Here is a 57,671-nt window from a genome sequence, read left to right on the forward strand (position 1 = left end):
CTCTTCCATTGTATGTGCCGCAGTTTTTACAAACACGGTGTGCTAATTTATACTCACCACATTGTGGGCACTTAACCATACCTGGTACAGATAATTTATAGTGAGTTCGACGCATATCACGACGAGTTTTTGAAGTTCTTCTAAATGGTACTGCCATGGATCCCACCTCCTTGATGTAATCTATAAATATTAATTTAGACAAAAACTAGTTTACTTCGAATCTTTATTTTGGTCAAACCATTTTGCAAGATCAGCTAAACGAGGATCGATTCTTGTTTTATCACAATTACATTGAAGTTCATTCAAATTCGTTCCACAAACTGGGCAAAGTCCTTTGCATTCTTCTTGGCAAACAGGTGCGTAAGGAATTTCTAATAATACGATTTCTTCCACAAGTGAAGTAAGATCAATTTCATCCGAAGTTAAACGATGGACATTCTCATTTTCTTGATCGAGATTGGTTTCAATCCTTTCTGGAATAAAGATTTCAGTAAAATCTACTTCAATATGATAATCAAAAGGTGCAAGACACCTTGAACATTGCAATACAGCTTTCGATTGAAGATGGCCTTTAACGGTGTAAAAACCGCCTGTCTCGTAAGCAACACCTGCCACTTTAACTGGTGAAATCTTTCTAAGTTCATCTACTTCTTTGACAAGATGACTAAGGTCCTCTTCATACTGAAAGCGCAGTTCTTCTTTTCTTCGATCAAGTTCCCATGTTTTGATTTCCAATGTTTTCACCTCATAAACAACAAGTGAATTATATCTTAAGAATGAAAAGTTTGTCAATCTCTGAATCTTTGTTATAATACCATCAAGATAGGAGGACAAATTATGACGATACTTGGATTAATCGTAGAATATAATCCTTTTCATAATGGACACTTATTCCATATTCAACAAGCAAAAAAAATCACAGAATCTAATGTTACTATTGCTGTCATGTCAGGTCCATTTGTACAACGTGGTGAACCGGCCATCATGGATAAATGGACAAGAACAAAAATGGCGCTTGAAAATGGCATTGATCTCATCATTGAGTTACCAGTGGTCTATGCAACCCAGTCAGCTGATTGGTTTGCTTTTGGGGCTATCTCCTTGTTAAATCATTTAAATGTGACTCATCTCGTTTTTGGCAGTGAATCCAATTTACTTGAGCGTTTGGATCACCTTGCAAATCTACTTTTACATGAACCCGTCCAATTTCAAACATTATTGAAAAAAAACCTATCATTAGGAAATTCTTACCCAAAAGCATTGGCTTTAACCTTACAACAATACCAAAGAGGTTTTGATGATTTTATCTTGCAACCTAATGATATCCTTGGACTCCAGTATCTCCTCCAAATAAAAAAACTGAATTCAAAGATCAAAGCTTTAACTATTAGGCGTAAGAATAGCCAGTACCATGATCAAACAATATCTGACAATACATTTGCTAGTGCTACGGCGATTCGTACAGCGATTCGAACTAACGATCATATTGAAAAAATTTTTTCATATGTTCCACCTACTACTTGGAACCTTTATAAAAACACCCTTAGACAAAATCGGTTTCAATCTTGGGAAAATTATTACCAAACACTGAAAATCTTGATTCTTAATCAAACAGTCGAGCAATTAAAACAAATTCATGGGATGGTTGAGGGCCTAGAGTCACGTTTAAGAGAAGGAATTTACCATGCTTCTTCTTTTCATGATTTCGTCTCCATCGTAAAAACAAAAAGGTATACCCAAGCGAAATTACAACGAATCTTCTTACACCTACTTCTTAATCTGACAAAAGATCGAGTTCAAAAAATGAATGTAGAAAAAGGTCCTCAATATGTACGACTTCTTGGGTTTAACCAAAAAGGAAGGGAATATTTAAATCAAATCAAACACCAATTGTCTATTCCGATGATTAGCAATCTCTCGAAAATACGAAGCCCAATGTTGGACTTTGACATTCAAGCTAGTCAAATTTATGAAACAGGCTTTGATGAACCAAACTTCAGATACAATGATTATAAGCAAAGACCAATTTTTTACTCATAGAACATTTTTGGTGCTTTTTTGGGAATCAGTTTTTGAAGTATCGTTTTTGTAAGGCAATTGTTTTAAAAATTGAAGCGCCTCATCTAAATTGGCGACGGGAACAATCATCATTGGCTTTGCTAATTTACGATTTTCGTTTTCTACCTCTTTTTGATTAGAATCGTTTGGCTCAATATCTTTAGGAACAAAAAAGATCTCAGCCCCTGCTTCTTTTGCAGCATGGACTTTTAGTTTCGCACCACCAATTTGCCCGACCTTTCCATCTGCGCGAATGGTTCCAGTCCCAGCAATTTGATAACCACGTGTTAAATCATCAGGAACAAGTTGATTGATGATTTCTAAAGTAAACATAAAGCCTGCTGAAGGCCCACCAATCTCATTGGTATGAAAGGATACCTTTCTTAATGGAATCACTTCTCGTTCCTCACTCGGATAAAATCCTAACCCTGCTCTTTGCTTCGTTCCCCCTTCTTTTGTTGAGAGTGAAACAAGGCTCACTTTCTTGGTTAAGGTTGATTGATTCCGTAAAAAGGTGATCGACATTTTATCCCCTGGCTTTTTGTTTCTTAATATTGCTAAAAAATCATCCAGTTTGTATGTTGGTTTTTGATCGACTTTTATAATCACATCGCCTACTTGGAAAATTTTCTCTGCTGGCATTCCCTTTATCATTCCTGCAACTAATATTCCTTTTTGTTTGATCTGAAAGGGAACATTGGCTTTTTGAAAAGCTGCGATCAACGCTTCCTCTTGCGATTGTTTCATAACAAGTAATTGTCGTTTCTCATATTCTTCCGGATCTTCATCTGGATTTAATATATAGTGTTTTGGAATATATTCAATATTTGGAAGGAACAGAGAATAAAGATAGTATCCTAGATTGCCTGGGTTCATACGGATCGTCGTCAACATAAAATCTCCTTTTTCTGAATAACCATTTTCTACTGAAATCACTCTTTTTAATTTTACAGCAATCCCTGGAGCGGCAATATAATAAGGAACTGGAATATAAAAAGATAAATAGGCAAAAACCATAAGAAGGAGGAATAGTAACTTAAGTCGTTTCATCTTAAAGACGAGTAGCTTTTTCTTCATCAGATTATTCATGTGAATCCTCCCATTTTTGGATTAAATTTTTAATTTTATCAATCGATTCATTAGCAACTCGGTAACCTTCTTCAATAATCTCTTGCACATTCGTAAATGAAATGGAACTAATGTGACCTACTTCAGGTCGAATGACATAATCGGCAGCGACAATTTGATGATAGAGATTTTGTCTTTCCATAATATCAATCGTTTGTGCAATGACATCAAAAATCGAGTTTACTTTCATCCTTGTATCATAGAGTCCAACATCAACGGCGATGACAAAGTCAGCCCCCATCTCTCGAACCACATGAACGGGAACGCGATCAATAACCCCCCCATCCACTAAAAGACGTCCATTTACCGTTTCTGGAACAAAGATTCCTGGTATAGAAATACTTGCACGAACCGCTTGATAAACTGGTCCTTTACGAAAAATCACTCGTTCACCTGTTTCGATATCAGTAGCAACTATAGCAATGGGAATCGCTAAATCTTCAATATTCTTTCCATGGGTAAGAATCCGGATAAGTTCTTTGATTTTTTCCCCTGTTACTAACCCCAATTTCGATACAGAAAAATCAACCCAATATTTTCGTTTCAAATGAATCGCTAATTTTTCTAACATATTCAAATCGTTTCCATTCGCATACAATGCGCCAACCAAACTTCCCATGCTACTTCCAGATATGTAATCAATAGGGATTTTTTGTTCTTCAAAAACACGTAAAACGCCAAGATGTGCTAATCCCCTTGCCCCTCCTGATCCAAGTGCTAAACCAATTTTTGGCCTCAATGCCACCACCTCGAATCCTTTTTAATTCAATGAATACCAAAACCAACCAACCTAAATTTCTATTCTTAAATATAGCTTATTGTTCTGATTTAGCAAACTTGTTCTAAACAGGACAATCATTACGTAAATATGTTTTTAGGAATAGGAATGGAGGCCGTATATGAAGAGAATAAAAAGCTCACATATCATTACTCTATTTGCTGGGGTGATAACCACTTTACTTGCAATTGCCATTATTAGCTTTCCTGATGCTGCTTTTAAAGCTTCTTTACAAGGGTTAAAAATTTGGTGGGAAATTATTTTTCCTGCCCTTTTACCATTTTTTATTACATCAGAGATTTTATTAGGCTTTGGTGTTGTTCATTTTATGGGTGAATTGCTGGAACCTTTGATGAAACCCTTATTTAATGTACCTGGAGTCGGCGCTTTTGTTTTAGCCATGGGATTTTCCTCAGGTTATCCAATGGGTGCTAAATTAACCACCCGTTTACGAGAACAAAAGATGGTTTCTCAGGTAGAAGGGGAAAGACTCGTCGCTTTTACGAGTACTTCTGATCCTCTCTTTATCTTTGGCGCGATTGCGGTTGGTTTTTTTCACCAAGCCGAGTTAGGAATCTTTCTTGCGATCGTACATTATGCTTCTAGTCTCATTGTTGGTTTTATCATGAGGTTCCACGAAATAAATAATCAACAATTCTCTTCGCGAAAATTTGAAATGTATAAGAAAGAAGACAATATTTTTATAAGAGCTTTTAAAGCCATGCATCAAGCAAGAATGGCAGATGGTAGGCAATTTGGCAAATTAATGGGAGATGCCGTCATGTCTTCTATTCAAACACTACTTATGATCGGTGGATTTATTATCGCTTTTTCCGTAGTATTATCTATTTTAACTCAAATTGAAGTAACAAGTTTTTTAATCAGTCTTTTACACCTAATTTTAACACCATTGGGAATTTCCCAAGATTTAGCTCAATCTATGATCTATGGTTTTTTTGAAGTTACATTAGGAGCAAAAAGTGTCAGCGAAGCAAGTATGAATATTCCGCTTATAGAAAAATTAGCCATCGTAAGCGCAATATCTGCTTGGAGCGGAATTTCTGTTCATGGACAAATCGCTGCTATTCTTCAAAAAACCGATATTCGTTTTAAACCTTTTTTTATTGCGCGAGTTTTCCATTCAATTCTTGCTTTTATCCTTAGTCTACTTCTTTATCAACCCTTTCAACTATCGGAAACAAAAAACGCGATACCAACATTTTTATATCACTTTTCCCAAGAAGTATCTTCATTTCATCTCATCTCTATTATTCATAGTATAGGGTATTACTTTTTGTGGATCATTACGACCTTACTTTTGCTTTCTTTAACCATTCACCTATTGAAGAAAAAGGACTACTGAAAAAAAGGAGCACCTACGACAATGTAGGTGCCTTTTCTTCTTTTAGAATGTAACCTTATAACCTGCGTATTTTTTGATTAACGCCTCTTCAACACAAGGAGGAACAAGATCACTTACACAGCCATGATGTCTAGCCACTTCTTTTACGATGCTCGAGCTTAAGAAAGAGTATTTATTATTCGTCATCATAAAGAAAGTTTCGATATTGGGATCAAGTTTTCGATTAATTGATGCCATTTGTAACTCATATTCAAAATCAGAAACGGCACGTAATCCTTTAATAATTGTATTTGCATTTTTCTTTTTCATATAATCGACAAGTAAACCGCTAAAACTATCAATTTCAACTTGAGGAATATGTTTGGTAGCCTGGCGAATGAGTTCTATCCTTTCTTCTACCGTAAACAAAGGATTCTTATTGGGGTTGATTAAGACTGCCACCGTAACCTTATCAAATATTTTTACCCCTCTTTGGATGATATCCAAATGTCCATATGTAATCGGATCAAAACTTCCTGGATAGACTGCATGTATCATTATTAACCTCCATCCATTTATTTATTCAAATTATAACGAAAAATCGTAATTCCAATATCTCCATAAGTAACATCTTTTACCTGTTCTAATTCCTCTATTTGATCTATATTTTGAAACTTGTATTTTGTATCATGTTCAGTAACAATAATCGCTTGATCATTTAAAAGCCGATGCTCTGTTAAAAAAAGGAGAATCTCCTCTAATATTTTCATTCGATATGGTGGATCTAAAAAAACCAAATCAAATGTGACTTCTCGCTTTTGTAATTTTTTCAAAGCACGCATTGCATCATTGTGATAAATTTCTACCCGATCTATAAGATTGGTAGTAGCAACGTTTTTACGAATGGTTTCAATACTTTGTTTGCTGTGATCAATGAATATACCATATTCCATTCCGCGACTTAAAGCTTCAATTGCTAATCCTCCCGTACCAGCAAATAGATCTAAAACAATACCGCCATCAAAATATGGTCCAATTATATTAAAGATCGATTCTTTAACTTTGTCTGTCGTTGGTCTTGTACTTTTCCCAGGAACTGCTTTTAAAGTTCTACCTTTAGCACTACCAGCAATCACTCTCACGATTGGTTCACCCTTAGTTAAAAATGCATACTTTATAGTAGCACAAATCCATTCAATGGTAAATTATCGCAAAAATCTCAATTTTCTTATTTTATCTTATCAAAAGTTTGCGAAAATGAAAAGGAAGCAAATGCTCCCTTAAAAATTTTTTATCAACATGTATATTTTTAAAAATATTAGGAAAGGATATATAACAGCAATACCCAAGGTATTGCTGATAACCGCGGAGAAGACTTACGTTTCCCCATAAGCTCTTCCTCCGGTTTCTCCTCTCCCATTTTTCTGTTAATGCACAGTAATGTGCATTGACCCCACAGGGAAATGCCCTGTGGGAATTTTTTTATTATCCTTCAATCACTTGTTGTAAAAAAACTCCCGTTCGTTCTAATTCGAATTTTAAATGTCTCCATTTAGGATCAGACCAGAATTCTTCCCCATGAATTAAGATTTCAGCATCTTTTTTTGCCGCTTCTAACGTTCGATAATCCTGAATAAGATCGGCTAGTTTGAAATCAGGTAACCCACTTTGCTTCACACCAAAAAAATCACCAGGTCCACGTAATTCTAAATCTCTTCTCGAGATCTCAAATCCATCATTGGTCTGTTCCATAATTCGCATTCTTTCTTTCCCTGTCTCTGACTTAGGATCTGCCACAAGAATACAGTAAGATTGGTGTTCACCACGCCCAACTCGCCCTCTTAATTGATGAAGTTGAGCTAAACCAAATCGATCCGCATCATAGATCACGATGATCGTAGCATTGGGAACGTTGACTCCGACTTCGACCACAGTCGTTGAAACTAAGATTTGAACCTCATTCTTTAAAAATCGATTCATAACCTCATCTTTTTCTTTTGGTTTCAATCGCCCATGCATAAGTCCTATTTTAAAGTTTGGGAAAAATTCACAGAGTTGCTGATAAATATCAATAGCATTTTGGACATCTAACTTATCTGATTCTTCAATTAAAGGAGCAATGACATAAGCTTGTCTACCTTTTCGAACTTGTTGTTCGACAAAGGCTAATACTTTTGCAAATTGTTTTGGCCTAACCCAATGGGTTTCTACTTTTTTTCGACCTGCAGGATATTCATCGATGATCGAAACATCCATATCTCCAAAAGCTGTGATCGCTAACGTCCTTGGGATCGGAGTAGCGGTCATATAAAGAACATCTGGACTGAAATTATCGCTTTTCCGCCGAAGAAGAGCTCTTTGTTCTACACCAAAACGATGCTGTTCATCGGTAATCACTAACCCTAAACGCTTAAAGTAAACATCTTCTTGTATTAATGCGTGGGTACCTACGACAACATCTGTAAGTCCCATTTGTAACCGACCAATTACTGCTTTACGATTTTTTTCCGTAAGACTCCCTGTTAATACTTCAACTTGAATGGGGGTATTCGCAAATAATTTTTTTAAAGATTCCATATGCTGTTCTGCCAAAATTTCCGTAGGAACCATTAAGGCACCCTGATATCCGCTTAAATAATTAGCATATAATGCTGCAGCAGCAACAACTGTTTTGCCTGAACCTACATCTCCTTGTAAAAGTCGATTCATTGCATAACTTTGTTCCATGTCTCCTAAAATTTCTTTAATGACCCGTTTTTGGGCATTTGTTAAGGAAAAAGGCAACGAATGAATAAAGGATTTCACCTTGTCAACATCGATTTTTCTTTTTATTCCCGGCCAATTTTGTCGGTTCAGTTTTTTTAATAACTGAATTTTCATTTGATAAAAAAGCAACTCATCATAAACGAGTCTCCGCCTTGCCAATTTTCCATCCCGATGATCATGGGGAAAATGAATTGCGCGAATCGACTCTTTTAACGTATATAATTTATATTTGTCAATCACTTCTTTTGGCAAATAATCCTCGATCGCATAATAGTACTGGCGAATTGCTTGCTCCATGATTTTACGAAAATTTGCTTGGGTTAGTCCTAAATCGGCTGGAAGAGAATACACAGGAATAAGATGTCCCTTTTTTGTGGTTTTAACAGTATCAAGGAATTCGTATTCAGAAACGGTGATCTGCAATCGATATTTGTCCCATTTTCCCGTAAGGAGTATTGGTCGCCCTTTTTGTAATTGATTTTTTAAAAAAGCTCGATTGAACCAAGTGGCTGTAACTATAAAATGATCAATCACTACTTTTACCGAGATCAGATCTCGATTTTTTGATAGACGTTTGGTCGCAGGGTGACCATATATCGTACCTTCCACCGTCACTTTCTCTCCATGAAGGGCAGTGGCCAAATCTTTGATCTGATAATCTTCATAACGATACGGAAAATAAAAGAGGAGATCGCGAATCGATTGAATCCCCATTTCCTGAAATTGACGTACTCTTTTCTCGCCAATCCCTTTTACACCAACCAGGCTTTGGTCTAAGACACTAAATCCCATAAGCCTTTTTCATTCGTGTAATGGTTGACCAAAAATTTTTACTTCTATTTTTTTCGCTGTTGGTGTAGCTGCTAAACCGCCTAAGGCCGTTTCTTTTAAGGGCATTGGCATTGCACATCCAATACGGTACATCGTTTCAATCACCTCATCAGGTGGAATGATGCTTTTGATTCCTGCTAAAGCCATATCTGCTGCAATCATTGCATTTGCAGCTCCCATTCCATTTCTCTTTACACATGGAACTTCCACAAGTCCTGCCACAGGATCACATGTTAATCCTAACATATTTTTTAATGCAATGCCTAATGCATTTGCTGCTTGAGTTGGTGTACCACCAGCCATTTCAACAATTGCTGCAGCAGCCATAGCTGTCGCTGATCCAATCTCAGCTTGACATCCTCCTGCGGCTCCCGAAATGAAGGCATTATTGGCAATGACTAAACCAATGGCACCTGCAGTAAATAACGCATGCACCATATCATCCTCAGTAGAATTTAATTTTTTTGCCGTCGCAAAGATTGTTCCCGGTAAAATACCAACGGATCCAGCTGTTGGGGTTGCAACAATTGTTCCCATGGAAGCGTTTACTTCAGATGTAGCAACAGCCATACTTACTCCTTCTAAAATAGTTCTCCCAGATAAAAAAGAGCCATTTTCCAAATACTTTGCTAGTTTTTTCCCATCTCCGCCACTTAAACCACTTCTTGATCTGATCTCTTCTTGTAAGCCTTTTTCAATTGCCACTTTCATTACATGTAGATTATTTCTCATTTGTTCAAATATTTCTTCTCTAGTTCTTCCATACTGTTCCATTTCTGACTCGATCATGATCTCAGAAATTTTCTTTCCTTGTATTTCCGCTAGCTCTACAAGGTGTTCAATGGATGTGAATTTCATCTTGCCTTTTCCTCCACTATTATGATGTTTTTAAGAGCGCAACTTGTCTTACGGCATTTAATAACTCCAATTCTTTCAGAACGTCTTGTGTAATTGGTTGATCGGTTTCAATCACCATTAAAGCAAGGGATCCCTTTTCTTTTCTCGCAACTTCCATATAACCAATATTAATCTTAAATTTACTTAAGGTTGTAGAAACAGATGCAATTACGCCATACCGATCTTCATGGAAAACGATTAATAAAGGTTGATTTCCTGATACCTTGATCTTAAACCCTTGAATTTCAACGATTTCTATTTTCCCTCCACCAATTGATACGCCAACAATCTCTAATGTTCCTTTCTCGTCTTCTAAATAGATTCGAGCCGTATTGGGGTGTTCACTTTGTTCATTTGAGGGAATAAATTGAATTTCAATTCCTAGATCCTTTGCAATAACAAGGGAATCGACAATCCGATTATCATAAGTATCAAAACCTAGAATTCCACCAACAATAGCTACATCTGTACCATGGCCTTTATAAGTTTTTGTAAATGAACCATAAAGAGTAATCACTGCTTTTTTTGGCTGTCTCCCAAAGAGAGACAAAGCTGCTTTTCCAATCCTTGCCGCTCCTGCCGTGTGGGAGCTTGATGGCCCAATCATCACTGGACCAATAATATCAAACACCGATTGATATTTCATATTTCTCCTCCAACCATGTTGCTTTAATTGAATCCTATCCAAATTCTCTCAAATTCACTTTTTTTTTGCAATATGAAAGTTGATGTGTTTGTCGAGAAAAGGATATGGTAATAATGCCATTGATAAAATTCACGTCAAGATTGAATAAAAATAAAACCCCCCACTAAAAGTGGAGGTTTAACTTTGAATCTACACCGTATACATCATGATTGCCAGTGTTCCTGGCCCAACATGCGTTCCAATGACAGGTCCAATATCGGTCATAACAAATTCAACAATATCCATTTTTTCTCGAAGCAATTGTTCGAAATTCTTCGCCTCTTCTAGATTCGCAGCATGAGAAATTCCTGCGATTACCTTTTTATCTTTTGTATAATCCGTAAGATAACCAAGAATCTTGGAAAACGCTTTTTTCTGACCTCGTACCTTGTCAACCGCAAATACTTCGCCTTGTTCATTTAACGATAGAATGGGCTTAATATTTAATAATGTACCAAATAAAGACGCAGCTTTACCTATTCTTCCGCCTTTATGAAGATAGGTTAACGTATCAACTAAGAAATAGACTTGAGTTCGTTCAATTAAATCATTTGTTAAGTAAAGAGCTTCTTCAAAACTCTTTCCTTCTCTAAGCGCTTTTGCAACTCCAACCACGATGATTCCAATGGAATAGGAAGCTTTCTTGGAATCGAAAACATGTACGTCAATCCCTAGATCTTTTACCATCTCTTTTGCTAAAAGCGCAGATTGAACGGTACCACTTAAAGCAGCAGATAAATGAATTGAAATTATTTTTGCCGGTTTACCGTCAGCTAATTTTTTATAAGTTTCAACAAAATCCATTGGTGATGGTTGGGATGTAGTAGGAAGCTCATCAGAACTTTGCAACTTCTGATAAAATTGTTCCGCCGTTATTGTTTCTCCATCTAAATAAGTCTCATTAGAAAAATGCACTTTTAACGGCACAACAGTGATCCCTAATTGTTTGGCAAGTTCCTTAGGAATATCTGCTGTACTATCTGTTACAACAAAAATCGGTTCCATTCAGTCACCTCATCTTTTTATTCAATTGAAAAAATAAAATAATAAAGCGGTTGACCGCCATTATGAACTTCAATTTCAAGTTCAGGATATTGTTCAAGAATTTTTTCTTTTAAAACTTTCACTTGATCTTCTTTCACATCCTCACCAAAAATGATTGTTAATACTTCTTCTTCATCAATCATTTTGGTAAGCAGAGTAAATGCTGCATCAATCATGTCATCTGATGTCGCCACAATCTTACCTTCGAAAATACCAAGGTAATTTCCTTTCTTGATTTCAAGACCATCATATTTTGAATCACGTACTGCATAGGTAACTTGACCTGATTTAACACTTTTTAATGCTTCTGTCATGATTTCTTTATTTTCTTCTATCGTTAAATCTGGATTAAAAGCTAATAAAGAAGCCATTCCTTGTGGAAGCGTTTTTGAAGGGATGACAGCTACAGGTTGATCGATAAATTCTTGAGCTTGTTCAGCAGCTAAAATGATATTGCTATTATTGGGTAAAACAATGTAATTTTCAGCATTGATTTCTTTTATTGCATTCACAATATCTTGAGTACTTGGATTCATCGTTTGGCCACCAGAAATAACCACATCAACACCTAAACTTTTAAAAATAGCAGCTATTCCCTCTCCCATAGCGACAGCAATAATACTATATGGTTGTTTCTCTTTTTGTTCATTAGGGCTTGGATTAACATCCCCGTTTGTATCGTTCATATTTGTAACCTGGCTTAAATCGGTATGATAATTTCCTTCGCCTAAGAGGATATGACTGTGTTGTTCACGCATATTATCAATCTTAATCTTATGCAGACTACCATATTTCATTGCATAATTAAGAACATCTCCAGGGTATTCTGTATGGATATGAACCTTAACCATTTCATCATCAGATACCACTAATAATGAATCTCCAAATTGGGATATTTCCTTACGAAACTCTTGTTCGTTAAAAGAACCCTTTTGAAGAATCTCATCTTTTAGTCTAATCATAAATTCTGTACAGTATCCAAACTTGATATCCTCTGTCGATAATTGAGCTTGTACAGGCATATGCTCATGTGCCAAGTCACTTAATGAACGCTGTATTTCAATTGTTGGCTTTGTTTCTTGAATAACGATTTTTTCTCCTTTAAGAGCAGCCAAAAATCCTTCATAGATATAAAGAAGGCCTTGTCCACCTGCATCAACGACACCTACTTGTTTTAATATTGGTAATAGATCAGGTGTTTTTGCCAAAGCTTGTTTCCCTTTATTTAAAATGGCTTCCATCACTTTTATTAGATCTTTTTCTCTACGAGAAACTTTAACCGCTTCATTTGCTACTTCACGGGAAACCGTTAAAATGGTCCCCTCTACTGGTTTCATTACTGCCTTGTAAGCAGTGTCAACACCTTGTTTTAAGGCTTCAGCAAATTGTTTGCTATCAATAGATTCATAGGAGCTAACATACTTAGAAAAACCACGGAACAATTGGGAAAGAATTACCCCTGAGTTTCCTCTTGCTCCCATTAATAGTCCCTTTGCTAACGCATCTGCAGCTTGCCCTATATGATCAGTCGTTCTTTTTTTCAGTTCATTTACCCCTGATGTTAATGACAAATCCATATTGGTTCCTGTATCTCCATCTGGTACAGGGAAAACATTTAGAGCATTAACATCTTTCACATGCTGATTTAAGCTTTGGGCCCCTGCAAGAACCATTTGCGTAAATAATTTTCCATCAATCTTTTGATTGTTCACTAAAAATCCTCCTTATTACGCTTGGGTTACGCGGACGCCTTGTACGATAACATTGACTCTTGATACTTTTACACCCATCATCGTATCTAAAGTATAAATGACCTTTTGTTGTACATTATGTGCCACTTCCGAAATCTTCGTACCGTAACTAACAATAATATACATATCAATAATCACTTCATCATCTTCACTTCGTACTTCTATTCCTCGACCTAAATTTTCTCTTCCTAATAACTCTGCAATCCCATCTTTTAATTGCTTTCTAGAAGCCATTCCAACCAAACCAAAGACTTCCATTGCACTTATTCCCGCAATAGTAGCGATTGCATCATCCGAAATCGTGACTTTACCTAATTCGGTCGTTACTTCGATTGCCATTGTTTTACCCCCTCAGAAATAATTTGGCTTTGGGCTAATCTATATTTTACTATAAAGAATATGAGATTAAAAGTTTTAGATTCTCACAGGGAAGCGAAAATTCCTAACTTGAAATATTATAAACCTCATGCTAAAATACACAAGTATGTGACATAATGAATTCCTAAATCTAGGATGTACTTTTAAGATGTTGTTTATTAAGGGGGTGTACACATGTCACGTAAATGCTATGTAACTGGTAAAAAAGGACATACAGGAAATGCTGTAAGTCACTCCAACCGTAAAACCAAACGCAAGTGGGGCGTAAATGTACAAAAAGTTCGTATTCTCGTTGATGGAAAACCAAAACGCGTATATGTAAGCACTCGAGCACTAAAATCTGGAAAAGTAAAACGCGTTTAATTTAAGAGCACCATGATTTTGGTGCTTTTTATCATTCTTACATATATACGTAAAAAGGCTTCATTTCTCACCAATTTTTTGGAGTGAGTGAAGCCTTTTAAATTTCTTTATTTTTTTTGAAACATAGCCAAAACAGCTTTTACAATTCCTCCTAAAAATTTTGGAAGTTTAATGGTATAAAATCTCACCCCTACCCCTCCTTCGATCCTAGGTTAGTCGCCATGACTAAAAGAATAAAACCCCATAAGTTCTTTATTACAGTATATTCATTAGTCCTATAAAAATGTTCATAAAAAAATTGCGAATAGGAATATCGTTTCCAAGTTAATCTTTACTTTCGATGACAAGTAAAATTCCTTTCTCTATCAAAATCGTACCTTTTTCATCGACTAACTCATTGCTTATACCATAGGGTTGTCCAACTTCCATCGAAGCCTGAGAGAGAGGGTATTTAAAACCTTGAATTGAAATTCCTTCCACTTTCTCTGTAAAAGGAAGTAACGAGATGTATTTGTACTCCCCTTTTTGCACATAAAGGGTTTTGTCTGGTAAGACTAGCCGAATCCGATTATTGGTGCCATAAATCTGACTTGGTATGTGCTGTCTTTCTCCTAGCAAAAGAACGTGAATATTCGCTAAGACATGGTCTAAACGAGTCCCAATCGCCCCAATGATTGTAATCGATTTTGGCTGCAACGAAATAGCAAAACGAACTGCAAGTTCGGTATCTGTTTCATCTTTCTCTGAAGGAAATCGATAGATTTTATCTCCGTATTTCTCCTTGATTGCCTCTAAAAAAGAGGAATTTGCCGAGTCAAAATCCCCAACGATATAATGAGGCGAAAGACCATGTTCAATTAACCACTCTGCTCCCCTGTCGACACCAATGATCAAATCATCCTCTTTAATCATGGACACCAATCGTTCCGTTAAGATTCCACCAGAAACGATAAAAATGTCTTTTTTTTCCATTCTCTTCTTCCCCTTATCAACATATTTTATACCCTATTATAGCAATTCAGAGAAACAAAAAAAGAGTAAGAGTAAATTACTCCTCTTACTCGACTTTTCTTTTTTTGCTTACTTTCCAATCATTTTGTTTACCTTATCCTTATTTTCTTCGATCCATTTCATCGCGACCTCTGAAGCATCTTTTCCATTTTCGATCTCTAGAATCATTTTTTCAATGTCTTCTACAGATATGTTCCAATTCTTTAAGAATTGATAAACATCGGGTGCTTGTTTATCTAATCCTTTGTTCGTTAATACATGAACTTCAGATGTTTTAAAGTATTCTTTCGGATCCTTAAGTACTTTTAAGTCCCATTTTGCAAACATTGAATGAGGTCTCCAACCTAGAAAAAGAATCGGTTTTTTCTGAGAAATATATTTTTTCACTTGCGCAAGCATTCCAGATTCACTCGACGCAACATATTCTAAATCTAAACCATAACCTTTAATCATTTCGCGTGACGTCATGGTCATTCCTGCACCTTCTTCAATTCCAAATAGTTTGTTTTCGAATAACTTCTCTTTCCCCATAAGATCTTCAATAGAATTAATATCCTTAACATAAGATGGAACAACCCAACCTAATTCTCCCTCTTTGTAACTAATCGCTACATCATCAATTTTATCCCCGTATTTCTCCATATAATTTCTGTGCATATCAGGCAACCAAGCATCCATAAATACATTGATATCGCCTTTGGCTAAACCAGCATAAACAACACCTGCGTCGGCATTTTGTAATTTTACTTTATATCCCATGTCTTCAATAATCGCTTTTGCTACATAAGTAGGTGGAATAGTACTTGTCCATGGTGTGACACCAAACGTAATCGTTTTACTATCTTTTCCATTGTCATCCCTGTTAACATTTTTACTTGTCTGACATCCCCCTATTAAGACGGTAAATAATAAGAATAGAATCAAGATTTGTTTCATATACTTTTTCATTCTTTCACTCCCTTTTTTCTTTTTTTATTGATGATATATGATAAAAATGGTAAACCCATTTTCATCCCATTTATTTTTGCTTACGGCCTAATCCTTCGGTGATTCGATCTAAAATGATGGCTAAGACGACAATTCCTAATCCACCAACTAATCCCATTCCTACATTTACCCTTGTAATAGCTTGGAGAACAACAGATCCCAAGCCTGGTGCCCCAATCATCGCCGAGATAACTGCCATTGCTAATGACATCATAATGGTTTGATTAATCCCTGCCATAATCGTTGGTTTGGCAATGGGCAATTGTACCTTGACCAACATCTGCCAGGAAGTAGATCCAAATGCTTTTGCTGCCTCAATCACTTCTATTGGAACTTGTTTAATCCCAAGACTCGTTAAACGTACAGCAGGTGGAGTTGCAAAAACAAAGGTAGCAATCACCGCTGGTACTGGACCCACCCCAAACAAAAGGACGGTAGGGATTAAATAAACAAAACTAGGCAATGTCTGCATAAAATCTAAGATGGGGCGGATGATTTGATCTGCTTTTCTTGATTTTGCACTCCATATTCCAAATGGGATTCCGATCAAAATCGATAAGAATGTCGCTGATAAAACAACGGCCAACGTTTGCATTGCTTCTTTCCAAAGATCGACTGAACCAATGTATAGTAATCCAATGAAACTAAATAAAGCCACTTTCAATCCTTTTGTCCACCAAGCAAGTAAAACAATAATGGCCGTCATGATTTCTTGAGGGACCCAAGTTAAAAAGTTTTCAAACTGATCTAAAATAAGCCCTATATAATGACTGATCGATTCAAAAATCGGTCCTAATACTGGCAATAAAAAGAATTCGACAAAATCATTTGTCCATTGTTCAAGTGGTATATGAAACCAATTCATCTTTTATTCCTCCTCTTCCCTTCCTCGAACCAGTCCTGATAAGATGGTAACACGAACTATTATTCCTTTTAATTTCCCCTCTTCTACAACTGCAATCGGGTACTTTGTTTTTACAGCAATTGGAATTAATTCCTGAAGAGGAGTACTTGGCGAAGTGATAGGAAAATCTTGAACTAACATGTCCTCGACCCACTTTTTTTGATTCAAAGCTTCCAGTGTTGCATCAATGGTAAGTAGCCCTTTTAGCCTTCTTTCCCGATCCACAACAAAGATACTGGACAAGCCCGCATCTTTCATTTTCTTAATCGCGATTCTCGGTCCATCTTTCCAAGTGGTAATAACATCAGGCTTTTTCATGATATGTTCCGCAGTTAGAACTTTCGAGCGGTCCACATCTTTGACAAAAGCAGAAACATAGTCATCAGCAGGATCCGTTAAGATTTCTTCTGGTGTTCCGATTTGAACGATATTCCCATCTTTCATGATGGCAATTCGATCACCTAATTTGAGTGCCTCATCTAAGTCATGAGTAATAAATAAAATGGTCTTTTTTAATTTACTTTGTAATTGTAATAATTCATCTTGCATTTCCGAACGAATGAGTGGATCAAGTGCACTAAATGCTTCGTCCATCAGTAAAATATCAGAACCATTTGCCAATGCTCTTGCCAAACCAACTCTTTGTTTCATTCCACCACTTAATTGATTGGGGTAACTCTCTTCATATCCTGCTAGTCCTACTGTTTCAAGTGCCTCTCTCGCTTTTTTCTCCCTAATCTCTTTTGGAACCCCTTGTATTTCTAAACCATATTCCACATTTGCAAGTACGGTTCGATGAGGGAGTAAAGCAAAATTTTGAAAAACCATTCCTAGTTTTTTTCTTCTGATCATCATCAGTTCTTTTTTATCCATCTTAACGATATTTTCGCCATCAATGAAGATTTCTCCAGTCGTCGGTTCTATCAGACGATTAATCAAACGGATCAGCGTAGATTTTCCACTCCCTGATAGACCCATAATCACAAAGAATTCCCCTTCTTCCACTTCAAAAGAAACTTGGTTTACCCCTACGGTTGCACCTGTTTCTGCTAGAATTTTGGCTTTGCTTTCCCCTTTTTTTAAGCGATTTAAAACTTCTTCAGGATGCGAACCAAAGATTTTGGTTAAATTCTTGATAACGATTTTACTCATTGGTCTCCCCTCAATGTATTAAAAATTGGATTAAAATTCATTTTCATTGGTCGAAATTCCCTTTTATTCTACTATAAAACTATAAAACGAACAAACTGTATATTAAATAATATATGTTAATTTTGTATATACAGATAAAACTGTACAATATAAAACTTAAGATTCCTGATTTATTCTCCTTGATCCTCTAGTATCCTTCACTGTTTCTTTCTTTACGTGAAAAAAAATTTCATATAAAATTTTTTAACGAATATAGAAGATTCCCATACTATTTTGTATAATATTGCTTGCTTATAAAATCTAACAATAAGTGGTAATTTAAAGATGATAACCTTTGAAAGAGGAGAATTTATGTTGGTTAATCAAGGAGATATTCATTTAAATGAAGATATAAAACGTTTAGAAAAAGCGCGCGAACGTGTCATTCATTCTATCGCTGAAAATATGGATCTTTATGGAATTACAGATTCTGTTGGTCGTTTATATGGCATATTGTATTTCTCCGATCGCCCCTTAACGTTAGACGAAATGCGTGAAGCATTAGGCATGAGTAAAACAAGTATGAGTACAGGTGTTCGAACTTTATTAGAAACGAATATGGTAAATAAGGTATGGAAAAAAGGAGTACGTAAGGACCTTTATCAAGCAGAGGAAGATTGGTATCAGGTTTTCTTTGATTTCTTTTCGATCAAATGGAAAAGAGCAATAGAATTAAATTTGCATGCGATTCAGCAATCTAAAAAAGATTATGATGAATTGTTGAATAATCCTAGTACTTCTTCCGAAATAAAAGAACAAGTGCAAACGGATCTGAACAAGCTTACACAAGCTGAAGAATATTACACTTGGCTTACATCCTTAATTAAGTCTTTTGAATCAAAAAAAATATTTGAATTCATCCCTAAACCAAGTAACAAATTGAATCAAAATCTTGAATAAAAATATGTTTGTTTCGCTGGCTTATATGTTCTATATTCATATTGGGTTTGTATATTCCAACGCATTCCGTTATCCGTGTATAAATACACTCCCAAAAGTCGTTGCTTTTGGAATATACAACCCTAGCGTTAGAACATACAAGCCATTTTATATGAAAAAAAGAGTAGAGTCCTTAGAGGATTCTACTCTTTATTGTTCCAACCATCCAAACCCTTTGATCGTTTGCTTTTCTCTTTTTCTTTTTAATACCAAAATGAATCCCATCATCGAAAAAGCGAAAACAGCAAACATAAAATATATGCTACTTTTAGAGATAGGATAGGAGTTTTTGATATCTTTTGTCGCTACTAAGTCTACCGTACGAATTAATTTTTCTCCATTATAGATTGCTAATTGTCCAATCACTTCTCCCTTTTTCACAATGGTCTGGTCAAAGAAACCGATTTTTTTCTTTGTTTTAAAATGTTCTTTCATTTTTAGTTCTGGCAATTTTCCATCAACCACAACAATATACGGATTTTCTTTGGGAATATATGAGATTTCATATCCATTTAATGTCGTGAATCTTTCATTCATTTTTAAGATCGGGACTAACCTTGTCTTTTGGTATCCATAATCAAGCAATTGTTCCGCATCTTTATAAAAAGCCCTAGGATCCGATTTTAAAACGACTGCAATAAGTTCCCGACCATCTTTATTTGCTGATGCAACGATTGTACTTCGGGCAGCAACCGTATATCCTGTTTTCATTCCTGTCGCGTAAGGGTAATCCCAAAGCAATCGATTATGATTTTGAATGAAAGCATGAACATTATTCCCAATCCATTTGGCATCATAAGTTTTGGAAGATGCGATTTCCCGGAAAACAGGATTTTTTAATGCATACATTGCAAGGAGACTCATATCATAGGCAGAAGTTACATGGTTTGGATTAGGAAGACCGCTGGGATTAGCAAAATGTGTATTTTTCATTCCTAATTCCTTCGCTTTTTCATTCATCATGTCAACAAAGCCTTCTACACTACCGCCAATATGTTCGGCAATAGCGACAGCAGCATCATTACCCGAATTCAATAAGGCACCATAAACCAATTCTTTTAACCGAACTTTTTCACCTTCTACAAGATAAATTCTCGTACCATCTTGGGTCGCTGCATTTTTACTTACCGTAACGATATCATCCAGATTGCCTTTTTCAAGGGCAAGGATGACGGTCATTATTTTGGTAACACTTGCCGGATACATCGGTTTGTCCATATTTTTTTCAAAAAGGATTTCTCCAGTTGTTACATCAACTAATATAGCAGACTCTCCAACTAGATTCATTGCGAAAGCTGATTTGGGGATCATGGTATTCAGCACTAATATGAAAATGAGGATAAATATCATTCTTTTCATTTGAATCATGTACACCTTTAAATTCCTCTTAAGTGATTGATCGCTTGTTTTCGATCCCTTTGCCTAAAAATATAAGAGCCTGCAACAATAACGTTTGCCCCGGCATCAATAACTTGTTTCACCGTCTTATCGTTAATCCCTCCATCTACTTCAATGTCAGTAGATAACCCCCTTTTATCGATTAACTCTTTAAGGGCTTTAATTTTCGGTAAAACTTGGGGAATAAAGGATTGTCCGCCAAATCCAGGGTTTACTGTCATCAATAAAACCATATCCAAATCCTCTAAGACATAATCAATGACCTGTAAAGGCGTTGCTGGGTTGATGGCAACAGATGCTTTTGCGCCAAGGTTCTTAATCAAATGAATGGTTCGATGTAAATGATACGTTGCCTCGGCATGAACAGAAATGATATCAGCACCACTTTTGATAAATGGTTCAATATATTGATCTGGATTAAGAATCATTAAATGAACATCCAAGGGTAATTTGGTTCTTGGTTTAATCGCTTCTACCACTAATGGACCAATCGTGATATTTGGAACAAAATGGCCATCCATTACATCGATATGAAGGAGATCTGCTCCTCCTTTTTCAACCGTTTTGACTTCCTCTCCTAATTGAAAAAAATCAGCAGAAAGAATTGATGGTGCTATTTTAATCACTCGATTACCTCCATTTTCTCTCTTCTTTTTCTTTCACTTCTTCTAAAAACTCTAAATAATGGGAATAGCGTTCAGCTGAAATTTCTCCGTGTTCTACTGCTTCTTTTACTGCACAACCAGGTTCTTTTACATGTAAACAACCTCGAAAACGGCATCGATCGGAAAACTGATCAATATCTATAAAATACTTACCCAAGGTAGTAGAGTCAATCCCTTGAAAATCTAGTTGACTAAAACCAGGAGTATCCGCAACTAAACCATTTGAAGGAAGCTCAATCATTTGTACAACCCTAGTTGTATGCCTTCCCCTTCCAAGTTTTTGGCTAATTCCAGCAGTTTCAAGTTGAAGACTTGGAACAAGAGCGTTAAGGAGAGAAGATTTTCCCACTCCTGACTGTCCAGCAAAAACAGAAATTTTACCTTCTAATTCCTTTCCTAAATCTTCGACATCCTTGTTTTTCGAACTCGTTTTAACAACTTTATATCCCATCTTTTGATAAACATCCATCTTTTCATCGATGCTGGTTGAATCTTCTATTAGGTCCATCTTTGTTAAACAGATAAGGGAAGGAATTCCCGCTTTTTCAACATGGACAAGAAAACGATCTAATAATGCGCTATTGAAAGCTGGCTCTACAACGGAAAAAACAAGAACGACTTGATCCACATTACTAATAGGCGGACGAATCAATTCATTTTTTCTTGGCAAAATCTCGATAATATATCCTTGTTGATCGTTTATGATCTCAAAGACGACTCTGTCACCCACAAGTGGAGTTTTCTGATGTTTTTTAAAGAGTCCTCTTGCTTTGCATTCCCATATCTTCTCTCCTGATTTCACATAATAAAAACTACTGAGTGCACGGACAATCAGCCCTTCTGGCATGTCAAACCTCCACTTACTGATAATTGATTTTCTTCATTTGGAATAATTTCCCATCTCTATATACATTGATCGTACCTTGCATACCTGGCATAAGGACCAACTCGATATTCTCATAATATTTAGGTCCAGTGATTTGTTCTTCTTTCCATAGAATATTTTTCCCACGGGCATCATCGAGTGTGATTTTTATTTGAGCCGTTTCCCCTTCACTAATATCTACTAAAACATCTCCCATCACTTTTTTTGCCTCTTTAGGATAACCAAGACTAATAGAAAGATCCACTTTATCTCCAGCTGTTACCTCATCTCCTGGGGAAAACGGGAATTGACGGAAGATTTTTCCTTTTTCTTGCTCAGATGTATATTCTTTTTCGATTGTATTGATTTCTAGGCCATATTTTAGAAGGATGTTCCTCGCTTCATCTTCTGTTAATCCAATCAGATTGGGCATTGGGAATATTTTTTTCCCTTGGCTTATATATAAGGTAACTTTAGTTTCTTCAGGTCGTACCATATCGTTAGCAGAGGGATCCTGTTTGACAACATTTCCGCTAGGAACTGTATTACTGTATTCTTCTTTGATCATAATGTCTTTAAAACCCATTTGTTGAAGTAATAGGGAAGCTTGTCTTTGATCTTTATTTACTAAATCAGGCATTGGAATTTTTTCCTTCCCTAAACTTACATAGAGTGTAATTTTTTGATTGGCTTTCATTTTGCCGCCATAATAGGGCGTTTGTTTTATAACATAGCCTTCTTTTACCACCGGATCTGTTTGTTCAATAATCTCATATTGTAAATTCAGTGCCTCTAGTTGTTTAATCGCCTCATCTTTTGGCAATCCCTCAAGTCTTGGCGTATCGATTTCTGGAACTTTGAATTTACTATTAATATATTGAAAGCCGAAAATCCCAGAAAGTGCGATAATGGAAAAAATTATAATTAATGGAAATGCTTTATTTTGGAGCTTTTTCTTTTTCATTTTTCTTGATTGGGGCGTAAAAGTTGTTTGTAAATGGTCTTGCCCTATATTCTCACTAAATCTTGGAATGATAATCGTTGGATCGTCATCATCGCCTATTGATTGAAGTTGTATTCGTGGTTCGTCGATTCTTTCTGGATCAAGCGCTGTTTCTAAGTCATAAAGCATTTCTTTAGCTGACTGATAACGTTTGGTTGGATCTTTTTCTAAAGCTTTTAGAATAATATTTTCCACACTTTGTGGAATTTCAGGATTTAAATCCCGCGGGTAGACGAAATCTTCCTGTAAATGTTTTAAAGCAACGCTAATAGGGCTGTCTCCTGAAAAAGGAAGTTTCCCAGTTACCATTTCATATAAAACAATTCCTAATGAGTAAAGATCGGTTTTCTCATCAGTATATCCCCCTTTTGCTTGTTCAGGGGACAAATAATGAACAGACCCCAATACCGAACCAGTATGAGTGATCGTCGCCGAACTTAAGGTTCTTGCAATACCAAAGTCAGAGACCTTTACTTCTCCATTTTCTCCAATTAAGATATTTTGCGGTTTAATATCCCGATGAATAATATGATGTTGATGAGCATGGTATAATGCCGAAGCAATTTTCTTCGCTATGTCTAATGCACGCTCTACGGAAATCCTTCCTTCCTTTTGAATGAATTGTTTCAAAGTATGTCCTTCTACATATTCCATTACAATATAGTAAAGATCGTCTTCCTCGCCCACATCGTAAATGGTAACCACATTCTCATGAGATAAGGTCGCTATCGATTCCGCTTCTCTTTGAAATCGTTTAATAAAATCGTCTTTATGAACAAATTCTTGCCTAAGAATTTTTATTGCAACATCTCTCTTGGCCAATTGGTCAAAAGCATGGTAAACTTCTGCCATACCGCCACCGCCAATTTTTTCCAATAGTTGATAACGGCGGCCCAGTGTTTTACCAATCATCGGAATCACCTCTTTTCTTCCCCAACTATCCATGATGAATAAGAATCACAGAAATATTATCTTTCCCCTCTGCTTGATTTGCTTGATCGATGAGTTGCTTGACGATCTCGTTGGGATTTTCAGGATTCAGATTCACAAGCTCAAAGATTTTTTCATCTGAAACTTCGTTGGTGAGCCCATCTGAGCAAAGGAGTAAGGTTTGCCCTTTTTTCCAAGGAATCAAATTCATATCTAACTTGACTGATTCATCTGTACCAAGTGCTCTTGTTAAAATATTTTTCCGTGGGTGATTGATCGCATCTTCTTCCGAAATTTGACCTGATTTGACCAATTCATTGACTAAAGAATGATCACTGGTTAATTGTTGAATTTTTTCCTGATCAATTAAATAAGCACGGCTATCACCAATATGGCCAAGGAGAATTCCTTCTTCGTTAACGATTGCTGCAACAACTGTCGTTCCCATGCCACGATAGCGTTCATCATTGATTGACGTTTGATATACGACCGTATTCGCTTTTTCAATGGCCTCTTCTAAAACGCCCTTTAATTCGCTAATGCTCCTTGCTTTTGTTACATAGGGATGGAGTTCTTGATAAATGGTCTCAACTGCTGTTTTACTCGCAATTTCTCCTGCCAAATGCCCGCCCATTCCATCTGCAACAATCGCAATATAAGATCCGTTTGGATATTGTTCACTTAGGTAAACATGATCCTCATTGGATTCTCTTACCTTCCCCACATCAGATCCTACTGCTGTTAACAAGATTCTCACCCCATCACTTTAACCGAAATTCAAGATCCAGATGTTTGGCCCGTAGTTGTCCACATGCAGCTTCTATATCTCCTCCTTGTTCACGTCTAATCGTAACATTTATATTGTAATCTTCAAGAATCTTTTTGAAACGGAAAATCTGATTTTTTGGTGTTCTTGTATATTCCCTTTCCGGTACATAATTTATAGGAATTAAATTCACATGACATTTCATTCCTTGAATGAGTTTGGCTAATTCTCTCGCATGTTCGTCTTGATCATTCACATTCCCCATTAAGGCATACTCAAAGGTAATTCTCCGATTAGTCGTTTGAATATAGTAACGACAAGCTTCCATCAGTTCTCGAATCGAATATTTTTGGTTGATCGGCATTAATCTTGTTCTTAGTTCATCATTAGGTGCATGTAAAGAAACAGCTAAACCGACTTGCCATTTTAGATTGGCAAAATCATAGATTCGAGGAACGATGCCACTTGTTGAAACGGTAATATGCCTTTGGCCAATTTTTAATCCTTTATCGTCATTGACAATTTTAATGAATTGAATTGTGGCGTCATAATTTTCAAAAGGTTCGCCTGATCCCATTACCACAATACTGCTAACCCTTTCTCCAGTTTGATCTAATAATTTTTGTGATTCAACGACTTGGGCAACAATTTCACCTGGAGTTAAATTTCGAGCTAACCCTCCTAAAGTAGAAGCACAAAACGTACATCCCATTCGACAGCCAACTTGTGTTGTCACACAAACCGAGTTCCCATAATTATGTTTCATAATCACCGTTTCTATAGCATGTCCATCATAAAGTTGAAAGAGAAATTTGATCGTTCCATCTTTCGAACGATGTTCTGCAACGGTATGCAAAGCTTGAAATTCAAATTCTTCAGCAATCTTTTCCCGTAACGACTTGGGAAGATTGGTCATCTGATCGATGGAATCTACGCGTTTTACATATAACCAATGAAAAATTTGTTCAGCACGGTAAACTTGTTCCTGACGTTCTTTTAACCAAATTTCCCATTCTTTGATTGTTAAATCGTAAATGTTTCTTTTTTGCATCTTTTGTCACCATCTTATTGATTATTGTGTTTTTATCAAGCGACTAATAAAAAAACCATCCGTATCAAAATGATGAGGAAGTATTTGAATCATTCCTTTTTTTGTATCTAATCTTTCATTCACGATCTGTGGCAGATATTTTGGAAGGTTATAATCAAGTTCAAACTCTGGATGATTTTTGATAAATGATAGAACCATGTCTTGATTCTCTTCTTTTACCATCGTACAAGTGCTATAAACAAGAACACCACCAGGTTTTAACAATGGAGAAACCGTATCGAGGATTTCCCGTTGAACTGTTGTGATTTGCTGAATCTGGTCTTTTGTTTTCGCCCATTTCAAATCAGGTTTTCTACGAATGACGCCAAGCCCTGAACAAGGTACATCTAGTAAAATGCGATCAAAAACTGGAGGAAAATGTTCTCTTAATTCCCTAGCATCTGCATGAATTGTTTCAATAATATGTAAACCTAATCTCTTTTGTTGCTCTTCAATTAAGGGAATCTTATGTTTATGTATGTCTGCAGCAATAATCTTCCCCTTATCTAACATTTTTTCTGCAATATGTGTTGTTTTTCCCCCTGGAGCTGCTGCCGCATCGAGTACTGTCATTCCAGGTTTAGGATCTAAAACTTCTGCTACCAACATAGAACTACCATCTTGAATGGTGAAATATCCCATTTCATACCATTTACTTAAGGCTAAGTTCCCGACTCCTTTTACCATGATTCCTTGTTCGGACAATGGCGAAGGCCAAACCTGAATCTTATCGGCATATTCTTCTTTTAAAAGCTTGATCATTTCATCACGTGATATTTTTAAGGGATTGACCCGAAGCGATTGGTAAGGAGGAAGATTATTTACCCGACAAATTTGTTCTGCTTCCTCGATTCCATAATCCTCAATCAAACGGGAAACTAACCATTCTGGATGAGAATACTCAAGGGCAATTCTCTCTTGTTGCGGTAGATCAGTAGGAATCTTGATTTCTTCCTTTTTTCGCAAAAAATGACGTAGTACCGCATTGACCATGCCAGCAATTCCTTTATGTCCCCACTTTTTTGCAATATTTACTGCTTCATTTACCACGGCATGAGAAGGAATCTTGTCTAGATACCAAATTTGATAAATACTTAATCGAAGTAAATTGCGAATCCATGGTTCCAATTCCGCTAAAGGAATTCGTACAAAGGGTTTTAGCATCCAATCAATCCGATTCAAATGTTGGATCGTTCCATAAATGAGTTGAGTAGCAAAATTGGCATCGACTCGACTTAAGTTGTTTTTTTGCAGTGTCTGGTTTAGTTGCAGATTGCTATAGGAATGCTTTGTGTCTACTTTTGTCAGTACATCAAGAGCAATCTCCCTAGCTGTTAGCTTCTTTGTCATTGGTTTCACCTATTTTTTCTCCTTCTCGTATTTGCGCTCCTTGTAAGAAAGAAATAATGTCCATTTTCTTCTTACCTGCAGGTTGAATCTCTTTTAATTCCATTGCTCCATCCTTCGTTGCTACAAGGAGTTGATCCTTAGTTACACGTAAAACAGTTCCAGGTTCTTCTTCATGATGGTAAGGGAATGGTTCAGCCCACCAAACTTTTAGAATTTTCCCCTTCAAGGTGGTAAAGGCGACCGGCCATGGATTTAGCCCACGAATTTGGTTATAGATTTGCATACTCGTTTTATTCCAATCAATTCGTTCATCTTCTCTTTTGATCATGGGGGCATAAGTTGCCAAGTGATGGTCTTGAGGTATGGGATGAATGGTTCCTTCCTCAATCTTTTTAATCGTTTCAATCAGCAAATCCTTCCCAACTTGACTCAATTTATCATGAAGAGTTCCCACTGTATCATCAGGTTCTATGGCCACCTTTACTTGGGAAAGAATATCCCCCGCATCCATTTCCTTTACCATATACATGATCGTAATCCCTGTTTCTTTTTCTCCTTGGATAATACTATGATGAATGGGTGCAGCACCACGATACTTGGGCAATAAAGAAGCATGGACATTAATCGCTTTATATTTGGGAGTAAAAAGCAAGGGTTCAGGTATAATTTGTCCGTATGCAGCAGTTACTATTAATTCTGGTTGCCAATTTAAGATATGTTCGATCGCCTCTTCACGTTTAATTCTCTCTGGTTGATATACTTCTAATCCTAATTTAATCGCTAACTCTTTTACTGGTGATGGAGTTAAAACTTGTTTTCTTCCTTTAGGACGATCAGGCTGTGTTACCACACCAACCACTTCGTATCCATGATCGACTAATGACTGCAAAGAAGGCACCGCAAAATCAGGGGTGCCCATAAAAACAATTCGCATTCGATTTCACTCCTATATATTTAATTCTTCTTTATATAGCTCTAAGGCCAAATCTGTAAACAGAACACCATTTAAATGGTCAATTTCATGCAACAAAGCTCGTGCTTTTAACCCTGTACCTTCGACAATAATCTCCTCACCGTGGCGGTTAAGTCCTTTAACTTTTGCATAGTTTGCTCTTTTTACTTTTCCTACCACTCCAGGTACACTTAAACATCCTTCAGGACCTATTTGCTCACCGTCTTGTTCAACCACTTCAGGGTTGATCAACTCAATCAATCCATCACCTACATCGACGATAATCACGCGTTTTAGAATCGCAATCTGTGGTGCAGCTAAGCCAACACCATTTGCATCATACATCGTTTCCGCCATATCATCTAACAATTTATGAATTCTTGGCGTAATTTCTTTTACCGGTTTTGAAACTTCCCTTAACAAGGGATCGGAATCTTTTAATATGACACGAATTGCCATTAACTTTCATCCCTCCTATAACAGCATATATGGATCCACATCTACTTGGATAAGTAATTTCCGATCTTTGATTATTTCATTTATAATTTGAATCCCTTGATAAATTCCTTGATTGACTCTTGAAGATTCATCATTATATTTTATCACGCATTGAAATCGATATCTATCTTTAATCTTTGGGATCGGTGCAACGGCAGGACCTAATATTTCTACTGGTCGATGATTCATAATCCGTTTTAATTCTCTTGCAAACCGTTCTATTGCTTTCATCGCTAACACAACATCCTCGTGGCTAAAATGAATGATAATCATCTTTGTAAATGGTGGATAATGTAATTGTCTTCTCTTTTCTAATTCTCTCCTAAAAAAAGAGTTGTAATCATTCAAACCTGCATAGCGGATACTATAATGATCTGGATCATAAGTTTGAATAATCACATCCCCTGGTAACTCATGTCTTCCTGCTCTTCCACTCACTTGGGTCAAGAGTTGAAACGTGCGTTCAGCTGAGCGGAAATTAGGAATACGTAATAAAGAATCAGCGGCAAGTACACCAACTAATGTAACTTTGGGAAAATCAAGACCTTTTGCGATCATTTGTGTTCCAAGAAGAATATCTGCTTGTTCATTTTTAAATGCATTGAGTAAACGTTCATGAGCTCCTTTTTTGCTTGTCGTATCCACATCCATACGAATAACCCGAACTCCAGGAAAACGTTTTGTCAATTCCTCTTCCACTTTCTGAGTACCGGTACCAAAATAACGGATATAAGGACTATGGCACTCAGGGCATCGTTTGACTTGCTGGGTTGTATAACCGCAATAATGACAACGTAAGGATTGATCAGAATGGTGATAAGTTAATGATATATCACAATGGGGACATTTCATCACATAACCACAGGAACGACACATCACAAAAGTGGAATAACCGCGTCGATTAAGAAATAAGACGATTTGCTCTTTTTTTTCTAGTCTTTCCACGATTTTCTCTTGTAACATTTGGCTAAACATGGAACGGTTACCCTTACGAAGTTGTTCCCGCATATCCACAATGTGAATCATGGGTAACTCTCTACCTAATACCCGTTTGGGTAATTCTAATAATTGATAGTTTTTTGTTAAAACTTGATAATAAGATTCTAAAGAAGGGGTGGCACTTCCAAGTACTAATGTGGCATGATGATAATTTGCTCGCCAAATGGCGATATCTCGTGCATGGTATTTTGGATGCTCCTCTTGTTTATAAGAACTTTCGTGTTCCTCGTCAATAATGATCAGACCAAGTTTTTGAAAGGGAGCAAAGATCGCAGATCTGGCACCTACCACGATCTTTGCCTTTCCTTTTTGGATCCTACGCCACTCATCATAGCGTTCCCCTTGCGACATTCTGCTGTGCATAACAGCTACTAATTCGCCAAATCGCCCTTTAAACCGTTCCACCATCTGCGGTGTTAGCGATATTTCGGGTACAAGCAAGATAGAGTCTTTTCCAAGATTAAGCGTATGTTGGATTGCATTTAAATAGATTTCCGTTTTCCCACTTCCAGTTACTCCATGAAGCAAAAAAGGTACTGAACGTTCTTTTTCTAGCGATTGAATAATTTGCGACAAAACTTGTTCTTGCATTGGCGTTAACATGATTTTTTTGTCTTGAAAAAGACGATCTTTATACGGATCGCGATATTCTTCTTTCTCTTTTATCAATAGATAACCTTTTTTTACTAGGGATTGAACCGTGTTTCTTGTTATCTTTAACACAGAAAGCAATTCTAATAAGCCTACTTCTTCCGTTTCGTGAGTAATAAAAAAATCGAGAACCATTTTTTGTTTCGTAGCTTGTTTTGGTAAAGCGGCCATCTCTAATAATAACTGTTCTTTCGGCAAACGAGATTGCACATACGTTTTCTTTTTGTTTTTTGTTTTGTCCTTAAACTCCCTTTGTAATTCTAAAAAACCGGACTGGATAAGCTTTTTGATTGTTTTCTCTTCACTAGGAAATCTTTCTATTAACTTCATCCTATGAATCGGTTGACGGGGTTTCACCCAATCGATAATTTCCATTTCAATCATCGATAAACCTGCAAAGTCTTCGTTTCCAAGAATAATATATTCTTCTATCTGTGTTTTTAATGCAGATGGTAGAAGGATTTGATACGTGCGAAATAATTGACTAACATAATGTTCACTCATCCATTTGCCAAGTTGAATCATTTCTTGACTTAAAACGGGGATGATATCAAGTACTTCGTGAATGGGCTTAACATTTGCTATTTCTGTTGTTTCATGTAAATCGACTACATATCCCTGGGCCATACGTCCTGCTAAGGGGACGAGAACACGACTCCCCACTTGTAATGTTGAACGAAAAGAATCAGGAATGAAATAATCAAACCCTTGGTGTTTTAAATCTGGAATATCAACTACGACAGTTGCATACATTATAATTCTACCCTTCCAAACGAAGCTTTACTTGGTTTAAGATTTGATGAGCTAATTCTTTCTTACTCATCATGGGGTAATCCATTTGCTCTCCTTCTTTTGTTAACACTGTAACAATATTGGTATCCCCTTCAAATCCAGCACCTTCTAATAAAATATGGTTGGCAATAATCATATCCATATTTTTCTTCTTTAGTTTCTTTTTTGCTCGTTCAATAACATCCTCTGATTCTGCGGCAAAACCAATGAAAAACTGATTTTCTTTTTTTCTTTGTCCAATTTCTAGGGCGATATCTTTGGTTCGTTCCATCTCAATCAACCATTCGCCCTCTGTTTTTTTGAACTTTTGATCATAGACGATTTTGGGACGATAGTCTGCTACAGCTGCTGCTTTTATAATCACATCTGCCTTTTCAAGTTGGCTCATTACCGCTTGATACATTTCTTCAGCCGACTCTACAGAAATAAGCTCAGCATTAGGTGGTACTGGAAGGCTTGTCTTACCAGAAACAAGGCTCACCTTTCCACCACGCTCCAAAACTGCCTCAGCAAATGCATATCCCATTTTACCACTGGAACGATTCGTAAAAAAGCGCACAGGGTCAATTTTTTCGCGAGTTGCCCCTGCTGTGATTAAGAAGGTTTTTCCCTTAAAATCTTGATTACGTTGAAAAAAAGATTCGATCGCTTGAACAATTTCTTCTGGCTCTGCTAAACGCCCTTTTCCCACATAACCACAAGCTAATAGCCCAGCATTTGGTTCGATGAACCGTACCCCTCTTGACTTTAAGATTTGAATGTTTTGTTGTACGGCTGGATGTTCATACATATGAACATTCATGGCTGGGGCAATAAAGATGGGAGATTGTACAGCTAAGATTGTCGTTGTTAACATATCATCAGCAATTCCATGGGCTAACTTTCCGATGACATTGGCGGTAGCTGGCGCAATGAGGACCAAATCCGCCCGATCTGCAAGATCAATATGGGATACGACCTCTGGATTTTTTTCATCAAAAGTATCAATAAAAACATTATTTCTCGACAACGTTTGCAACGTAAGTGGCGTGATAAATTTGGTTGCAGATTCTGTCATAATGACTTGAACTTCTGCACCTTTTTTGGTTAATTGACTGACGATTGTTGCTGCTTTATAGGCAGCAATTCCTCCTGTAACCCCTAGAAGAATCGTTTTCCCCTTCATTCTATTCACTCCTTTTCATCGCTAAAAAAATAACAACCGAGCATGGTTGTTATTTTTTTGATGGGGTATTGTTGTCAATCATCACTTGATCTTCATAGATTTCTTCTAAAGCTTTTCCTACATACTTATTCGATTTCGGATCAGAGATGAGTAAGTGTTCACCATCTCTTAATTTTCTTGCTCTTTTTGAAGCTGCAATGACTAGTTTATACTTACTATCCGCTTTTTCTAATAATTTATCAATTGATGGATATAACATTAAAGTTCCTCCTTAAGCCATTGTTCATAGTAAGGCAAAATCCGTTCTTTTCTTAGACGTTCAGCTTCAATAATCGACTGAATTCTTTTTACAGCCTTATTTACCTCGTCATTTACCACCGCATAATCATAATGCTTCATCATTTGAAGTTCTTCTTTTGCCGCATTCATCCTCTTGATCAAGCTTTCATCGCTTTCTGTTCCCCTATGGATAATTCGGTTTTTTAACTCGGCTAAAGATGGAGGCATTAAAAATATAAAAATACCTTCTGGGTACGTTTGTTTTACTTTTAAAGCCCCTTGTACTTCGATTTCAAGAATAATATCTTTTCCTTGTTGAATGGTATCCTCTACAAACTTTCGCGGTGTCCCATAGTAGTTTCCTACATATTCTGCCCATTCTAACAACTCATTGTTCTTGATCATTTGTTCAAATTCTTCTCTTGTTTTAAAAAAATAATTAACGCCATTGACTTCTCCAACTCGCGGTGGTCTCGTTGTTGCAGAAACAGAGTATACAAGATCTGATTGTTCTTTCCGAAGTTGGCTGCAAACTGTACCTTTACCAACGCCAGATGGCCCCGAAAGAACAATCAATAACCCTTTTTGAACGAACATGTTTGCAAACACTCCTATATTATTCTTCTCCCATATCGTCTTTTGAAGTAAGGCGATGAGCAACAGTTTCTGGTTGCACCGCTGAGAGGATGACATGGTCACTATCAGTAATGATCACGGCACGAGTTCTTCTACCATAGGTTGCATCAATCAACATACTTCGATCCCTTGCCTCTTGAATAATACGTTTAATTGGTGCAGATTCTGGACTAACGATGGAAATGATTCGATTGGCTGAGACGATATTACCAAATCCAATGTTGATGAGTTTAATTGACATGACTTAGTACCCCCCTTAGGTAGATATTACATATTATTTTACCTATTTTCCTATAACGATACAATTTTTCTTCATTTAAACTTAAAACAAGATTATTCAACATTTTGAACTTGTTCCCTAATTTTTTCAAGTTCACTCTTAAGCTCTATAACATATTGGCTTAATTCCAAGTCATTGGCTTTAGAACCAATTGTGTTCACTTCTCGATTCATCTCCTGGACGAGAAAATCTAATTTCCTCCCTACAGGCTCTTCAATCGTTAAGTTTAAGCGAAATTGTTCAATATGACTTTTCAAACGAGTAATTTCTTCATCAATATTGGCTTTATCTGCGAAAAAAGCAACTTCATTTAGTAGACGGGCTTCATCGATTTCGACCACACCATTTAGCCATTCATTCACCCTTATTAACAATTTTTCTCGGTACTCTTTGACAACAAGAGGGGCTTTAATTTCCACCTTTTGCAAAACTTTCTCTATATGATTCAAACGAGATAGAAAATCATTGCTTAAAACAGTTCCTTCCAATTGCCGCATATCAAACAAAGCACGACAAGTTTCTGCAAATAACTCGAAAAATTCTTCTTCCTTATCTTCTAGATCATTAATTTCCACATCCTGACTAATTAAATCAGGGATTAAGAGGAAATCTTTTATTTCAACGTTACCTGCTAGTTGAAATCTTTCTTTTAATTCTTTCAATAATTGTATGTATTGATCAGCCAAATCCCAATCTATATTTAGTCGTTGACTTAAATGATTCGCTTCAATCGTGATTATGATGTCGATTCTTCCTCTTTTGATATAATGCTGAAGGATTTTTTTCAGACGATCTTCGAAAACCATCAATTCTTTTGGCATTTTAAACACGACTTCAAGAAACCGATGGTTCACTGTCTTCATTTCGATCGTGATTTTTTTGTTGCCAATGATTGCTTCTTTTCGGCTAAAACCTGTCATACTTTTTATCATCTGTGATCACATCCATGAACTTATTCTAATCAATTTTAAAAACGGTTACAAGTGCTTAGGGTATAAAAAACGCTAATTTCGCCAAAAAAAGAAGAAAACTAACCATTTTTGGTCAGTTTCCTCTTTTTAAGACGATTAACAATTAAAATACAAATTCTACCGACGATAAACGATTTTTAATTTCATTCATCACGCGAATCTCGTCTTCTTCATCTTTTGCCATGAATGTTACAGAGAAACGAACAAAATGTCCCGCATCATCCCAAGGTACAGTGGAAATCAATTTTTCTTTGATTAGATATTGGGAAAAGTCTTCTGCTGATGCAAATGTAGGTCCATTCTTAATCCCTTTTGGTGCTTCCACATACATAAAGAACGAACCTTTTGGTTTATGTGCATGAAAACCTAATTCTCGTAATGTCTTTGCTAATAAATCATGCCGCCGTGAATATTTTTCTGCTGTTTTCTCTGTAATTTCTGGATGTTTTAGCGCATAAATGGCTGCTTCTTGGATCGCAAGGAATTGACCTGAGTCATTATTATCTTTTACATCGGAAAAGGCGCGAACAATCAATTCATTCCCTGCAACAAATCCAATCCTCCATCCTGTCATATTATAGGACTTAGAAAGGGAATGTACTTCAATACCAACTTCTTTTGCACCAGGGATGGAAAGAAAACTTAGAGGTTTCACTCCATCAAAAGTTAAAGCAGCATAAGCAGCATCATGAATCACAATGATATTATTTTCTTTTGCAAATTGAACTACTTTTTCAAAAAATTCTCTAGTTGCGCTGGCACCTGTTGGATTATTGGGATAGTTTAAATAAAGTAGTTTCGCTTTTCTTCTTGTTTCTTCATCTAAACGATCTAAATCAGGTAAGAAATTGTTCTCCTTTAAAAGTGGTAAGTTAACCACTTGTCCACCTAACCATTTAGTATGTGTTCCTAGGATTGGATATCCAGGAACTGTCATAATCGTAATATCTCCTGGGTTAATAAAAGCAGAAGGTAACATCGATAAAGCCGATTTAGCTCCTATCACATGGACGACTTCTTTATCTGGGTCGATTCCCTCTACACCAAATACTTTTTTTAGATATTCTGCGGCAGCAACCTTAAAGTCCCTTCCACCATTATCGGCATAGCCACGATTTTCTGGTTTTTGCGCTGCTTGATAAAGGGTTTCGATCACACCTTGATCGGCCATTTGGTCTGGTTCGCCAACGCCTAAATCAAGGAGTTCCATGTCAGGATGGTTTTTCTTTGCTTCTGCTTTCGCGCGTTTGATTTTCTCGAATTTATAGATTTCATTTGTTTTTCCGTACTGGTTCCCTCCAATACGTTCAGCGAATAATTGTTGAATGTAACTTTCCGCCATTTTTCATTCCTCCTACCATTTTACTTCGCCAAGCCAAGTTCCTCTAAAAACTTCCTTGGCCTCTCCAGTCATATAAACATGGTTATCTTCTTTGTTCCAATAAACTTTTAAATCTCCTCCTTTAAGATGAACCAATACTTCTCGAGATGTTTGTCCTGTTAAGACAGAGGCGACACCAGTTGCACAGGCTCCTGTACCACAAGCAAGGGTTTGTCCAACACCTCTTTCCCATACTCTCATTTCCACTTCATGATCATTTTTTACAGTTACAAATTCCACATTGGTTTTCTTTGGGAATAAAGGATGTGTTTCTAATTTGGGCCCCCATTTCTCTACATCAAAATGAGGAGCATCTTCAACATAAATCACCGCATGTGGATTCCCCATTGACACAGCTGTAAAATAAAATTTCACACCATCAACCTCGATTGGATGGTTGACGACCTCTGACTCTTTGATTGCAGTTGGAACTAATTCTCCTTTCAGAATCGGTTCTCCCATATCTACTTCAACAGTAGAAACGAAATTATTTTCAATATGTAACTTCACATGTTGAATTCCTGCTAAGGTCTCAACACTAAGTTTCTCTTTTTTCTTCATGTTATGGTCATAAACATATTTTGCCACACAGCGAATCGCATTACCACACTGTTCTGCTTCCGTTCCATCCGCATTAAAAATTCTCATTCTCACATCTGCTTTATCAGATGGTAAGATAAAAACCAAACCATCTGCACCAACACCAAAATTACGGTTACAAATATCAATCGCGAGTTGGTTGACATTCTTTGGTACATCCTCAAAATGGGCAACGACGACAAAATCGTTGCCCAAACCATGCATTTTGGTAAATTCCATTCTCAATTTCCCCTTTATCCATTCTAATTTGATACTTTTTTCATCAAAAATTTTGGTCGAACAATCAGATTAGCAATCCCAAAGCTCACTGTAGGAATTGCACCAGCAATCGTAACGAGAATCCAATCTATGAAGGTAAGACCTACCGTATGGAAAATGGGTTGCAATGGCTCAATATAAATGACACCTAAAAGTAATATTAATGATGATAATACGGCGAAGACTAAATATTTATTCTCGAATAAATTGCGATGGAAGACGGAAATATCACTGCGGCAATCGAACACATGGATCAACTGTGCCATGACCAAAGTGGAAAATGCCATCGTCTGTGCTTTGATTAAATTGTCAGGCTCACTCTGCCAAGTTAACCAAAAAACTCCTAGAGTGACTAGCCCGATCAGAAAACCTCGACTAACAATCTTCCATCCAAGCCCTCTAGCAAAGACATTTTCTTTACTATCTCGAGGAGGTCGATCCATAATGTCTTCTTCTGCCGGATCAACACCTAGAGCCATCGCAGGTAATCCATCTGTTACAAGATTAACCCAAAGGACTTGGATAGGAACTAGGGGTAAGGGTAATCCCATTAACATCGCAAAAAACATCGTCAAAATTTCGCCTACATTTGAGGCTAAGAGATAACGAATGAATTTGCGAATATTATCATAGATTCCTCTTCCTTCTTCAATCGCAGCAACAATCGTCGCAAAGTTATCATCACTTAAAATAAGAGAAGAGGCCTCCTTGGAAACATCAGTACCTGTGATTCCCATTGAAATCCCAATATCTGCTGCTTTGATCGCTGGTGCATCATTGACACCATCACCTGTCATCGCAACAACGTGTCCTTTTGCTTGTAATGCTTTTACAATTCTCAGTTTATGTTCGGGCGATACTCTTGCATAAACATAAATATCGTCTACTTTTTCCATAAATTCTGTGTTGGACATATTATATAAATCCTGTCCATTTACTGTCAACCCATGAGGTGGAAGGATGTTCAATTGTTTCGCGATCGCTTCCGCGGTGGTCTGATGATCCCCAGTGATCATGACCGTTTTTATCCCTGCATTCTTACAAGTTTGGATTGCTTTTTTTACTTCTTCACGGGGAGGATCAATCATTCCAGCAATACCAACAAAGGTTAGGTTTTTTTCTGCTTGTTCTTCTGAAACAAATTTTTCTCCCCTTTTTATTTCTTTATAAGCAAACCCCAAGTTACGAAGAGCACGACTAGCCATTTTTTCAATGACCAATTTTACTTGATTTTTGATCGATGGAGTTAGGGAAACGATACGGCCATCTAAAATAATGGAAGAACAACGTTCTAATAGCACATCAGGTGCTCCTTTAACAGCAACGAATTGTTGATTGTTTTTTTCGACAATGACAGACATCATTTTTCTTGATGAGTCAAAGGGAAATTCCTGTTTCTTGACCCAGAGTTTTTCTAACTCTTCCTTCATTATATTTGCTTTTGCCGCTAAAACGACTAATGCTCCTTCTGTTGGATCACCTTGTATGCTCCATTCACTTTTAACCTTTTTTAAGAATCCTTTTTTTCCATTCTCAACGAGCTTCGCATTATTACAAAGAACGCTAATCTCCAGTAATTTTTTTAAGGAAATATTTTGTTCAGGATTGATTTTTTTTGATCGAAGGAGAAACTCCCCTTTTGATTCGTAACCTGTACCTGTTACTTTGATTTCTTCTCCACCAATCCAAAGATCAGTTACCGTCATTTTATTTTGCGTTAACGTACCTGTTTTGTCCGAACAAATAACGGTAGCACAACCTAATGTTTCTACCGATGGGAGTTTACGTACAATCGCTTTTCGTTTGATCATTCGTTGAACACCTAAGGCAAGAGCTACAGTAACAATTGCAGGTAACCCTTCTGGAATTGCCGCAACAGCTAAACTCACTCCCGCTAAAAACATCTCATAAGCATTATGACCATGCCAAATTCCAGTTATTACGACAAGTGCGGTTAGCAATAAAGAGATGACGATTAATATCTTTCCTAGTTGTTCTAATCTTCTTTGCAGTGGTGTTTCTACTTCTTCCGTCGACTGAATCAAGTCAGCGATTTTCCCCATCTCGGTATTCATTCCTGTCTCAACGACCACCCCTACACCAGTTCCACGAGTCACTAGTGTTCCCATAAAAGCCATATTTTTTTGATCACCTAAAGGAATATCTTCAAAAGGAATCACATCTTCTTGCTTGTGAACAGGAATGGATTCCCCTGTTAAAGCCGATTCCTCAATATATAAAGCATGTGCCTTTAGCAAGCGAACATCTGCAGGTACTCGATCTCCACTTTCTAATAAAACGATATCCCCTGGTACGACTTCGACTGCCGGGATAGAGGTCGTTTTACCATTACGAATGACACGTGCATGGGGAGCCGCCATTTCTTTTAAGGCTTGTAACGATTTTTCCGCGCGAAATTCTTGAATGAATCCAAGAATCCCATTCATAATGACAATGGCAATAATCGTTATGGCATCAGTATATTCACCAAGCAATCCTGAAATTAAAGTTGCGACTAAAAGAACTAAAACCATAAAATCTTTAAATTGATCTAAAAAAAGAGTGATTGGTGAAATGGTTTGTTTTTGTTCCAATTGGTTGGGGCCATATTTTTCTAGAAGTTTTGGAACCACTTCATTCTTAAGACCTTGTTCCTCTGTTACGTGAAATATTTTTAAGATGGACTCCTTTGGAATGGTATGCCATTTTAGTTCTGACACTCTTTTCCCTCCCTCAACTTGTACCTCATCATGCTAACTTTATTCAGACGTGCTTTAAATTAGAACAAGATCGATGTCAAGTTGTAGGAGAGATTTGTCCAATTTGCCAAACTACATTATACTATCACTATGATGGTAAGATTGAGGTGATTAGTTATGCCTTTTGACGGATTTGTCACCCGTGCACTAATCCATGAATTAAGAGAAAAATTGATTCATGGTCGAATTCATAAAATCTATCAACCCCATCCATCCGATTTGCTTTTGCACATTCGTTCCCATAAAGATAATCAAAGTCTATTATTATCTGCAAACCCAACTTACCCACGGGTATATCTAACCAAAGAAAACTTTTTAAATCCCCTTGAACCACCGATGTTCTGCATGCTGTTAAGAAAGCACTTAGAAGGAGGAATCATCGAAAATATTACCCAAGTGAGTCATGAACGGATTATTCATATTGATGTAAAAACAAAGGGCGAGTTAGGAGATATTCAGAATAAACGGTTAATTGTTGAGATCATGGGAAAACACAGCAACATCATCCTGATTAATTCAGACACGAACATCATCATCGATGGAATTCATCATGTAACTCCTGCGATTAGCTCTTATCGCCAAGTTCTGCCAGGCAAAGAATATGTTGCTCCACCTGATCAACAAAAAATCAATCCTCTAGAGGTTACACAAGAAAAGTTTCTCGCTAAGCTTCAATTCAACCAAGGAAAACTAGACAAACAACTGGTTAATCAATTTGAAGGTATGAGCCCTTCTGTTGCTAGAGAGATCCTATATCGAGCAGGATTACCAACTAAAGAGAATCTATGGAAGGCATTTTTAGAGTGGATGGAAAAAGCACGGAATCATGAATATCAACCAACGATTGTCTATAGTGATCGACCTGATTTTTCTATTCTACCCCTCACTCATCTACAAGGAGAAAGGGAAAGTTTTTCAGAAATCAGCCTCTGTTTGGAGAAGTTTTATTCAGCAAAGGCTAAACGGGACATGGTTAAACAAAAGATGCAGGATCTTTCCAAAATCCTCATCAACGAAAAAAATAAAAATGAAAAGAAGATTGGTTACTTACACAAAGACCTGGAACAAGCGAAAGAAGCAGAGAAATTCAAGCTTTATGGAGAACTGATCACCGCCCATATGTACATGATCAAACGAGGTGATTCAGAAGTTGAAGTGATCAATTATTATGATGAAAATCAAGGATTGATCAAGATCCCGTTAGATCCATTAAAAACTCCTTCAGAAAATGCACAACATTATTTTAAAAAATACAATAAATTGAAAAATAGCCTTTCCATTATCAAACAACAAATCAAAGAAACAAAAAAAGAGATTGAGTATTTGGATACCCTACTTACGCAAATTGAAAACGCCGATTTAGCTGATTTAGAAGATATTCGCAATGAGATGGTTGAGCAAGGATATCTTCGTGGGCGCGGGAAAGTAGATCGACGAAAAAATAAGAACCCTGAAATCGAGCAATATCGGTCTTCCGAGGGAGTTCCCATTTACGTAGGGAAAAACAACCGGCAAAATGAATACCTAACCCATCGCCTTGCTCATAGTACAGATACATGGCTGCATACAAAAGATATCCCTGGTTCCCATGTGGTGATCAGAGGGAAAGATTTTGGCGAGCAGACGTTGTTAGAAGCAGCAACCTTGGCGGCATATTTCAGTAAGGCCAAACACTCCAGCCAAGTGCCTGTCGATTATACATTGATTAAATATGTGAAAAAAACAAGTGGAGCAAAACCTGGATTTGTGATCTATGAAAATCAAAAGACCCTCTATATTACCCCTGATGAGAAGATTATAGAGAGGTTGAAGGTAAAATAGGGTAAATTTGATTATAAAAATAGGTTTGTATATTCCAACGCGCTCCGTTGTCGTATATTTCTTTTGAATAAAAAGGAAAGAAAGACACTCCCAAAAGTCGCTGCTTATGGAATATACAAACCTAGCCTTAAAACATACAAGCCATTTCAACAAACGCCAACGATCACGCCACAGGCTATTCGTTTTCCAGCATCTCCTGCCGGTTGTGTTCGGTAATCATCGGGATTAAGATGAATAATCACAGATCGTCCAACAACATCATTTACTTTAAACTTATTGGTAAAGAAATTCATACGAGCATAACCATTATTGGAAAAGATTACAGGAAAATCTCCTGCATGGTTTCCATGGGGTTGATTGGTTGGGTTCCAGTGTTCACCTGCTCCTTCAAAAGGATTATTTGGATCACCAACTGTACAATCCCCTCTCATATGAATATGAAATCCATGGGGGCCAATGGGATCTTGATCACCTTTTGCAGGTTGATAAGCAGGAAGCCCATGCAATTCTACATAAACTTCTGTTCCATTAGGTACATTCGTAAAGACAACAAACCCTCTAAGATTAGGAGCGAGTGGCCCGCCTTTTACTCTTGCATAAGCACGTCGGTAACCCTTTTTATTTACCAAAAAAGGATAGTCGGAAACATAATAAGGAAATGGATAAAACATGTACATATTTTCTTTACCTCCTAATGAATTCCTTATTAACTTCCTCTATCCTATGCCTAATTCTGGCCACCTGTGCTAGGAACTAATCTTGTTTTATTAAAACGATTTCGTTATAACATTGACCTTCCCATCTTTTTGGCCAATAAGAACAATATCTGCCATATTCGGGAACAGTCCATTCTCAACAACGCCTGGAATTGTATTCAGTTCTTTGTTTAATTGTTCTGGATTTGCGATCTTTTCAAACTTACAATCCAATATGTAATTTCCATTATCTGTAATATAAGGTTTATCATCGACAAGTCTTAATTGAGGCAGACAGCCGAATTTTGCTATTTTTTTCATTGTATTTTCCCAACCAAAAGGTGTAACTTCTATGGGTAATGGAAAGTGGCCAAGTTGTTTGCCTAACTTTGATTCATCAGCAACAATGATTAATTTAGTACTAGCTGCAGCAACAATCTTTTCCCTGAGTAATGCCCCTCCTCCTCCTTTAATCAGGTTTAATTCAGAGTCAATTTCATCGGCACCATCAATGGTAACATCGATCTGATCTACACTTGCGAAATCTGTAAGGGGAATTCCTAATTCTTTCGCCAATTCTTCCGTTCTCTTAGACGTGGGTATCCCTTTAATGTTTAATCCTTGTTTCACTAATTGACCCAGTTTTTGGATCGTCCAATATACAGTAGAACCTGTTCCTAACCCAACAATCATTCCATCTTTTATGTAATCCATTGCTTTTTCTCCTGCAAGTTGTTTTGCATTCATTTTGTACCCTCCAAAATCTTTAAATTTTGACTGAAATATTTTAACAAATTGAACAGAAGATTGTACAGTATAATCATAATAAAATCCAGTCATTTGACTGGATTTTCATTCTATTTATCGATCTTTCAGTTTTCGAAGTAGGTCTAAGATTTCTACGTATAACCATACAAGGGTAACAATTAAGCTAAACGCTCCGTACCATTCCATGTATTTAGGTACGCCTATTTTAGAACCTTGTTCGATCATGTCAAAGTCTAAAACAAAGTTAAAAGCAGCAATACCCACAACAAACAGACTGATTAAAATACTCAATGGACTGCTATTATGAATAAAGGTTAATTGGCTTCCAAAGAAACTCATAATGAGATCTACAAAATAAACGAGTAGAATCCCAAGAGTGGCTCCTACCACCATTTTCCGAAAGGGAGCGGTTATGTGGATGAGGCGAAAACGGTAGATCATTAGCATAACGAGAAATACGCCAAAAGTGAATCCAACTGCTTGGATGGTAATGCCTTGATATCTTTGTTCGTACATGGCAGACAAGCCACCAAGTACCATCCCTTCAAAAACAGCATAGACGGGGGCAACTACTACAGCGATCCTAGGTGCAAAAGAAGTGATTAATGCTGCAATCAGACCACCAATGACACCAATCCACATCCAAGAGCCAATCGCATCGACTCCACCTTCCAGATAACGATTCCATAAGACAAAAGCAGAACCCATAACAATCATAAAAAGGATAAAGGTTTTATTTATGGTTCCTTCGACTGTCATTCGATAAGAGAAATCGATTTGCTCTTCTTTTGTTAAACGTTTTAAGACTGGATTTGAACTTCTCATTCAAAATCCTCCTTTCAAATTCCTTTCTTAAGATAAGATATGGTTATTTTCCAAAAGTATGTCTATTATCGATAGTTTGTAAATTGAAGTTCGAGGCTGTAATCTTGTCCTCGTAAGAATTGAATCACTGATTGTAAATCATCACGGCTCTTACCAGAGACACGAATTTGATCATTCATAATTTGTGCTTGTACTTTTAGTTTTAAATTTTTAATATCCTTTACTATTTGCTTTGCAATCTCGGTTTCAATTCCTTGCTTAATTTTAATCATTTGTCGTACTGTACCACCACTAGCATCCTCAATATTCCCATATTCTAGGTTTTTGATCGATACTTTGCGATTGATTAGTTTCGTTTGCAATACATCAATTACCGCTTTTAGTTTGTATTCATCATCTGCAAGGATCTTGATTTGATCTCCTTCTAAACTAATTTCCACTTTGCTATTTTTGAAATCGTATCGTTGGCTAATCTCTTTTTTTGCTTGGTTCATTGCATTATCTACTTCTTGCATATCCACTTTGGAAACAATATCAAAAGATGCTTCTTTTGCCATAAAACCTCTTCCTTTCATTAGCTTACAATATTACTTTTTAATCATTTTAACATTCTCAAACAAACGATTCCATTCTTTTTACTTCCTCATGACGAAAACAATCGATCGTATGATCATTGACCATTCCAATCGCTTGCATGTAAGCATAGCAAATCGTTGGCCCCACAAATCGAAATCCCCGCTTTTTCAAATCCTTACTTAACTTCTCTGATTCAACAGAAGTAGTTTGAACTTCTTTCCAGTCTTTTAACTGGTTATCGATCGGTTTGTAATCTACAAAACGCCATAAATACCGTTCAAAGCTGCCAAATTCATTTTGAATTTGTAAAAAAGCTTTGGCATTTTGGATTACAGCTTCAATTTTTTTCCGATTCCGGATAATGCCTTCATTTTTCAATAATTCTTCTATCTTTTTTTCATCATAATCCTTAATTTTAACAGGATCAAAATCATCAAAAGCCTGGCGATAATTTTCCCTTTTTCTTAAAATCGTCATCCAGCTTAGACCTGCCTGCATTCCTTCGAGAATGAGAAATTCAAAAAGCTTGCGGTCATCATGGACAGGTACTCCCCATTCATGGTCATGATATTCAATACATAGGGGATCTCCTTTTACCCAACTACACCGGTTCATTTGGCATTACCTTTCTATATCTGTTGAATTGTTCATGAATTGCTCATATTACTACACTTATTATACATTTGCTATAGATTTATGAATAGTAAACGAAATATATCATAAAAAAAGATTTCATCTGAAGTTTAACTTCAAATGAAACCTTACCTAAACTTCGACGCATGACATTGTTATCTTTCTTTGATCAAGATGGCACGAGTTGGAGCTGCTTCTGCACCTTTGATATATAAGGGTGCTGCATAAAGAAAATATTCTCCTTCTTCCACTTCTTTCAGGCGTAACCCCTCTAAAATCACGATTCCAGCCTGAAAAAGTTGAAGGTGTGTCTCATGATTGGGTTGACTTCGCTCAATTCCTAGAGCATCAATACCAACGCCTTTAATTTGTATCTCTGCCAAATATTTGGCTCCACTTTTTTCAAGGAAGATAAATTCTGGATTAAATCCTTCATCATAGGAATTTTTCGTTTTAAAAAGGATAAAATCTCCCTTTTCAATCTCTTTCCCAAGCAAATCTTCACGTGTAATTTGTTGCTCTAAATAAGTCAAATCAATCACTTTACATGGGGTTATGACTTTGGATAGATCCAAATAATCAATGGTGTCTCCCCCATTAATCATATGCAATGGGGCATCTATATGGGTTCCTGTATGCATATCCATATCGATTCGCGATTCATACGCCGTTGCTGTACTAAAGTCTTGTACGGTTTTCAGTTGCGGGCGTTTTTCTTCTTTATTTTTATACACAGGCATGTGATAATGAATGGGCATGGAGATATCAAAAATTTTCATAGTTTCATCATCTCCCCTTCTCCAACATTCCACCATCTTCGCCTGTCACGGTGGAGCAATTCATCCGCTTCCTTTGGTCCCCATGTGCCAGATGGGTAGTTAGGAAAATCAATCGGTTGATTTTGCCAAACTTCGGCAATGGTATCGACCAGTTTCCATGAATATTCCACTTCATCCCAGCGAGTAAATAAAGTAGAATCGCCTCTCATGACATCGTATATTAATCGTTCATAAGCTTCTGGTGAATTGGTCCCCACTTGACAATTCTGACAAAAATCCATTTTTACAGGGACAATGTGATTCTTGGTTCCAGGCTGTTTAGCATTAAATTGTAAATAGATTCCTTCAAGGGGCTGAATCCGAATGACTAAGAGGTTTGGCATTAAATTATCTTTGTATTCTTTAAAATATAATGTGTGTTCTAGTTGTTTGAATTGAACAATGACCTCTGTAGACTTCGCTGGCATTCGTTTTCCTGTGCGAATATAAAATGGAACCCCTGACCAACGAAAATTGTTGATATGTAATTTTAAAGCTGCAAATGTTTCAGTTGTGGAAGTAGGAGAAACCCGTTCTTCCTCCCGATACCCAGGAACTTTTTTCCCTTTTATCATTCCTGGACCGTATTGGCCACGGACCGTATTTTTGATTGCGGTTTCTTTCGTGAACTCTTCAATGGAACGCAAAACCTTTACCTTTTCATCCCGAATGGACTCCGTTTTAAGATTAATCGGTGGCTCCATTGCCGTTAACGTGAGAAGTTGTAGCATATGGTTTTGAATCATATCCCGGAGTGCCCCTGCTTTTTCATAGTAGCCACCCCGGTTTTCAACTCCCACCGTTTCACTTGAGGAAATTTGAATATGGTCAATATATCGATGGTTCCAAATGGGTTCAAAGAGAGCATTGGCAAAACGGATCACCATAATGTTTTGCAGCATTTCTTTACCTAAATAATGATCGATACGATAAGTATTCTCCTCAGTAAAAACTTGTATCATTTGCTGATTTAATTCTCGGGCAGATAGAAGGTCTCTGCCAAAGGGCTTTTCAATTACAACCCGTTGCCATGATCTTTGATTCTCTACTAATCCATGAATTTTTAATTTCTCAGCGATGAAGCCAAAGTATTCTGGAGCAACCGCTAAATAATAAATACGATTTCCGTTTGTTTGGTATTTTTGATCTAATTGCTGAAGAAATTCCTTCAAATGGTAATATCCTACATCCTGAGAAAAATCAAACTGTTCATAATAGAGTCGTTCTCCTAGAGTTTTCCATACTTCTTCTATAAACGGGAATCTGGAAAACTGTTTTACGGAATCCACTAATTCATTACGATATTGTTCACTTGTTTTGTCTCTTCTGCCAATGGAAACGACCGCAAAATGTTCTGGCAGTTGGTTCTCATGATGTAAATTGTAGAGTGCAGGAATCAATTTGCGATAAGTTAAATCCCCTGTTCCACCAAAGATAACAAAGATGTTAGATAAATCGGTGTTCATTAGCAACCACCTTTTTCGTCTATTTCTTTATTTTTTTTCGACTGCATGACCACCGAATTCGTTTCGTAAGGCTGCAACCACTTTACCTGCAAAGGTATCTTCCTGTTCAGAGCGGTATCTCATAAACAAGGATTCGGTGATAACTGGTGCTGGAACTCTTAGGTCTAATGCTTCTTGAACCGTCCATAAACCTTCTCCTGAAGAATGCATAACTCCTTTAATGGAATCTAAATGGGGATCTTTTGAAAAGGCTCTCTCTGTTAATTCGATTAACCAACTGCGGATCACCGATCCGTGATTAAAGACTCTAGCGACTTTTTGCAAGTCAAGGTCAAATTGACTTTTTTCCATGATTTCAAACCCTTCACCAATCGCTTGCATCATCCCATATTCGATTCCGTTATGAACCATTTTAACAAAGTGACCCGAACCATTTCGTCCTGTATGTAAGTAACCATTTTCAACACTAATATCTCTTACTAAAGGTTCAATATATTGGAACACTTCATCTTCAGCACCGATCATCGTACAAGCTCCATTTCTAGCCCCAGTAATACCACCACTTGTTCCTACATCCACAAAATCAATCCCTTTTGCTTTTAATTGCTCATATCTTCTTAAAGTGTCTTTATAGTTTGAGTTTCCTGCATCAATAATGATGTCCTTTTTGTTTAAAAGTGGTACCAGCGCATCAATCATTTGGTCAACTGGATCTCCTGCTGGTACCATGATCCAAATCACTTTTCTTCCTTCAAGCTTATTCACAAGCTCCTTAATACTATATGCTCCTATGATTCCTTCTTTTTCAATCTCTTTCACTTTCTCAGGCGAACGATTATATGCTACTACTTGATGACCATGATCTCTCATATTTAAGGCGATATTATAGCCCATTTTCCCTAAGCCAATCAATCCAATTTGCATACAAGTACCTCCTCTAGATGTATTATCTAAGAAAAAAAGATCCATATTAGTTATTTTTTTATATCATTTATTTTATATACCAAAGTTTCTCAAGTTTCTAGAGGAGAAGTATTGGGACGTTTGGGAATGGCTGTTTTTCTGCTTATCTTAATCCCCGACTTCCTGGTTTGATCACTGGGATGTTTCCCTCTTTACAGATCGGGCATGATTCCTGATCATAGGATTCCAATTCCATGGATATGAGGGATTGAAAGGGAACTTCAAAATCTACTTTTCCATTACTGCGATCAACGAGAACACAAACACCGATAACTTCTCCGCCGTTCTCTTTTACTACTTCAATCACTTCTTTTACTGAACCACCAGTGGTGACCACATCTTCGACAACCAGCACTTTTTCACCAGGTCGAATCTGAAAACCCCTTCGTAATGTCATCTTCCCATTTTCCCGTTCACAAAAGATATTTCTAACTCCTAAGATTCTTGACATTTCATAACCTACGATAATCCCGCCAACAGCTGGAGAAATGACTAAATCGATTTCTTTTTCAGGTACTTTCTCAGCTAAAATTCGACACAGTTTCTCGGTGTGTTTTGGATATTGTAATAATTGAGCCATCTGCATGTATTTGTCAGAATGACGTCCTGATGTGAGGAGAAAATGCCCTTCCTTTAGAACTCCTAACTCTTGAAATAAATTGAAAATTTCTTTCTGATCCATATTTTTCACTCCTATTCTTTAATTCAGTATGTTTTCTACATTTCGAACGATCTCTTCCAATTGTTTTGCGGGTTCTTTTGCTTCTGTAATCATTCTCCCAACCACAATATAGTCCGAGCCAAATTGAAACGCTTGTTCCGGTGTCGTGATTCGTTTCTGATCATGATTCATTCCACCAGGAAGACGAATTCCAGGTGTAACTGTCAAAAAATGAGTTCCACAAGTCCCTTTAATATTACTAACATCTAAAGGAGAACACACTACTCCATCCAAACCAGCTTTTTTCGCTAGTTTGCTGTAATGTTTTACAACGGTATCCATCGAATAAGGAATTCCAATCTCGTCATGAAGCATTTGTTCATCAGTACTGGTCAATTGAGTTACCCCAATTAAAATGGGTCTTTGTTGTTTGGCAGCGAGGTTTTTTTCCATTTGATTCCTTGCTTCTTCCATCATCCGAATGCCGCCAGCCACATGAACATTAAACATTTCTACTCCCATTTTTGTCAGTTGAGCAGCTGCTCTTCCCACTGTATTGGGAATATCATGAAGCTTGAGATCAAGAAAGATTTTAATCCCCAATTTCTGTAATTTTTCAATGATGGGATAACCCGCGCCATAAAATAGCTCCATTCCCACCTTTACAAATCGAAGTTCACCTTCAAATCGAGCGACCAGATCAAGGGCTTCTTTTTCAGTTGGTACATCTAAGGCGACAATGATTCGATCACGTATTGAAGGATTATTCATTGATAGTTCCACCCTTCCCCTGTCAGTTCGGATATTTGTCCAACACCCATTTCATCCAGGACACGTTCTAAATCTTGAATAATCTTTGGCATGACATATGGATCGATGAAATTGGCCGTACCTACAGCAACCGCAGAAGCGCCAGCAAGGAAAAATTCAATCACATCTTCCGCAGATGTAATTCCTCCCATGCCAATGATCGGAATGGAAACATTCTTATACACCTCATAAATCATTCGTAAGGCAATAGGTTTAATCGCCGGCCCTGATAAACCACCTACTTGGTTCGCTAGTACCGGTTTTCTGGTTTTTAAGTCAAACCGCATACCAATCAACGTATTAATCATACTTAGACCATCGGCTCCTGCTTCTTCTACCGCCGTTGCCATTGAAACAATGTCAGTTACATTTGGCGATAATTTCACATAAACGGGAACTTTACTTACTTCTTTTACTGCTTTGGTTAATTCATAGGCTACCTTTGGATCTGTTCCAAAGGTGATTCCTCCACATTTGACATTGGGGCAAGAAATGTTTAACTCGATCATCGCTACTTCAGGAACGGCTGAGATTTTCTCAGCTACGGCTACATAGTCTTCTACTAATGTCCCTGCTATATTTACAATAATTGGTGTTTGAAATTGGGATAACCAAGGAAGTTCTTCTTTTATAACAGCCTCGACCCCAGGGTTTTGTAGACCAATTGAATTCAACATTCCACTAGGTGTCTCAGCAATACGGGGAGTAGGGTTTCCTAACCGTTCTTCCAAAGTAGTTGCTTTGACAACAATTGCTCCCAATAGACGCAGATCATATAATTTCGCGTATTCTCGCCCATAACCAAAACACCCTGATGCAGGCATAATCGGATTCTTTAATACCAAATCGCCTAATTTCACTTCTAGTCGGTTCTTCATAGAATCACCTCCCGAAAAGGAAAAACAGGCCCATCGGAACAAACCTTTTTATAACCTTTTGGATCATAATTAGAATCAACTTTTACTACACACCCATAACAGGCACCAATTCCACACCCCATTCGTTCTTCTAAAGAAAGATACCCTTCGATAGACTGGTCGAAAAAATATTTTTGTTGAATCGCTCGTAACATTCCTTTTGGTCCACAACTATAAAAAACTTGCCAATCGTCTAGCTGATCATGAATCAAATCCAGTACTGTCCCTTTTATGCCTAATGAACCATCAATAGTTGCAATTCTCGTCTCCCCGAGACTTAAGAATTCATCGATAAGAAATGACTCTTGCTTCGACTGGAATCCTAGTAAACTCGTAACTTGAAATTCTTTTTCTATTAAGTGCTTGCCTAGGTAATAGAGAGGAGGAATCCCGATTCCTCCACCGATTAGAACGACTTTTCGCTTATCTTGTAATTTAGGATCGGAAAAGCCATTCCCTAGAGGACCAAGAAGATCGATTGGATCTCCTGCTTTCTTTTGACTTAGTCGTTTGGTCCCTTCTCCCTCAACCCGATAAATAAAAGTGAGTTGTTGGTTGTTCAGGTCTACATCATGGATACTAATCGGTCTTCGCAATAAAGGAGCCGTACTGTCATTCACATGGATATAATAGAATTGACCCGGTTGAACCAAGGATAACGAATCTTCTACTTTCACTTCCATTCGATAGACTCGGTTTGTTAAAGGATCATTCCTTAAAATGATCGCTATTTCTTGCTTCATTTCACTCACCACCTTTAGATAATGGTTGAAGGGAAAGGGATAAAGATTCGAGTACATGCAATAACGCATAGGCTGTATCAAGAGAGGTAAGGCAGGCAATTCCGTATTCCACAGATTCCCGGCGTATTTTGAAACCATCTCGTTCCGTATTTTTCCCTTTTGTGTAGGTATTAATGACGAGATGAACATTTCGCGAGCGAATTTCGTCAAGAATATTCGGCGTGCCTTCCCTTAATTTTTGTACTGGTGTAATCGGAATACCGTGTTTTATAAGAAATTCCGCTGTGCCTTTTGTCGCCATAATCTGAAACCCGAGTTGATAGAAGCGACGAAATAAAGGAAGTGACTCTTCTTTATCCTTATCCGCAATCGTTGCTAAAATCGTTCCATTTACAGGTACATGAATACCAGCTGCCACCAATCCTTTGTATAAGGCTTTAGCGAAATTGGTATCTATTCCAATCACTTCCCCTGTTGACTTCATTTCTGGTCCCAAGGTCACATCTACCCGACGAAGTTTCGCAAAGGAGAAAACAGGTACTTTTACAGCCACCTGATCGGATACAGGCCACAAGCCTGAAGGATATCCAAGGGATTGCAACGTGTCACCTAAGATGATTTTTGTTGCAAGATTGGCCATCGGGATTTTAGTAACTTTGCTTAAAAAGGGTACCGTTCTTGATGCTCTTGGATTGACTTCAATCACATAGACTTCGTGCTGATGAATCACAAACTGAATATTCATCAGCCCCTTTGTTTCCATCGCCAGTGCAAGTTTCGTTGTAATATCGACAATTTGATTGATTTCTTCATCGGTTAAAGATTGGGGTGGATATACTGCAATCGAGTCACCTGAATGAACACCCGCTCGTTCAATATGCTCCATAATACCAGGGATGAGTACATTTGTGGCATCACTGATCGCATCCACTTCCACTTCAATTCCTTGGAGATAACGATCGATTAAAACCGGATGATCAGAGGATACCATGACTGCTTGTTTCATATAATTAATTAATTCATCTTGTGAATAGATGACCTCCATCGCTCTTCCGCCAAGGACATAGGAAGGACGAACTAATACAGGGTAACCGAGTCGCTTTGCAACATGGATTGCTTCATCGATCGATAAAACCGTTTCCCCTTTTGGTTGTTTAATCCCCAATTCTTTTAATAATTGTTCAAATCGTTTACGATCTTCAGCTTGATCAATATGATCAAGAGTCGTACCTAAAATTGGCACATGATGTTCCGTTAATTTTTCTGCTAGATTGATGGCAGTCTGACCTCCGAATTGAACAATGACCCCGATCGGTTTTTCTTTTTCAATCACGTTCATGACATCTTCAAAGGTTAGCGGTTCAAAATAAAGCCGATCTGATGTATTAAAATCGGTAGAAACAGTTTCCGGATTATTATTGATGATAATGGCCTCAAACCCTTTTTCTCTTATTGCCCAAACGGCATGAACCGTAGAATAATCAAATTCGATTCCTTGCCCAATTCGAATGGGTCCTGAACCTAATACGAGAACGGAGGGTTTGTTGGTAGGAACAACCTCGTCTTCCATCTCATAAGTAGAATAATAATAAGGTGTGGAAGAATCGAATTCGGCTGCACAGGTATCGACCATTTTATAAACAGGTCGGATTTGAAATTGAACTCTTGCTGCTCGTACCTCTTCTTCTTTCAATCCTTTGATTTGGGCAATTTGTCGATCAGAAAAACCAAATCGTTTCCATCGTAAAAGTGTAGTTGGATTCAGCTCTTCATTATAAATCTCCTGTTCTATGTCAACTAATCGTTTGATCTTAAATAGGAAAAAGGGATCAATACCTGTTATCCCATGAATCTCTTCAACTGTTATTCCCCTACGAAACGATTCCGCTATCACCCATAACCGTTGATCGTCAGCCTGTTTCATCTTCCCGATTAACTCTTCCCGTGTAAATCTAGCAAAGGAATTCGGTTGATATAAACCGTCATACCCTTGTTCTAAGGAACGGATTGCTTTTTGTAATGATTCCTCGAATGATCGCCCTATCGCCATTACTTCACCCGTAGCTTTCATCTGTGTACCTAGTTTTCGATTCGCTGAATGAAACTTGTCAAAAGGCCAACGGGGTATTTTGGTCACAACATAATCAAGAGAAGGTTCATAACTAGCATAGGTAGTCTGAGTAATCGGATTTTTAATTTCATCTAAGGTGTAACCAATTGCAATTTTTGCGGAGATTTTGGCTATTGGATAACCTGTCGCCTTCGAAGCGAGCGCACTAGAACGACTTACCCTTGGATTCACTTCAATGACGTAGTAGCTTTCACTTTTAGGGTCTAATGCGAATTGCACATTACAACCACCTTCAATATTTAAAGCTTCTACAATCTTTAGTGCAGAACTACGTAAGTTCTGATAATCTCGATCAGATAAAGTTTGGCTTGGAGCAACAACGATACTATCTCCAGTGTGAATCCCAACTGGGTCGATGTTTTCCATATTGCAGACGACGATTTTATTCCCATTACGGTCACGAATCACCTCATATTCGATTTCCTTGTAACCTAACAGGCTTTTCTCCAGCAGAACTTGGTGAATCGGACTAGCTGAAAGTCCATTTTGAACAATTTCGATCAGATCTGCTTCTTGGTAAGCAATCCCACCACCTGTACCACCTAAGGTAAAAGCAGGGCGAATTACCACAGGATAACCTACCTCTTTAATAAAGGAATATGCTTCCTCTAAATTGTAGACAATCTTACTTTCTGGTACTGGCTCACCGATTTCGTTCATTCGGTTACGAAATTGTTCCCGGTCCTCTGCGATTTGGATCGTCTCTTTCTTCGTCCCGAGTAGTTCTACGCCCATTTTGGATAAAACTCCTCTTTGTTCCAGTTCCATTGCTAGGTTTAATGCAGTCTGACCTCCGAGGCTTGCTAGAATCCCATCTGGTTTTTCGATGCGAATGATTCGCTCGAGAAAATCTACGGTTAAAGGTTCCATATAGACTTTATCCGCCATTTCTAGATCGGTCATGATCGTAGCTGGATTACTATTGACTAAAACGACTTCGATTCCTTCTTCTCGTATTGCTTGACAGGCTTGAGTTCCTGCATAATCAAATTCTGCAGCTTGACCAATTGCTATGGGACCTGAGCCAATCACAATAACTTTTTTCAAGTCTGTGCGTTTAGGCATTTTTTTTCTCCTCCTTTGATGCATGGATTTTTTCGATAAATTGGTCAAATAGATAGCGACTATCAAAAGGTCCTGGGGACGCTTCAGGATGATATTGAACGGAAAATGCAGGTGCCGTATGATGAGCTAAACCCTCTACAGTTCCATCATTTATTGCAATATGAGTAATCGTTAAAGGACATTGTTCCAATGATTCTTTGGTTACGGTATAACCATGGTTTTGTGAAGTGATCACAATTCGATTGGTTACTAAATCTTTTACAGGATGATTACTTCCCCGATGACCAAATTTCATTTTCTTCGTGTCTGCTCCATTGGCTAATGCAAACAATTGATGGCCAAGGCAGATGCCAAAGAGTGGAATATTATTTTCAATAAGACCTTGGATCATGGGAATTGCCCAAGGTACATCTTTTGGATCACCAGGGCCATTGGATAACAAGACCCCATCTGGATGAAGACTCTCAATCTCTTTAAGTGAGGTATTATGCGGGACAATGGTTACCTTGCATTGTCTTTCTAGTAACTCGCGAACAATTCCTTGCTTATAACCGTAATCGACCAATACAACATGATAGCCTTTGCCTGGTAATGTTATTGGCGAAGGAATGGAAACTTGTGGGACCTGATTCCTTTGTAATGGTGCTTTTAATCTTTTCATCGCTTCTTCTTTATTCATCTCATTTGTCGATAATAAGGCTTTCATTGTGCCTTTAGTACGAATTTTTCTCGTTAGCATTCGCGTATCGATTCCAGCAATTCCTAAGATATTGTGTTCCTTCAAAAATTGATCGATATTCATCACCGATTCAAAATGAGAAGGTGATTCTGCATATTCCCTAACAATAAACCCAAATACTCTAGGTTTTACGGATTCAAAGTCTTTAAGATTCACGCCGTAATTTCCGATCAAAGGATAAGTCATTATAACAAACTGCCCATAATAAGAAGGATCGGTTAATACTTCTTGATAACCCGTCATCCCAGTATTAAATACAATTTCTCCAATTGCTTCCCCTGTGCTTCCAAATGATTCACCTGTCAATTCTGTTCCATCTTCAAGATAAAGAGTAGCTTTTGCCATCTTTATTCCTCCTTCTCTTCCCAGACAATTTTTCCGTTGACGATTGTCATTATTGGCCATCCCTGTAATTTCCAGCCAACAAAGGGGGTATTTTTGCCCTTTGATGCAAATTGTGTAGGATCGACAGATTGGATTTTTTCTAGGTCGATGATGGTTATATCCGCAATGCTTCCTTTTTCAATCTTTCCAAGATTTAATCCAAACAACGAGGCTGGTTTTATAGTTAACGAATCGATGAGTTGTTCTAGTGAGATCAAATGATGTTTTACTAGATTCGTAAACAAAAGGGGAAAGGCGATCTCTAGTCCCACGATGCCAAAAGGAGCTTCTAATAGTCCTTTTCCTTTTTCTTGTTCTGTATGGGGAGCGTGATCGGTAGCGATCATATCAATCGTCCCGTCTTTTAACCCCTTAATCAAGGCTTGACGATCTTCTTCTGTTCGTAAGGGAGGATTCATCTTAAATTGTGCATACGGCTCTTTAAGATCATCTTCAGTTAAGACCAGATGATGAGGCGTCACCTCAGCTGTGACATTCACCCCTCTTGCTTTTGCTTCACGGATCAATTCAACAGATCGTTTACTGCTTACATGACATACATGGTAGTGAACACCTGTTATTTCCGCCAAGATTAAATCCCGCGCTAACTGGATGTACTCTGCTTCTGCGGGTATACCTGGTACTCCCAACTCTTTTGCCATTCTTCCGTCGTGAATGACTCCACCGTTGGTAAGGTCAATATCCTCGCAGTGAGCAAGAATGGGTACACCCAAGGTTTTCGCTATCTCCATGGCCTGTTTCATCAAACCTGACGATTTCACACCTCTTCCATCATCAGAAAAGCCAACTGCTCCTTTCTCTTTCATCCCAAATAGATCAGCTAATTTTTGTCCTTCTTGTTCCTTTGTAATCGCACCAATCGCTAATACTTTTGCAAAACCTGCTTGTTCGCTTTTCGTTAGAACATAGGTAATAAGTTCAGCTTGATCGATGACTGGTTTGGTATTTGGCATAGACGCAATAGTTGTAAACCCACCCTTGACTGCTGCTTTTGCCCCTGTCTTGATGGTTTCTTTCTCTTCATATCCTGGTTCACGTAAATGAACATGGACATCGATAAATCCTGGTACAACGATCTTCCCACTAGCATAAACAATTTGATCTTCCATCTTAGGGATGATCTCTTCTTTGATTTCCTGAATTAACTCACCTTCAATTAGGATATCTCTCTGAATCCACCGATTTCGATACCACACATTTCCTTGTTTGATAATGATTCCCATCTTAAATTTCCCTCCAATGCTCGTTCAATGACAGCCATTCGAACCCATACTCCATTATGAATTTGTTCAAAGATTTTTGACTGGGGATGATCAACGACTTCATCGTCCATCTCCAATCCGCGATTCACTGGTGCAGGGTGCAAGATGATGGAATGAGGCTGAAGATATTTTAAACGTTCTCTTGTGAAACCAAATTCTGCTCGATAGTTCTCTTTTGAAGAAATATAGTTCATCTTTTGCCGTTCAAATTGAATTCGTAGCATTATGACCACATCGGCATTTTGAATCGCTTCATCAACAGGTAGAATCGTTCCTTCTAAAGAATCATCCATCAATGAATCTGGTCCGCTAAAGATCAGCTGTGCCCCCAACCTTTTTAAAAGTGCCGCATTGGAATGGGCAACCCGACTATGGGATATGTCACCGATGATGGCGATTCTAAGCCCTTTTACTGTGTGAAAATATTTACGAATGGTATATAAATCTAATAATGCTTGAGTGGGATGTTCAATCCTTCCTTCACCAGCATTAATAATTTTTAGAGATACTTTTTCAGATAGCTTCCTTAGTAACCCTTCTTCAGAAATTCGAATCACTGCTGCCTCTACTCCTTGTGATTCAAGTGTTCTTAACGTATCTAACAGCGACTCTCCCTTCGTGATACTCGATACACTTTGTTGAAACTGAAGAACTTCTGCTCCTAATCGTTTTTCTGCGATCTCAAAGGAGAAACGTGTTCTTGTACTTGGTTCCAAAAACAGATTCGCGACAAAACGATTTTGAAACTGTGGACGTATAAATGGATGATATTGCTCATAATATTTCGCTCTGTTAAAGATTTTTTCTATCTCTTCAATGGTTAAATCATCGATGCTTAATAAATGTTGTCCCATTTTTCTCTCACTCCTTACTTACTTTCTTTTGTTCATAGACCTAATTCATTCATCCCTTAATTATGAAGGCGTTAAAAAAGGATCTCCTTACGGTTGGTAAGAAGATCCTTAAACTTCCAATCATATCCAGCTTTTTCCTATGAAACTTTATGTTTATCTTATGATTCCAAAAATTCGA

Annotated in this window: 56 protein-coding genes (1 of these 56 only partly in view); 5 read left to right on the forward strand and 51 right to left on the reverse strand. The window is 37.4% G+C overall.

Going from position 1 to position 57,671, the window contains the following annotated elements:
• Nucleotides 1-157: the 5' portion of a 50S ribosomal protein L32 gene (rpmF, locus tag ACMW72_RS01145; protein WP_418366998.1), read on the reverse strand. Its footprint begins 17 nt before the window's first position; the window shows 157 of its 174 coding nt (coding positions 1-157); it begins with the start codon at nucleotides 155-157; its stop codon lies beyond the left edge, outside the window.
• 53 nt (nucleotides 158-210) lie between these two features.
• Complete coding sequence (locus ACMW72_RS01150; RefSeq protein ID WP_418366999.1) at nucleotides 211-735, reverse strand: YceD family protein; 525 nt, start codon at nucleotides 733-735, stop codon at nucleotides 211-213.
• Nucleotides 736-837: 102 nt separating this feature from the next.
• Here ACMW72_RS01150 and ACMW72_RS01155 point away from each other — a divergent pair, with 102 nt between their 5' ends.
• Complete coding sequence (locus ACMW72_RS01155; protein ID WP_418367000.1) at nucleotides 838-2,040, forward strand: nucleotidyltransferase; 1,203 nt, start codon at nucleotides 838-840, stop codon at nucleotides 2,038-2,040.
• On the opposite strand, the gene ACMW72_RS01160 is transcribed toward ACMW72_RS01155, so the two are convergent.
• Nucleotides 2,035-3,147, reverse strand: coding sequence for a PDZ domain-containing protein (locus tag ACMW72_RS01160; RefSeq protein WP_418367001.1), 1,113 nt, complete (start codon nucleotides 3,145-3,147; stop codon nucleotides 2,035-2,037). The two genes, ACMW72_RS01155 and ACMW72_RS01160, sit on opposite strands and share 6 nt — an antisense overlap.
• The gene (locus ACMW72_RS01165) at nucleotides 3,140-3,925 is read right to left on the reverse strand and encodes a patatin-like phospholipase family protein (protein ID WP_418367002.1); all 786 of its coding nucleotides are present in this window, start codon (nucleotides 3,923-3,925) and stop codon (nucleotides 3,140-3,142) included. The genes ACMW72_RS01160 and ACMW72_RS01165 overlap by 8 nt, the downstream gene beginning before the upstream one ends.
• A 160-nt stretch (nucleotides 3,926-4,085) precedes the next feature.
• On the opposite strand from ACMW72_RS01165, the gene ylbJ reads away from it, so the two are divergent.
• The gene (gene ylbJ, locus ACMW72_RS01170) at nucleotides 4,086-5,327 is read left to right on the forward strand and encodes a sporulation integral membrane protein YlbJ (RefSeq protein WP_418367003.1); all 1,242 of its coding nucleotides are present in this window, start codon (nucleotides 4,086-4,088) and stop codon (nucleotides 5,325-5,327) included.
• Nucleotides 5,328-5,369: 42 nt separating this feature from the next.
• Here ylbJ and coaD read toward each other — a convergent pair whose 3' ends face one another.
• From coaD to ACMW72_RS01210, 8 genes are all read right to left on the reverse strand, one after another.
• Nucleotides 5,370-5,864, reverse strand: coding sequence for a pantetheine-phosphate adenylyltransferase (gene coaD / locus ACMW72_RS01175; protein WP_418367004.1), 495 nt, complete (start codon nucleotides 5,862-5,864; stop codon nucleotides 5,370-5,372).
• A 17-nt stretch (nucleotides 5,865-5,881) separates the two neighbouring features.
• On the reverse strand, nucleotides 5,882-6,448 hold the full coding sequence (gene rsmD, locus ACMW72_RS01180) for a 16S rRNA (guanine(966)-N(2))-methyltransferase RsmD (protein ID WP_418367005.1): 567 nt from the start codon (nucleotides 6,446-6,448) through the stop codon (nucleotides 5,882-5,884).
• 343 nt (nucleotides 6,449-6,791) lie between these two features.
• On the reverse strand, nucleotides 6,792-8,864 hold the full coding sequence (recG, locus tag ACMW72_RS01185) for an ATP-dependent DNA helicase RecG (protein WP_418367006.1): 2,073 nt from the start codon (nucleotides 8,862-8,864) through the stop codon (nucleotides 6,792-6,794).
• 9 nt (nucleotides 8,865-8,873) lie between these two features.
• Nucleotides 8,874-9,761, reverse strand: coding sequence for an L-serine ammonia-lyase, iron-sulfur-dependent, subunit alpha (sdaAA, locus tag ACMW72_RS01190; protein WP_418367007.1), 888 nt, complete (start codon nucleotides 9,759-9,761; stop codon nucleotides 8,874-8,876).
• 19 nt (nucleotides 9,762-9,780) lie between these two features.
• Complete coding sequence (gene sdaAB, locus ACMW72_RS01195) at nucleotides 9,781-10,446, reverse strand: L-serine ammonia-lyase, iron-sulfur-dependent subunit beta (protein WP_418367008.1); 666 nt, start codon at nucleotides 10,444-10,446, stop codon at nucleotides 9,781-9,783.
• Between the two features lie 189 nt (nucleotides 10,447-10,635).
• Nucleotides 10,636-11,490: a DegV family protein gene (locus ACMW72_RS01200; protein ID WP_418367009.1), complete on the reverse strand. Its 855-nt coding sequence runs from the start codon at nucleotides 11,488-11,490 to the stop codon at nucleotides 10,636-10,638.
• 17 nt (nucleotides 11,491-11,507) lie between these two features.
• Complete coding sequence (locus ACMW72_RS01205; protein WP_418367375.1) at nucleotides 11,508-13,202, reverse strand: DAK2 domain-containing protein; 1,695 nt, start codon at nucleotides 13,200-13,202, stop codon at nucleotides 11,508-11,510.
• 54 nt (nucleotides 13,203-13,256) lie between these two features.
• Nucleotides 13,257-13,619: an Asp23/Gls24 family envelope stress response protein gene (locus tag ACMW72_RS01210; protein WP_418367010.1), complete on the reverse strand. Its 363-nt coding sequence runs from the start codon at nucleotides 13,617-13,619 to the stop codon at nucleotides 13,257-13,259.
• 213 nt (nucleotides 13,620-13,832) lie between these two features.
• Here ACMW72_RS01210 and rpmB point away from each other — a divergent pair, with 213 nt between their 5' ends.
• The gene (gene rpmB / locus ACMW72_RS01215) at nucleotides 13,833-14,021 is read left to right on the forward strand and encodes a 50S ribosomal protein L28 (protein WP_418367011.1); all 189 of its coding nucleotides are present in this window, start codon (nucleotides 13,833-13,835) and stop codon (nucleotides 14,019-14,021) included.
• Between the two features lie 107 nt (nucleotides 14,022-14,128).
• Here rpmB and spoVM read toward each other — a convergent pair whose 3' ends face one another.
• The 5 genes from spoVM to ACMW72_RS01240 form a co-directional block, all read right to left on the reverse strand.
• Nucleotides 14,129-14,209 carry a stage V sporulation protein SpoVM gene (gene spoVM, locus ACMW72_RS01220; RefSeq protein WP_418367376.1) on the reverse strand — a complete coding sequence of 27 codons (81 nt, stop codon included), beginning with the start codon at nucleotides 14,207-14,209 and terminating at the stop codon, nucleotides 14,129-14,131.
• Nucleotides 14,210-14,345: 136 nt separating this feature from the next.
• Nucleotides 14,346-14,993, reverse strand: coding sequence for a thiamine diphosphokinase (locus ACMW72_RS01225; protein ID WP_418367012.1), 648 nt, complete (start codon nucleotides 14,991-14,993; stop codon nucleotides 14,346-14,348).
• Nucleotides 14,994-15,101: 108 nt separating this feature from the next.
• A complete protein-coding gene (locus ACMW72_RS01230) occupies nucleotides 15,102-15,980 on the reverse strand; it encodes a glycine betaine ABC transporter substrate-binding protein (protein WP_418367013.1) in 879 nt (292 codons plus the stop codon).
• Between the two features lie 70 nt (nucleotides 15,981-16,050).
• Nucleotides 16,051-16,884: an ABC transporter permease gene (locus ACMW72_RS01235; RefSeq protein WP_418367014.1), complete on the reverse strand. Its 834-nt coding sequence runs from the start codon at nucleotides 16,882-16,884 to the stop codon at nucleotides 16,051-16,053.
• A gap of 3 nt (nucleotides 16,885-16,887) precedes the next feature.
• Nucleotides 16,888-18,075, reverse strand: a complete 1,188-nt coding sequence (locus ACMW72_RS01240) for a quaternary amine ABC transporter ATP-binding protein (RefSeq protein ID WP_418367015.1) — start codon at nucleotides 18,073-18,075, stop codon at nucleotides 16,888-16,890.
• A gap of 351 nt (nucleotides 18,076-18,426) precedes the next feature.
• Between ACMW72_RS01240 and cudC the strand changes: the two genes are divergently transcribed.
• Nucleotides 18,427-19,014 carry a choline uptake/conversion transcriptional regulator CudC gene (cudC, locus tag ACMW72_RS01245; protein WP_418367016.1) on the forward strand — a complete coding sequence of 196 codons (588 nt, stop codon included), beginning with the start codon at nucleotides 18,427-18,429 and terminating at the stop codon, nucleotides 19,012-19,014.
• A 189-nt stretch (nucleotides 19,015-19,203) separates the two neighbouring features.
• Here the strand turns inward: cudC and ACMW72_RS01250 are convergent, their stop codons facing one another.
• From ACMW72_RS01250 to ACMW72_RS01335, 18 genes are all read right to left on the reverse strand, one after another.
• Complete coding sequence (locus tag ACMW72_RS01250) at nucleotides 19,204-20,412, reverse strand: D-alanyl-D-alanine carboxypeptidase family protein (RefSeq protein WP_418367017.1); 1,209 nt, start codon at nucleotides 20,410-20,412, stop codon at nucleotides 19,204-19,206.
• A gap of 17 nt (nucleotides 20,413-20,429) precedes the next feature.
• On the reverse strand, nucleotides 20,430-21,077 hold the full coding sequence (gene rpe / locus ACMW72_RS01255) for a ribulose-phosphate 3-epimerase (protein ID WP_418367018.1): 648 nt from the start codon (nucleotides 21,075-21,077) through the stop codon (nucleotides 20,430-20,432).
• 4 nt (nucleotides 21,078-21,081) lie between these two features.
• A complete protein-coding gene (gene rsgA, locus ACMW72_RS01260) occupies nucleotides 21,082-21,963 on the reverse strand; it encodes a ribosome small subunit-dependent GTPase A (RefSeq protein ID WP_418367019.1) in 882 nt (293 codons plus the stop codon).
• A gap of 13 nt (nucleotides 21,964-21,976) precedes the next feature.
• Nucleotides 21,977-23,896, reverse strand: coding sequence for a Stk1 family PASTA domain-containing Ser/Thr kinase (gene pknB / locus ACMW72_RS01265; RefSeq protein ID WP_418367020.1), 1,920 nt, complete (start codon nucleotides 23,894-23,896; stop codon nucleotides 21,977-21,979).
• Nucleotides 23,897-23,921: 25 nt separating this feature from the next.
• Entirely contained in the window at nucleotides 23,922-24,671 is a 750-nt protein-coding gene (locus ACMW72_RS01270) for a Stp1/IreP family PP2C-type Ser/Thr phosphatase (RefSeq protein ID WP_418367021.1), read from the reverse strand.
• Nucleotides 24,672-24,675: 4 nt separating this feature from the next.
• Entirely contained in the window at nucleotides 24,676-25,731 is a 1,056-nt protein-coding gene (rlmN, locus tag ACMW72_RS01275) for a 23S rRNA (adenine(2503)-C(2))-methyltransferase RlmN (RefSeq protein ID WP_418367022.1), read from the reverse strand.
• A 21-nt stretch (nucleotides 25,732-25,752) separates the two neighbouring features.
• Nucleotides 25,753-27,120, reverse strand: a complete 1,368-nt coding sequence (rsmB, locus tag ACMW72_RS01280) for a 16S rRNA (cytosine(967)-C(5))-methyltransferase RsmB (protein ID WP_418367023.1) — start codon at nucleotides 27,118-27,120, stop codon at nucleotides 25,753-25,755.
• A complete protein-coding gene (fmt, locus tag ACMW72_RS01285; protein WP_418367024.1) occupies nucleotides 27,098-28,054 on the reverse strand; it encodes a methionyl-tRNA formyltransferase in 957 nt (318 codons plus the stop codon). The genes rsmB and fmt overlap by 23 nt, the downstream gene beginning before the upstream one ends.
• A 12-nt stretch (nucleotides 28,055-28,066) precedes the next feature.
• Nucleotides 28,067-28,531 carry a peptide deformylase gene (gene def / locus ACMW72_RS01290; RefSeq protein ID WP_418367025.1) on the reverse strand — a complete coding sequence of 155 codons (465 nt, stop codon included), beginning with the start codon at nucleotides 28,529-28,531 and terminating at the stop codon, nucleotides 28,067-28,069.
• A gap of 15 nt (nucleotides 28,532-28,546) precedes the next feature.
• The gene (priA, locus tag ACMW72_RS01295; protein ID WP_418367026.1) at nucleotides 28,547-30,973 is read right to left on the reverse strand and encodes a primosomal protein N'; all 2,427 of its coding nucleotides are present in this window, start codon (nucleotides 30,971-30,973) and stop codon (nucleotides 28,547-28,549) included.
• A 7-nt stretch (nucleotides 30,974-30,980) separates the two neighbouring features.
• The gene (coaBC, locus tag ACMW72_RS01300; protein ID WP_418367027.1) at nucleotides 30,981-32,177 is read right to left on the reverse strand and encodes a bifunctional phosphopantothenoylcysteine decarboxylase/phosphopantothenate--cysteine ligase CoaBC; all 1,197 of its coding nucleotides are present in this window, start codon (nucleotides 32,175-32,177) and stop codon (nucleotides 30,981-30,983) included.
• A 49-nt stretch (nucleotides 32,178-32,226) separates the two neighbouring features.
• Nucleotides 32,227-32,436: a DNA-directed RNA polymerase subunit omega gene (gene rpoZ, locus ACMW72_RS01305; RefSeq protein ID WP_418367028.1), complete on the reverse strand. Its 210-nt coding sequence runs from the start codon at nucleotides 32,434-32,436 to the stop codon at nucleotides 32,227-32,229.
• Complete coding sequence (gene gmk / locus ACMW72_RS01310) at nucleotides 32,436-33,053, reverse strand: guanylate kinase (RefSeq protein WP_418367029.1); 618 nt, start codon at nucleotides 33,051-33,053, stop codon at nucleotides 32,436-32,438. Before gmk ends, rpoZ begins: the two co-directional genes overlap by 1 nt.
• A 19-nt stretch (nucleotides 33,054-33,072) precedes the next feature.
• Nucleotides 33,073-33,333 (reverse strand): extracellular matrix/biofilm regulator RemA, encoded by a 261-nt coding sequence (gene remA / locus ACMW72_RS01315; RefSeq protein ID WP_418367030.1) that lies wholly within the window; start codon nucleotides 33,331-33,333, stop codon nucleotides 33,073-33,075.
• A gap of 92 nt (nucleotides 33,334-33,425) precedes the next feature.
• Nucleotides 33,426-34,304 carry a YicC/YloC family endoribonuclease gene (locus ACMW72_RS01320; RefSeq protein ID WP_418367031.1) on the reverse strand — a complete coding sequence of 293 codons (879 nt, stop codon included), beginning with the start codon at nucleotides 34,302-34,304 and terminating at the stop codon, nucleotides 33,426-33,428.
• 142 nt (nucleotides 34,305-34,446) lie between these two features.
• Nucleotides 34,447-35,685 carry an LL-diaminopimelate aminotransferase gene (locus tag ACMW72_RS01325; protein WP_418367032.1) on the reverse strand — a complete coding sequence of 413 codons (1,239 nt, stop codon included), beginning with the start codon at nucleotides 35,683-35,685 and terminating at the stop codon, nucleotides 34,447-34,449.
• Between the two features lie 12 nt (nucleotides 35,686-35,697).
• On the reverse strand, nucleotides 35,698-36,543 hold the full coding sequence (gene dapF / locus ACMW72_RS01330; RefSeq protein WP_418367033.1) for a diaminopimelate epimerase: 846 nt from the start codon (nucleotides 36,541-36,543) through the stop codon (nucleotides 35,698-35,700).
• A gap of 23 nt (nucleotides 36,544-36,566) precedes the next feature.
• Nucleotides 36,567-39,302 carry a calcium-translocating P-type ATPase, SERCA-type gene (locus ACMW72_RS01335; RefSeq protein WP_418367034.1) on the reverse strand — a complete coding sequence of 912 codons (2,736 nt, stop codon included), beginning with the start codon at nucleotides 39,300-39,302 and terminating at the stop codon, nucleotides 36,567-36,569.
• A gap of 156 nt (nucleotides 39,303-39,458) precedes the next feature.
• Between ACMW72_RS01335 and ACMW72_RS01340 the strand changes: the two genes are divergently transcribed.
• Nucleotides 39,459-41,162, forward strand: coding sequence for an Rqc2 family fibronectin-binding protein (locus ACMW72_RS01340; RefSeq protein WP_418367035.1), 1,704 nt, complete (start codon nucleotides 39,459-39,461; stop codon nucleotides 41,160-41,162).
• Between the two features lie 146 nt (nucleotides 41,163-41,308).
• Here the strand turns inward: ACMW72_RS01340 and ACMW72_RS01345 are convergent, their stop codons facing one another.
• The 16 genes from ACMW72_RS01345 to ACMW72_RS01420 form a co-directional block, all read right to left on the reverse strand.
• A complete protein-coding gene (locus tag ACMW72_RS01345) occupies nucleotides 41,309-41,839 on the reverse strand; it encodes a superoxide dismutase family protein (protein ID WP_418367036.1) in 531 nt (176 codons plus the stop codon).
• Nucleotides 41,840-41,929: 90 nt separating this feature from the next.
• Entirely contained in the window at nucleotides 41,930-42,604 is a 675-nt protein-coding gene (gene rpiA / locus ACMW72_RS01350) for a ribose-5-phosphate isomerase RpiA (protein WP_418367037.1), read from the reverse strand.
• Between the two features lie 114 nt (nucleotides 42,605-42,718).
• Complete coding sequence (locus tag ACMW72_RS01355) at nucleotides 42,719-43,450, reverse strand: Bax inhibitor-1/YccA family membrane protein (protein WP_418367038.1); 732 nt, start codon at nucleotides 43,448-43,450, stop codon at nucleotides 42,719-42,721.
• A 65-nt stretch (nucleotides 43,451-43,515) separates the two neighbouring features.
• Complete coding sequence (locus tag ACMW72_RS01360) at nucleotides 43,516-44,007, reverse strand: YajQ family cyclic di-GMP-binding protein (protein WP_418367039.1); 492 nt, start codon at nucleotides 44,005-44,007, stop codon at nucleotides 43,516-43,518.
• 55 nt (nucleotides 44,008-44,062) lie between these two features.
• Nucleotides 44,063-44,641 carry a DNA-3-methyladenine glycosylase I gene (locus ACMW72_RS01365; protein ID WP_418367040.1) on the reverse strand — a complete coding sequence of 193 codons (579 nt, stop codon included), beginning with the start codon at nucleotides 44,639-44,641 and terminating at the stop codon, nucleotides 44,063-44,065.
• Between the two features lie 173 nt (nucleotides 44,642-44,814).
• Nucleotides 44,815-45,438 carry a cyclase family protein gene (locus ACMW72_RS01370; RefSeq protein ID WP_418367041.1) on the reverse strand — a complete coding sequence of 208 codons (624 nt, stop codon included), beginning with the start codon at nucleotides 45,436-45,438 and terminating at the stop codon, nucleotides 44,815-44,817.
• Complete coding sequence (gene zwf, locus ACMW72_RS01375; protein ID WP_418367042.1) at nucleotides 45,435-46,943, reverse strand: glucose-6-phosphate dehydrogenase; 1,509 nt, start codon at nucleotides 46,941-46,943, stop codon at nucleotides 45,435-45,437. The genes ACMW72_RS01370 and zwf overlap by 4 nt, the downstream gene beginning before the upstream one ends.
• A 27-nt stretch (nucleotides 46,944-46,970) precedes the next feature.
• Nucleotides 46,971-47,867 (reverse strand): phosphogluconate dehydrogenase (NAD(+)-dependent, decarboxylating), encoded by an 897-nt coding sequence (gene gnd / locus ACMW72_RS01380; protein WP_418367043.1) that lies wholly within the window; start codon nucleotides 47,865-47,867, stop codon nucleotides 46,971-46,973.
• Nucleotides 47,868-48,009: 142 nt separating this feature from the next.
• Complete coding sequence (pyrE, locus tag ACMW72_RS01385) at nucleotides 48,010-48,588, reverse strand: orotate phosphoribosyltransferase (protein ID WP_418367044.1); 579 nt, start codon at nucleotides 48,586-48,588, stop codon at nucleotides 48,010-48,012.
• 18 nt (nucleotides 48,589-48,606) lie between these two features.
• Nucleotides 48,607-49,338, reverse strand: a complete 732-nt coding sequence (gene pyrF, locus ACMW72_RS01390) for an orotidine-5'-phosphate decarboxylase (RefSeq protein ID WP_418367045.1) — start codon at nucleotides 49,336-49,338, stop codon at nucleotides 48,607-48,609.
• Nucleotides 49,335-50,255: a dihydroorotate dehydrogenase gene (locus tag ACMW72_RS01395; RefSeq protein ID WP_132766626.1), complete on the reverse strand. Its 921-nt coding sequence runs from the start codon at nucleotides 50,253-50,255 to the stop codon at nucleotides 49,335-49,337. Before ACMW72_RS01395 ends, pyrF begins: the two co-directional genes overlap by 4 nt.
• Entirely contained in the window at nucleotides 50,252-51,037 is a 786-nt protein-coding gene (locus tag ACMW72_RS01400) for a dihydroorotate dehydrogenase electron transfer subunit (protein WP_418367046.1), read from the reverse strand. Before ACMW72_RS01400 ends, ACMW72_RS01395 begins: the two co-directional genes overlap by 4 nt.
• A 1-nt stretch (nucleotide 51,038) precedes the next feature.
• Nucleotides 51,039-54,233 (reverse strand): carbamoyl-phosphate synthase large subunit, encoded by a 3,195-nt coding sequence (gene carB / locus ACMW72_RS01405; RefSeq protein WP_418367047.1) that lies wholly within the window; start codon nucleotides 54,231-54,233, stop codon nucleotides 51,039-51,041.
• Nucleotides 54,226-55,317, reverse strand: a complete 1,092-nt coding sequence (locus ACMW72_RS01410) for a carbamoyl phosphate synthase small subunit (RefSeq protein ID WP_418367048.1) — start codon at nucleotides 55,315-55,317, stop codon at nucleotides 54,226-54,228. Before ACMW72_RS01410 ends, carB begins: the two co-directional genes overlap by 8 nt.
• A 2-nt stretch (nucleotides 55,318-55,319) precedes the next feature.
• Nucleotides 55,320-56,600: a dihydroorotase gene (locus ACMW72_RS01415; RefSeq protein WP_418367049.1), complete on the reverse strand. Its 1,281-nt coding sequence runs from the start codon at nucleotides 56,598-56,600 to the stop codon at nucleotides 55,320-55,322.
• Complete coding sequence (locus tag ACMW72_RS01420; protein WP_418367050.1) at nucleotides 56,534-57,493, reverse strand: aspartate carbamoyltransferase catalytic subunit; 960 nt, start codon at nucleotides 57,491-57,493, stop codon at nucleotides 56,534-56,536. The genes ACMW72_RS01415 and ACMW72_RS01420 overlap by 67 nt, the downstream gene beginning before the upstream one ends.
• Between the last annotated feature and the right edge of the window lie 178 nt (nucleotides 57,494-57,671).

Source organism: Tepidibacillus sp. LV47, assembly GCF_048381575.1.
Classification (GTDB): Bacteria; Bacillota; Bacilli; order Tepidibacillales; family Tepidibacillaceae; genus Tepidibacillus.

What these genes read in the sequence shown, in the direction of transcription:
- sdaAB (WP_418367008.1), bottom strand. Translation starts at nt 10,446, where the DNA reads ATGAAATATCAATCGGTGTTTGATATTATTGGTCCAGTGATGATTGGG.
- ACMW72_RS01410 (WP_418367048.1), bottom strand. Translation starts at nt 55,317, where the DNA reads ATGGCAAAAGCTACTCTTTATCTTGAAGATGGAACAGAATTGACAGGT.
- rpiA (WP_418367037.1), bottom strand. Translation starts at nt 42,604, where the DNA reads ATGAATGCAAAACAACTTGCAGGAGAAAAAGCAATGGATTACATAAAA.
- ACMW72_RS01225 (WP_418367012.1), bottom strand. Translation starts at nt 14,993, where the DNA reads ATGGAAAAAAAAGACATTTTTATCGTTTCTGGTGGAATCTTAACGGAA.
- ACMW72_RS01320 (WP_418367031.1), bottom strand. Translation starts at nt 34,304, where the DNA reads ATGATAAAAAGTATGACAGGTTTTAGCCGAAAAGAAGCAATCATTGGC.
- fmt (WP_418367024.1), bottom strand. Translation starts at nt 28,054, where the DNA reads ATGCGAATTGTTTTTATGGGCACCCCTGATTTTGCGGTGCCTTCTTTG.
- ACMW72_RS01360 (WP_418367039.1), bottom strand. Translation starts at nt 44,007, where the DNA reads ATGGCAAAAGAAGCATCTTTTGATATTGTTTCCAAAGTGGATATGCAA.
- rpoZ (WP_418367028.1), bottom strand. Translation starts at nt 32,436, where the DNA reads ATGTTATATCCATCAATTGATAAATTATTAGAAAAAGCGGATAGTAAG.
- ACMW72_RS01210 (WP_418367010.1), bottom strand. Translation starts at nt 13,619, where the DNA reads ATGGCAATCGAAGTAACGACCGAATTAGGTAAAGTCACGATTTCGGAT.
- ACMW72_RS01240 (WP_418367015.1), bottom strand. Translation starts at nt 18,075, where the DNA reads ATGAGTAAAATCGTTATCAAGAATTTAACCAAAATCTTTGGTTCGCAT.
- zwf (WP_418367042.1), bottom strand. Translation starts at nt 46,943, where the DNA reads ATGAACACCGATTTATCTAACATCTTTGTTATCTTTGGTGGAACAGGG.
- pyrE (WP_418367044.1), bottom strand. Translation starts at nt 48,588, where the DNA reads ATGGATCAGAAAGAAATTTTCAATTTATTTCAAGAGTTAGGAGTTCTA.
- cudC (WP_418367016.1), top strand. Translation starts at nt 18,427, where the DNA reads ATGTTGGTTAATCAAGGAGATATTCATTTAAATGAAGATATAAAACGT.
- ACMW72_RS01230 (WP_418367013.1), bottom strand. Translation starts at nt 15,980, where the DNA reads ATGAAAAAGTATATGAAACAAATCTTGATTCTATTCTTATTATTTACC.
- pyrF (WP_418367045.1), bottom strand. Translation starts at nt 49,338, where the DNA reads ATGAATAATCCTTCAATACGTGATCGAATCATTGTCGCCTTAGATGTA.
- gnd (WP_418367043.1), bottom strand. Translation starts at nt 47,867, where the DNA reads ATGCAAATTGGATTGATTGGCTTAGGGAAAATGGGCTATAATATCGCC.
- ACMW72_RS01355 (WP_418367038.1), bottom strand. Translation starts at nt 43,450, where the DNA reads ATGAGAAGTTCAAATCCAGTCTTAAAACGTTTAACAAAAGAAGAGCAA.
- rlmN (WP_418367022.1), bottom strand. Translation starts at nt 25,731, where the DNA reads ATGCAAAAAAGAAACATTTACGATTTAACAATCAAAGAATGGGAAATT.
- ACMW72_RS01395 (WP_132766626.1), bottom strand. Translation starts at nt 50,255, where the DNA reads ATGAAGAACCGACTAGAAGTGAAATTAGGCGATTTGGTATTAAAGAAT.
- carB (WP_418367047.1), bottom strand. Translation starts at nt 54,233, where the DNA reads ATGCCTAAACGCACAGACTTGAAAAAAGTTATTGTGATTGGCTCAGGT.
- ylbJ (WP_418367003.1), top strand. Translation starts at nt 4,086, where the DNA reads ATGAAGAGAATAAAAAGCTCACATATCATTACTCTATTTGCTGGGGTG.
- ACMW72_RS01400 (WP_418367046.1), bottom strand. Translation starts at nt 51,037, where the DNA reads ATGAAGCAAGAAATAGCGATCATTTTAAGGAATGATCCTTTAACAAAC.
- ACMW72_RS01420 (WP_418367050.1), bottom strand. Translation starts at nt 57,493, where the DNA reads ATGGGACAACATTTATTAAGCATCGATGATTTAACCATTGAAGAGATA.
- coaD (WP_418367004.1), bottom strand. Translation starts at nt 5,864, where the DNA reads ATGATACATGCAGTCTATCCAGGAAGTTTTGATCCGATTACATATGGA.
- rpmB (WP_418367011.1), top strand. Translation starts at nt 13,833, where the DNA reads ATGTCACGTAAATGCTATGTAACTGGTAAAAAAGGACATACAGGAAAT.
- remA (WP_418367030.1), bottom strand. Translation starts at nt 33,333, where the DNA reads ATGTCAATTAAACTCATCAACATTGGATTTGGTAATATCGTCTCAGCC.
- ACMW72_RS01205 (WP_418367375.1), bottom strand. Translation starts at nt 13,202, where the DNA reads ATGGTTCTTGCAGGGGCCCAAAGCTTAAATCAGCATGTGAAAGATGTT.
- dapF (WP_418367033.1), bottom strand. Translation starts at nt 36,543, where the DNA reads ATGGAATTTACCAAAATGCATGGTTTGGGCAACGATTTTGTCGTCGTT.
- ACMW72_RS01365 (WP_418367040.1), bottom strand. Translation starts at nt 44,641, where the DNA reads ATGAACCGGTGTAGTTGGGTAAAAGGAGATCCCCTATGTATTGAATAT.
- rsmB (WP_418367023.1), bottom strand. Translation starts at nt 27,120, where the DNA reads ATGACAAAGAAGCTAACAGCTAGGGAGATTGCTCTTGATGTACTGACA.
- recG (WP_418367006.1), bottom strand. Translation starts at nt 8,864, where the DNA reads ATGGGATTTAGTGTCTTAGACCAAAGCCTGGTTGGTGTAAAAGGGATT.
- ACMW72_RS01325 (WP_418367032.1), bottom strand. Translation starts at nt 35,685, where the DNA reads ATGGCGGAAAGTTACATTCAACAATTATTCGCTGAACGTATTGGAGGG.
- pknB (WP_418367020.1), bottom strand. Translation starts at nt 23,896, where the DNA reads ATGATTGGTAAAACACTGGGCCGCCGTTATCAACTATTGGAAAAAATT.
- def (WP_418367025.1), bottom strand. Translation starts at nt 28,531, where the DNA reads ATGGCAATTCGTGTCATATTAAAAGATTCCGATCCCTTGTTAAGGGAA.
- ACMW72_RS01235 (WP_418367014.1), bottom strand. Translation starts at nt 16,884, where the DNA reads ATGAATTGGTTTCATATACCACTTGAACAATGGACAAATGATTTTGTC.
- sdaAA (WP_418367007.1), bottom strand. Translation starts at nt 9,761, where the DNA reads ATGAAATTCACATCCATTGAACACCTTGTAGAGCTAGCGGAAATACAA.
- ACMW72_RS01415 (WP_418367049.1), bottom strand. Translation starts at nt 56,600, where the DNA reads ATGGGAATCATTATCAAACAAGGAAATGTGTGGTATCGAAATCGGTGG.
- gmk (WP_418367029.1), bottom strand. Translation starts at nt 33,053, where the DNA reads ATGTTCGTTCAAAAAGGGTTATTGATTGTTCTTTCGGGGCCATCTGGC.
- ACMW72_RS01370 (WP_418367041.1), bottom strand. Translation starts at nt 45,438, where the DNA reads ATGAAAATTTTTGATATCTCCATGCCCATTCATTATCACATGCCTGTG.
- rsgA (WP_418367019.1), bottom strand. Translation starts at nt 21,963, where the DNA reads ATGCCAGAAGGGCTGATTGTCCGTGCACTCAGTAGTTTTTATTATGTG.
- ACMW72_RS01345 (WP_418367036.1), bottom strand. Translation starts at nt 41,839, where the DNA reads ATGTACATGTTTTATCCATTTCCTTATTATGTTTCCGACTATCCTTTT.
- ACMW72_RS01340 (WP_418367035.1), top strand. Translation starts at nt 39,459, where the DNA reads ATGCCTTTTGACGGATTTGTCACCCGTGCACTAATCCATGAATTAAGA.
- coaBC (WP_418367027.1), bottom strand. Translation starts at nt 32,177, where the DNA reads ATGAAGGGGAAAACGATTCTTCTAGGGGTTACAGGAGGAATTGCTGCC.
- priA (WP_418367026.1), bottom strand. Translation starts at nt 30,973, where the DNA reads ATGTATGCAACTGTCGTAGTTGATATTCCAGATTTAAAACACCAAGGG.
- ACMW72_RS01160 (WP_418367001.1), bottom strand. Translation starts at nt 3,147, where the DNA reads ATGAATAATCTGATGAAGAAAAAGCTACTCGTCTTTAAGATGAAACGA.
- ACMW72_RS01250 (WP_418367017.1), bottom strand. Translation starts at nt 20,412, where the DNA reads ATGAAAAGAATGATATTTATCCTCATTTTCATATTAGTGCTGAATACC.
- ACMW72_RS01155 (WP_418367000.1), top strand. Translation starts at nt 838, where the DNA reads ATGACGATACTTGGATTAATCGTAGAATATAATCCTTTTCATAATGGA.
- ACMW72_RS01200 (WP_418367009.1), bottom strand. Translation starts at nt 11,490, where the DNA reads ATGGAACCGATTTTTGTTGTAACAGATAGTACAGCAGATATTCCTAAG.